Raw genomic sequence first — 56,856 nt, 5'->3', positions numbered from 1 at the left:
CGACTGCGCAGGCGACGCCCGAGATGATGTAGACCGAGGCGATGATCCATTTTGCGGGCATGCCGACACGCCGTGCTGCCTCCATATTGGAACCGACAGCCACGACCTGCCGGCCGTATTTCGTTGCGGTGATGACGACATAGCCGAGAACGGCGATGATGAGGGCGATGATGGCAGGGATCGGGAAGCTCAGGATCTCGCCGCGGCCGAGCGCGAAGAAGCCGGGCGCATCCTTGATCGGGATGGAGTAACCCTGCGTCAGGTAGAGCGCCAAGCCGCGCAGGATCGAGAGGCCGGCGAGCGTGACGATAAAGGCCGGGATGCCCTGATAGGCGGTAAACCAGCCCTGGACCAGCCCCATGAAGGCGCCGAGCACGAGCATGCCGATGACAACGGACGGCCAGGGAACCCCCATCGCCATGACGATTGCCGCCACAGCATTGATGAGGGCGACCTGCGAGCCGACCGACAGATCGATGCCGCCGGTGATGATGACGAAGGTCATGGCAATGGCGACGATCAGGATGGGAGCGGCCTGCCTGACGATGTTCAGGATGTTGCCAAGCGTTAAGAAGGTCTCGCTGCCGATCGAGAAGAAAATCATGCAGGCGAGGAAGAAGATGGCGATCGACAGGACCTGCGCATGTTCGCCGAGGAAATCGGCAGCGCGTGAGCCGTGACCGCGTTCCGTATAAGCTGTCATTGCCTGGCTCCTTCACCGACGATCAAATGGACGAGATCCTCGAGGTTGGTGCTGCCGATCTGCCGTTCGGCCACCTTGGTGCCCTCGTACATGACAGCGATGCGGTCGCAGACCCTGAAGAGGTCCTGCAGCCGGTGGGTGATGAGGATCACCGAAACGCCGTTTGCCTTGACGCGGTTGATCAGCGACAGCACCGCCTCGACCTCTGCGACCGCGAGCGCCGATGTCGGCTCGTCCATGATCAGCACCTTCGGCTTGAAGGAGGCGGCGCGTGCAATGGCGATCGCCTGTCGCTGCCCGCCGGAGAGCTGGGCGACCTTGCCCGTCAGCCTCGGGATGCGGATCTCAAGCGAATCCAGCATCTTGCGGGCTTCGATCAGCATCGTTTTGGTATCGAGAAACGGCCCGCGGCTGAGCTCGCGGCCGAGGAAGAGATTGCCGACGACATCGATATGGTCGCAGAGGCTGAGATCCTGGAACACCATTTCGATGTTACGCCCACGCGCATCCGCGGGGCCGGAGAAGCGAACCTCCTCGCCCTCCATGGTGATCGTGCCGGCATCGGGAATATAGGTTCCCGAGATGATCTTGGTCTCGTCGGCGGCATTGTCGCCGACGAGACCAAGGCATTCGCCCGGGAAGATGTCGAGATCGACGCCGCGCAGCGCCTGATGCGAGCCGAAGGACTTGCGGATGCCGCGCAGGGAGATGCGCGGGTCGGATCGGGTGCTGCCGGAAGTTCCGGTTCCGGAGGGTGCGACCCCTCCGGAACCGGCGACAGCGATATCATGCTGTCCGTTGCCGATCATTTGAAGACGGCCCGGTACGGCTCGACATTCTCTTTGGTCACGATGGTGATCGGCACCGAGATCGTCTTGGTGACGGCCTCGCCGGCAGAGGCCTTCACCAGCGCGTCGACGGCCGCACCGCCCATCGCGGCCGGGTCCTGCTGGACGACGGCGACAACGAAGCCGGCATCGATACCGGCAATGGCTTCGGCAGTCAGATCCCAACCGAACACCTTGATCTTGTCCTGCTTGCCCTGGCTCTGGACGGCGGCGATTGCCCCCATCAGGGCCGGCTCGCCAGTGGCGTAGATAGCCGTCAGGTCAGGATTGGCGGTGATCAGGTTTTCGGCCGCCGCAAGGGCGTTGTCCTGGATGTTCTGGCCGTCGACGACGCCGGCCATTTCGATACCGTCGACGCCTTTCAAGGTCTTCTCGAAGCCCTCCTGGCGGATATTCTGGATGAATGAGTTCAGCGCACCGACGACGCCGAGCTTGGCCTTGCCGCCCATGTTCGCCTTGACGTAGTCGAGGAAGTATTTGCCCATGTCGGCGCCGGCCGCGGCATTATCCACGCCGATCTGCGCCTTCTGCGGACCATCCGGCAGGATGGCGTCGATGGCCACGACCGGAATGCCGGCATCGGCCGCCTGCTTGACCGCCGGCATGATGCCGTTGACGTCGATCGCCACGACGGCAAGACCGGAGACCTTTTCCTGGACGTAGGTTTCGATCGCGCTGTTCTGCGCGGTCGTCTCGTTGTTGGCGTTGAAGATCACCAGTTTGACGCCGGCGGCATCGGCCGCCTTCTGGGCGCCCTCATTCATCTGATTGAAGAAAAGCGCCTGCTGGTTGATCTGCACCAATGCGACAGTCTTTTCCTGCGCAGCGGCGCTGGACAGGCCGATGAAGGTCAATGCCGTGAAGCCGGCGGCTGCGATCATCGTTCGTCTTGTCAAATTCCGTGTCATGTTCTCATCCTCTTTTGGTTTTTTGACGTTGCTGATTATTATTTCGCAGGCGGCGCAACGGAGTTCCGCACCACGATTTCGACAGGCAGGAGTTCTTCCGAGGCGGATGGGTTCCACTCGTGCCAATTTGTTTCCAGAAGCAGCTCCAGCGACCGCCTTCCGATCTGACGCACCGGCTGACGGATGGCGGTCAGCGGCGGTGCAAAAAGATGAAGCGGACCGACATCGTCGAAGCCGATAACCGAGATGTCAGAAGGGATCGAGACGCCTCGGCTTCTGAAGACCTCGACCAGCCCGATGGCGATCTCGTCGGAGCTGGCGAAGATCGCCGTCGCCTTTCGGTCGCCGGAGAGATAGCCGAGCGCAGCCGCACGGCCGTATTCGATGGTATATTCGCCGGCATAGCGGTCGGCCCGGGCCTCGTCGCCATACCGTTCCCTGAGCGCCTTCAGCAGGCCGTCATAGCGCCTGCGGGCGCTGATCATACGCTCGTCGCCGCCGATGAACAGAACATGCCGATGGCCCTGCTCGGCCAGATGCCGGCCGGCGAGATAACCGCCCTGCTCGTTGTCGCAGAACAGCTTCGGCGCCTTCGAATCGGGAATGTCCTCGTCAACGATAATGACCTTGCCGCTGCCGTTGATCAGCGTGGCAAGCGCGCCGTCGTCGGGGTGATTGGTGACGAAGATCAGGCCGTCGACGTGATTGCGCTCGATCAGCTGCAGATATTCGATCTCGCGTCCCGGCCGGTTGAGCGTGGCGTGCAAGGAGACGGCGAGCTTCTTTTCATCGGCCGCCTGCTCGACGGCGGCGACGAGTGTCGCGAAGAAGGGATTGGCGATATCGGGCACGACGAGGCCGATCGTATCCGAGCGCCCCCTGCTCAACCGCCGCGCATGCGGGTTCGGCCGGTAGTTGAGCGTCTTGATCGCATCCTCGATGCGCTTCTTGGTCTGAAAGGGAAGATCGAGGCTGCCGTTGACGAAACGCGACACTGTCGTGACCGACACGCCGGCGGCGGCGGCAACATCCTTCAGGCTCGGTGTCGTTCCCTTGGCCATTGACTGAACCCATTGTAAAGCGGTTTAGTAAACCGCTTTACAAGACAATATCGATTGCTCGCCGTTGTCAACAGCGATGATCGTGCGGGATTCGTTTTTCTTGCGATCCGATCGAAACTCGACCGGCAGGCGGTCAGCCGATCGTCGGGTCGAGCTTGTCGCGCAGCCAGTCGCCGGTGATGCTGATCGACAGCGTCGTCAGCATGATGACAAAGGACGGCGCCAGCATGATCCAGGGCGCACGGGTCAGATATTCGCGCCCGTAACCCACCATATTGCCGAGACTGGTCATCGGCGGCTGCACACCGAGGCCGAGGAAGGAAAGGCTGCTTTCCATCAGGATGATTTCGGGGAAAGTCAGCGTCATCGAGACGATCAGCGTCGATGCGATGTTCGGCAGGATATGCTTGAGATAGACATGCGCCGGCTTGGCGCCGAGCTGTGTGACGGCGGCGGCATAGCCCTGGCCGCTGGCAGCGATGGCAAGGCCGCGCGCAATCCGCGCATAGCGTTCCCAACCGTAGAAGCCCATCAGGCAGATGAGCAGCGGTAGCGAACTGCCGAAGAAGGCAAGTACGGCGAGCGCCATGATCAGGAAGGGCATGGCCGCCTGAAAATCGGCAAGCATGACGACGAGCTGCTCGACGACGCCGCGGAAATAAGCGGCGAGAAAGCCGAGCGTCGTGCCGACGAAAGCCGAGATCAGGGTTGCGCCGAAGGCGATCAGCAGCGAGATGCGGATCGACACGATGAGGCGGGAGAGAACATCGCGGCCGAGTTCGTCGGTTCCGAGCCAATGCGTGGCATTGCCGGGCAGTGACAGGCGGTTCTTCAGGTCGAAGGCGGTGATATTGTAGGGCCGGATCCAGTCGGCCGTCAGCGCGATCAGGATCACGACGGCGATCCAGGCAAAACCGATCATCACGAAAACGGGCACACCGCGCTTCTTCTTCTCGCGCACGTCGTGGATGACGGCTGCCGGTTGAGCAGAGATATTTGCCATGGTTCCGCTCCTTAATGCCTTGCCTGGTTGCTGCGCAGACGTGGGTCGAGATAGCCGTAAAGGATGTCGACGACGAAATTCGAAAACACCATGGTCGCTGCCACCAACAGCAGGATGCACTGAACGACGGCGAGATCGCGGTTTGAGACGGCGACGACGAGAAGCCGGCCGACGCCTGGCCAGGAGAACAGCGATTCCACCACGACGGCGCCGGCGATCAGCGTGCCGACCATGAAGCCGGCGATTGTCACGATCGGGATCGCCGCATTCGGCAGCGCATGGCGCCAGACGACGTTTCGCCAGGCAGTGCCCTTGGCGCTGGCAGTACGGATATAGGGCTGGCCAAGGACCTCGATCATCGCGCTTCGGGCAAAGCGGGCAAGAATGCCGGCACCGCCGATGCTCATGGTGATGATAGGCAGAATGGCATGCATCCAACTGTCCTGGCCTCCCGACGGCAGCAGCCCGAGCGTGACGGAGAAGATCAGCACCAGCACGAGGCCGAGCACGAAGCTCGGCATGGTGAAGCCGACCACCGCGCTCGCCATGACGGCGCGGTCGGTCGAGCTGTCGCGATGGAGGGCGGCGTAGACGCCGGCCGGAATGCCGATCACCAGCTTAAGGATGAGGGCCGGGATCGTCAGCTCCAGCGTTGCCGGAATGCGGTCGAGCACGAGCTGGATTGCCGATTGGCCGTCGCGCATCGAGATACCGAGATCACCGCGGGCGATCGCGCCGAAATAGCGCAGATACTGCACCCAGATCGGCTGATCGAGACCCCAGGCGGCACGGAAGGCGCGGATTGCTTCCGGCGGCGCTTCCGGACCCATGATCGTCAGGGCCGGATCGCCGGAAAGGCGCAGGACGACGAAGGCGAAGGTCACCACCAGCACGATGGTCATCAGCGCGCGGAACGCCCTTATCAGGAAGAAGCGGATCATGGCTCAGCTCTCCATGAGCGTTGATGCGGATGCGGGCGTGACGAGGTGGCAGGCGGCCTTTCGGCCCGCCTCGACGGTGACGAGTTCAGGCGTCTCGACGCGACAGCGCTCGACCGCATGGCCGCAGCGGGGATGAAAGGCGCAGCCGGCAGGCCGGGCAGCCGGGTTCGGCGGTTCTCCCTGCAGGATGATACGGTCGCGCAGCGCCGTGCCGGGAACCGGAACGCTGGAGACCAGTGCTTGCGTATAGGGATGCAACGGGCTGCGGAAGATATCCTCCGAGGCTGCTTCCTCGACGATCCGGCCGAGATACATCACCGCGACGCGATCGGCGATGTTGCGCACGACCTTCAGATCATGGCTGATGAAGGCCATGGCTATGCCGCGGTTTTCCTGCAGGTCGCGCAACAGGTTGATCACCTGCGCCTGGATCGAGACGTCGAGAGCCGAGACCGGCTCGTCGCAGACCAGAAGCTCCGGATTGGTGGCGATGGCGCGAGCAATGACGACGCGCTGGCGCTGGCCGCCCGAAAGCTCGTGCGGATAACGCTCCGCCTGATCGCGGCGAAGACCGACGGCGACGAGCAGTTCATCGACACGTTCGCGCCGCCCCTCCTCGCTTCCGACGGCATGGATGGCAAGCGGTTCGCCGATCTGAGCGCCGATCGAGATGCGCCGATCAAGGGCTGCCAGCGGATCCTGGAAGACGAGCTGCATGCGCGCCCTCAGGCTACGCCAGCGCGGCGTTCTGAGTGCCGGCATCGCCTCCCCGTCGAAGCGGACGCTGCCTTCGGTGGGAGCTTCGAGCCCGAGCAGTAGCCGGCCCATGGTTGATTTTCCTGAGCCGGATTCACCGACGATGCCGAGCGTCGTCTTCGGCGCGACCGACAGTGAAACGCCGTCGACCGCCCGGACATGGCTCGGCTTTCCGAAGACGCCGCGGCGCATCGTATAAGTCTTGACGAGATCGTTTGCTTCGATCAGCTGATGTTCGCTCATGCCCATACCACTCCCTGCTGGGCCTGCATGAGGTTCGGTGTCGATGCGGTGGCGCCGTCACTGAGCGGATGGAAGCAGGCGGTGGCACGCTCGTCGTCAAATGCGACGAGCGGCGGCACCTTGTTATGACAGAGCTCCGAGGAATGGCCGCAACGCGGAGCAAAAGCGCAGCCGCCGGGCATGCGGCCGGGCTGCGGCACGGTGCCGGGGATCGGGATCAGACGGTCGCGGCCGGCATCGATACGCGGAATGGCATCGAATAACCCGCGCGTATAGGGATGGCGCGGCGACCGGAACAACGATTCCGTCGGGCATTTCTCGACAATGTTGCCGGCATACATGACGCAGACGCGTTCGCAGATCTGCGACACCGCGCCGAGATCATGACTGATGAAGACGATCGCCATGCCGGTTTCCTCGCGGATTGAAATCAGCAGATCGAGGATCTGCGCCTGGATCGTCGCGTCCAGCGCCGTCGTCGGCTCATCGGCGATCAGCAGGTCAGGATTGCCGGCGAGCGCCATGGCGATCATCAGCCGCTGGTTCTGGCCACCGGAAAATTCATGCGGAAAATTGTCGAAACGGCGCACCGCGTCGGGAATGCCGACCATTTCCATCAGCCGGACGGCCTCGTTGCGGGCGGCCCTGCCGGTCAGCCCGCGGTGCAGTTCGACGGCTTCGGCGATCTGGCGCCCGGCGCGGATGACGGGATTGAGCGAGCTCGACGGGTCCTGGAAGATCATGGCGATGCGGCCGCCGCGTATGCTTTCGAGCTTCGTGCGCGACGCGCCGATCAGCTGATCGCTGCCGAGACGCACGCTGCCTGAGACGGAAGCCTTTCCAGGCAGGAGCCCGAGTGCCGCCAGCCAGGTGACCGACTTGCCGCAGCCGGATTCGCCGACGAGACCCACCGCCTCGCCCTTCTCGATCGCCAGATCGACGCCGTGCAGGACTTCGATACCGCTGAAAGCGACCTTCAAATTGGAAATCTCGACCAATGGCATTTCAGCCTCTCCTTCTCGCATTCCCGCCGGCCGCCAGATCCGAACGAGAGCATGATGTCGTCCGAAAACCGCTCACACTTCTTGGCATCATGCTGGTGCCTGTCGGGCTTGCCTGGTTTCCGGATAGCCGGTGTACCAAATGGCAGTGAGCCGGAGTTTCCCCCGGCTCGCTGATGTCGTCGGGCCTTGATCAGGACCAGTTGCCCTGGCGGAAGTCCATGGCGAAGGCCGATGCGGCCTTCCAATTGATCGACTTCGACTTGGCAGTGAAGACGGCGTTCTGGTGGAGAACGGTGTAGGCGGGGTCTTCGCGCTCGCAGATCTGCAGCATGCGGGCGAAAGCGTCATGGCGCTTGGCGCGATCGGTGCTGGTCTCGAGGAAGGTCGACAGCGTGTTCATTTCGGGGTTGGTCCACTCGCCGACCTGCTGCTGCTGGCCGTTCGGACCGTGCTGGGCGACGATCGAGGAAACCGGATCGGGGAAGCTTGCGGAGTTCGACCAGTCGCGGACGGCGCGCGTCGGCGTCTTTTCGAGGATCTGCTGCCAGTTTTCCTTCATCTCGATCTGCACGTTGAGGCCGACCTGCGCCCACATTTCGACGAGGATCTGCGCCGTCGGCGTCTGGTTGGTGTAGTAGTTGTTCAGCAGGCGATACGGGATCGGATCGCCCTTGTAGTCGGCTTCCTTGAGGAGCTGTCGGGCGAGATCCGGATTGTATTCCGGCACGGTCCAATCCTTGACCAGCATATCGCCATAAAAATCCCACTGCAGGCCGGCCGGAACGCGCGTGCGGCCTGCCCAGAGCGAATCGACGATCGCCTGGCGGTCGATGGCATGCGTGAAGGCGCGGCGAACCAGCGGGTTGCCGAGCGGGGCATGGGTCTTGTCGAACACGGTCAGGCGGTGATTGGTGATGATGCCGCCCTGGACTTCGAAGGCAGCGTTCTTTTCGATGCCTTCGATCTGATCCGGCGGGATGTCGCTGGCGAGATGATATTCGCCGGACAGCAGGCCATTGACGCGCGAGGCGACTTCCGGAACCTCGACGAAGCGGATTTGCTTCACCGGAGGACGGCCGCCCCAATACTCGTCATGCGCTTCGTAGATCAGGTAGGTATCCGGCTTGAATTCGGCGACGCGGTAGGGACCGGTCGTGATCGGTGCGCGGGCCCAGTCGAGATAGCTCTTTGCCTCATCCCAGCTGCGGCGGTTGGCGATGGCGCTGGCGGCAACGGAGATGCGGCCTTCCATCGTCACGTCCGGCGAACCGTTGACGAAGCGGACGGTGTATTTGTCGACGATTTCGATGCCGAGCAGGGCCGGCCAGATACGGCGGGCGACGGCCGGAATTTCGACCGGCAGTTCCTTGCTTTCGCGGCCGAGCGGGTTCTTTTCGGTGACGAAGATCGTCTTGCCGGTGCTCGGCTGCGTATCGCCGAACATACGTTCCTTGCTGAAGGAGAAGGCGACGTCTTCAGCCGTCATCTCGTCGCCATTGTGGAATTTGACGCCCTGGCGCAGTTTCAGCTCGACGGTCTTGTCGTCGAGACGGCGCCATTCGGTGGCGAGCGACGGAACGGCCGAGAGGTTGCCGAGCCAGTCGAGGCCGATCAGGCTTTCCCAGAGCGACGAATTGAAGATGCGTTGGCCGACATTCGACTGTTCGCGCAACGTATCCAGCGTGTTCGAGTTCGAGATCTTCTGGACGGCGATGGTGATCGAAGGACGGTTGTCGGCCTGGGCGATGGAAAAGCGCGGCAGGATCAGCGAGCTGGCGACGCCGGTGGCAAGGCCGAGAGCACCGCGACGGGTGAAGGTGACCATGGGAATATCTCCTTGGGTTCTCTGGTGGGTTGGATCAATGGCTGCGTTCGCTCAGGCCTTCGGGGCCGGAGCGATAATGGGTCAGGGTTCTGTCTGCATGTTTCAGGCGCCAGGAGAGCGCCTTCTGCGCATAGTCCCGCACGAGCGCGGCATAGGCCGGATCGTCGGCGAGATTTGTGAATTCGTTCGGATCGTGCTGCAGATCGAAGAACAGCGGCGGCAGTGCTGCGAAATGAACGTATTTGTATCGCTCGTCCTGGATGACGCAGAGGCTGCAATCATTCATGCCGAGGCCGAGGAAACTCTGTGGCTCGGAATAATAGACGTCGCGGAAGTCGTACTCGTAGTGCAATTCGGTGCGCCAATCCTGCGGCCGGCCCTCGCTCAGGAAGGGCAGCAGCGACAGCCCGTCGCAGGCGTGCGGGATCTTTCCGCCGAGCCAGTCGAGTATGGTCGGCATGACGTCGATGCTCTCGGTGAAGCCGTTTTCGATCGCGCCGGCGCGTGCATTCTCGCCGGCGTCCTTGATGACGAGTGGAATGCGGAAGCTCGGATCGTTGTAGCCGATCTTGCCGAGCAGGTGATGATCGCCGAGCTGCTCGCCGTGGTCGCTGGTGAAGATGATCAGCGTATCGTCCCACTGACCGGTTTCGTCGAGGTAGTTAAAGACCCGGCCAAGGCAATCGTCGACCTCGGTGATCAGGCCGCAATAGGTCGCGCGCATCTGGCGCAGTTCTGCTTCGTCGAGCGTTGCACCTGACCCTTCGGCGCCCTGGAAGAAGGAGCCGCGGCGTATGCTGTCGACATAGAATTTCATCAGCGGATGTTGTGCAGCCTCGGTGTCCGGGTCGGCCGCGCGGATCGGCTCCGGCATGTCTTCCGGCCGGTACATGGCATGATAGGGAGCAGAGGCGACGAAGGGCGGATGCGGCCGGTAATAACCGAGATGCAGGAAGAAGGGCTTACCGTCGCGGCCCTTGAGATAGGTCAGGGCCCGCTCGGTGAAGAAGGTCGAGTCCGAAAATTCCTTCGGGATGCGTGACGGACGGTCGGTGGCGCCGGCAACGGCGTCCTCGCCCTCGGGCAGCCAGATATCAGGACGATGCTCCGGCAGCTCGAAGCCGTTCTGTGCCACCCAGCCGAAATAGCCCTCCATATTGGGCTCGAAGGCGCCGACCGGATGGAAGCCATCCATCATGTCGCCAAGCACCCTGAAGCGCGGATCGTTCGGCGAAGTGGTGCGCGGATCCGGCACCGTCGTCGTATAGCCGATCAGCGCCGGATCGTAGCCGACGCCGCGCAACGCCTTGCCGAGATTGAGGTGGCGCTGGTCGAGCGGCACCGTGTTCTGCACGGCGCGATGGTTCATCAGATAGAGGCCGGTGAGCAAGCTCGCACGGGCCGGACCGCAGGGCACGCAGGTCGTCACATGGTTCCTGAAGGTCACGCCCTCGCGACAGAGCCGGTCGAGATTAGGCGTCTTCAGGAAATCGTTTTTCCCGTCGGCACGCAGAACGTGCGGAACGAAATCGGCTCGCCATTGGTCAACGACGATGAGGAGAACGTTTTTCTTTCGCATGGAGCCCCCACTTGTGCGGGGCTGTTTGAACCGCGATTATTGCAGCGCGATGACCACTTTTTCAAAGTTCCATGACATTGAACGGATCGTGGGTTTCTTCGCTTTTATTGCAGAAGCGTCATGCAATTGTAATATTCACGACACGCTCATCGCCGGCCCGCCCGCGTGTGACCTGACCGCGGCGCGTACTGTCCGTTTTGCCGTTCTTTGAGAACCGGAAGCGTACATTCGCGGCAAAATCAAGGAGGCGGGCAACGTCTTCTAAGATCAGACGTCGGCTGAGCTCGATCGGCTGCCCGACCGAGCCTATACCACGTGGTCCGTCGACGCGTCGAAGAGATGGATCTGGTCCGGATCAATCGAAAGGCCGATCATATCTCCCGCCTTGACCCTGTCGCGCCGCGTCTCGACGATCGTCAGTTCCGGCTGGGTCTCCGCGACGATGAAGGTCGAGGAGCCGGTCGATTCGACGAAGGCGATCGGCACGTCGAAGCTGCCATGTCCGGGCTCGACGACGCCGATATGTTCCGGCCGGATGCCGGCGATGAGCTTACGTCCGGGCTCGATTGCGCGTGATATCGCAAGCGTCTGCTTCACCGCGCCGAAATCCAGGACCAGGCTCCTGCCGTCTTCCGCGGCAATCGCGGGAATGAAATTCATCGCCGGCGAACCGATGAAACCGGCAACAAACCGGTTTGCCGGCCGGTCGTAGAGGTCGAGCGGCGCGCCCTGCTGTTCGATGATGCCGTCGCGCATCACCACCACATGGTCGGCCATCGTCATCGCTTCGACCTGGTCGTGTGTCACGTAGACGAAGGTTGCGTGCAGCCGGTCGTGCAGCGAGCGGATTTCCTTGCGCATGTGGACGCGCAGCGCGGCATCGAGATTGGACAGCGGCTCGTCGAACAGAAAGGCCTTGGGATGGCGGATAATGGCGCGGCTCATGGCGACACGCTGGCGTTGGCCGCCGGAAAGCTCGCGCGGATAGCGCTTCAGGAGATGCGAAAGACCTGTCGTCGCCGCTACATCCTCGGCAGCCTTCTTGGCCTCGGCCTTGGCGATGCCGCGGATGCGAAGACTGTAGGTTAGGTTTTCCTCGACCGTCATATGCGGATAGAGCGCATAGGACTGGAACACCATAGCGACGTCGCGCTTGCGCGGCGGCACGCCGTTCATCAGCTCGCCGGCAATCCTGAGATCGCCCGACGAAATGCTTTCGAGGCCGGCAAGCGAGCGCAGCAGCGTGGACTTGCCGCAGCCCGAGGGGCCGACGAGCGCGACGAAAGTACCCTTGGCGATCGAAAGGTCGATGTTCTTCAGGGCGTGAAAGGCGCCGTAATATTTGTTGACGCCTCTGAGCTCGATCTGAGTGGTCATTTGAGGGCTCCAGAGGTGAGGCCGGATACGATGCGGCGCTGCAAGAGAACGAAGATGGCAAGGATCGGCGTCACATACATCGTGGCGTAGGCCATGATGTTGTTCCACTCGTTGGTGTTCGGCCCCATAAATGAATTGAGGCCGACGCTTGCCGGCTGAAGATCGACCGCCTGGATCATCGACTTCGAATAGACGAATTCGCCGAAGGCCTGCATGAAGATCAGGATGGCGCTGACCAGGATGCCGTTGCGAGCAAGCGGCAGCACGATGTTGAAGAAGGCGCCGACGCGCGAATTGCCATCGACCAGGGCCGCCTCCTCCAGTTCCTGGGGAACGCTCATAAAGGTGGCGCGCACCAGGATCACGAAGAAGGGCATGCTCTTTGCCGCGACCGCGATGATGACGGCAAGGCGTGGATAATTCAGCATGCCGATCTGTGAAAAGCCGACGAAGATCGGCGTGATCATCAGCGAGGCCGGCAGAACCTGCAGCATGAGGATGAGAAAGAGACCGATATCCACCCAGACATTGCGGTATCTGGCGAGCACATAGGCGCAGCCGACGCCAAGCAGGGTGATGAGCGCCATGGAGCCGAGAGCGATGACCAGCGAGTTCCAGAGATAGCGGCCCATGTCGCGGCTTTCCCAGACATAGGCATAGGTGCCCCATTGGGGTGCAACCGGCCAGAAGCTCGGCGGGGTCGCGAACATTTCCGAGCCGCTTTTCAGCGCGGTGATGTACATCCAGTAGAGCGGGAACAGATAGATCGCTGCCATGACGATCGATATGGCGAGCATCAGGCGGTCGCGGTTCGTCGTAATCATCCGCGCACCTCGTGGCGTGTGGACCGGACATAGACGACGGACGCGAACATGACGAAGACGATCATGATGACGGAAATCGTTGCGCCCTTGGCGAAGTCGTATTGGCGGAAGGACAAATCCCAGGCCCAGTATTGCGTGACATTCGATGAATTGTTCGGCCCGCCCGACGTGATCGCGGCGAAAAGATCGAACTGCTGCAAGGTGAAGATCAGGCCAAGTGCTATGATGGCGCCGATGGTCGAGCGCATCATCGGCAGCGTGATCGTCCAGAAGCGCTGCCAGACATTGGCGCCGTCGAGCTCGGCGGCTTCATAGAGATCAGCGGGAATACCGGCAAGGCCGACGGAAAGCAGGATCATGTTGAATGAGGTGCCGAGCCAGACATTGGCGATGATGACGGCATAGAGCGAATAATGCGGGTCCGAGCGCCAGAAGATGTTGCCCGAGATGATGCCGCTTTCCTTCAGAATGAAATTCAGCACGCCGAAATCACCGGAGAGAATCCAGTTCCAGATGGCGCCGACGACGAGGCCTGGCATCACCCAGGAGACCAGGAACAGGCCGCGCATCCATGAGGCGCCGGGAAAATTGACCCAGAAGAACAGCGCCAGGCCGAAGCCGATCAGGAACTGGCCGGCGATGGAGCCGACGACGAAGATGACGGTGTTGTAGAGGATCGGCAGCGTTTCCGGCTGCGCGAAGAGGTCGGTATAATTCTTGAAGCCTACGAAGGGACGCGAGAAGGTCCCGAGGCTGAACATGTCGACCTCCTGGAAGCTCATCACGACATTGTAGATCAGCGGCAGCCCCGCCATCAGGAACAGAAAACCGAGCGGGAAAGCGACCAGCACGATATCGAAACCGCGACCGTCCCTGACGCTCATCAGGATCCTTTTCATGCGTCCTCCGATACTCCGAACGGGGCCGCCTGGCGCATGATGCGGAAGACGGCCCCTGCCGGGAGGAAATGATGGGATGAACCGAGGCTCATCCGGTTAAATGACGCTTTGCTTCCGGTCCCTCTTCTCCCGCTGGGAGAAGAGGGAGCAAGTTGCGACCCCCGGCCCTTCGCTTTGGGCTCAGGGCGATCGTCGCTGCAATCGATTCACTGGATCGATTGCTTCGGCTGCGCGGAAACGGTCCTCACCCAAGCACAGCCTTGATCTTGTCGGCTGCCTGATCGAGCGCGTCCTTCGGACTCATCTGACCGGTCAGAGCCGCCTGGATGGCGTCCTGGATGGCCTTGGAGATCTTCGGCCATTGCGGATGCGGGCCGCGCGGCTTGGCGTATTTCAGCTGTTCGAGGAAGACCTTGAGGGCGGCATCCTTAAGCGGCTGACCGGTTTCCGGGATCGAAATGTCGGAGCGAGCAGGAAGCTGGCCGAAATTCTTGAACATCTTGTCGTCTTGCGAAGCGAAATATTCGAGCGCCTTGAAGGCTTCGGCCGGATGTTTGCTGGTGGAGAAGATCGCCCAGTTGAAGTCGCCCATGGCCGAGGAGCGTTCAGCGCCTTCCTTCGGAACCGGAAGCAATGTGACGCCCCAGTCGAACTTCGCCTCCTGCGTCATGCGGTCGAGCTCCCACGGACCCGAGATTGCCATTGCCGCATTGCCCGAGTTGAAGGTGCCGGTTGAATCCCACTGGCCGCGCGTCAGGCTATCGGGAGAAGCGAGCTTCTCGTCCATGATCGTCTTCCAGACCTCGAGCGCCTTGACCGCGCCTTCGGCATTGATGTTCTCATAGCTGCCGCCGCCCATCTGAGCCCAGGGAAGGAACTGGAATGTGCCTTCCTCATTGGCCTTGGCCGAGAAGGCGAGACCGTAGACGTTTTTGGCGGGGTCGGTCAGCTTGCGTGCGTCCTCGACCAGTTCGTCCCACGTCTGCGGCGGCTTGTTCGGGTCGAGGCCCTTCGCCTTGAACATGTCCTTGTTGTAGTAGAGGGCGATCGTATTGGTCGCCTTCGGCACGCCAAAATACTTGCCGTCCCACTCGACCGATTTCAGCGGTCCCGGAAAGTAGTTCTCCGGCTTGATGACGGTCGACTTGGCGATCATGTCGGTGAGATCGAGGAAGGCGCCGCGCGACGAGAACAGCGCATGTTCCGGATTGTCGACGGCGATGATATCGGGCGCCTGACCGGTCGCATAGGCGCGCATCGCCTCGGTGACGACGTCGTCGAACTGGATTAGCCGATATTCGATCTTGATGCCGTTGTTCTGAGCGTTGAACTCCTTGACGAGGTTCGGCGCCGGCTGGATATCCTTGTCCAGCGACCAGAGCGTCAGCGTGACGTCTTCGGCCTTGGCCGAAAGACCAAACAGCGAGACGCCTGCAAGCGCGAGAGCGCCCAGAATTGCATATTTGCGGATAGCCATGGTTCTCCTCCTTTGTGGTTATCCCCGTTTGCGGCAATTCCTCCTTGCCGGAAACGATATCATCAGATGGGGTCGACGACGAATTCGCCGCCCCGGGCATGCTTGAGGTGGTTGAGCGCATAGACCTGGCCGGTCATTTCAAGCGCGTCGCGATAGACCGGGTCGTGCCAGCCTTCGATATCGATGGAGCCCGACCAGCCGGCAAGGCGCAGCTCGGAAATGATGTCGGTCCAGTTGCTGTCGCCGAAGCCCGGCGTGCGCATGAAGACGAACTTTTCCTTGCCGAAGATGCCGTGTTCCTTGATGACCTCCCAGCGGATGGTCGCGTCCTTGCCGTGGACGTGGAAGAACTTGTGCGCCCATTTGCGGATCTGCGGCAAAGGGTCGATCAGATAGACCATCTGATGGCACGGTTCCCACTCCAGCCCGATATTATCGTCAGGCGTCTCGTTGAAGATCAGTTCCCAGGCATCGGGATTGTGAGCGATGTTCCAGTCGCCGCTTGCCCAGTTGCCGTCCATGGCGCAATTCTCGAAGGCAATCTTGACGCCCTTGTCGGCGGCGCGCTTGGCAAGCTCGCTCCAGATCTGCTTGTAGCGAGGCAGGCTGTCGGTCAGCGGCTTGCCGCGGATGCGGCCGGTGAAGCCGGCAACGCAGGTGGCGCCGAAGTGATGGGCATTGTCGATGCAGTCCTTCCAGCCCTGCAGCGTCTCGAGGTCGATCGCGGTCTCTTCCAACGGATTGCCGAACATGCCGAGCGTCGAGATGGTGATGTCGCGGTCGCCGATCGCATCGAGGCAGCGCTTGCCGAGTTCAGCAAGGTCCTGGCCCTTGGTCGTCTGCCAGAAGAAGGGTTCGAAGCTTTCGAAGCCCATGCCGGCGATCTCGCCGATGCGGGTTGCGGCATCGCCCTTGTTGCCGCTGACCATGGTGCCGATACGAATGGATTTTGCAGGGTTGCTCACGTCACGTCATCCTATGCTGAAATTTCGATGCGCCTGCCCGTCTTGGCGCTTTCGATTGCGCCGAAGACCATGGCAAGGCTTCTGATATTGTCGGAATTGACCGTCTCGGGCTGTTTGCCGGTGCCGATCGCCGCGATGAAGTCGGCGATGACGCTGGCGTGGCCATGGGTTTCCTCGTCGTGTTCCGGACCGGGAACGTTTACGGAAGCTTGCCCACGCAAGAGGCCGGGCTCTTCGCCGGCGATGGTCGCCTTGAAACTCTCCTCGCCATCCCAGGTGAGCATTCCCTTCGAGCCGACGAGGCGCCACTGGCTTTCCCAGCTGGTGCGCTCGCCCTCGGCGCACCAGGAGCCGCGATAGGTGAAGACGATGTCGTCGGAAAATTCGAAGATGGCATTGGCCGAGGCGCCGTGCCGGTACCACGAACCCTTCGGATTGCGCTCGACGCAATAGACGGCAAGCGGCTTCCTGTCGGCGACGTAGCGGGCCGCATCGAAGGTGTGGATCGCCATGTCGAGAAGCAGGACGTTGTCCATCTCTTCGCGGAAGCCACCGAAATGCGGCGCCAGGAAGAAGTCGCAATGGATGCCGGTGAGTTCGCCGATCGCGCCGCTTTCGACGAAACGACGCAGGCGCCTGACGCCTGATATGAAGCGACGGTTCTGGATAACGGCGTGGATGCGGCCGGTCTCGGCGGCAAGATCGACCAACGCAGCGCCCTCGGCAAGCGAGGCCGCCATCGGCTTTTCGCTGAGCACATGGCAGCCGGCCTTGAGTGCCGTCGAAACGACGTCGTAGCGCGCAGCCGGAATGACGACGTCGAAGACCAGGTCGGCCTTTGTGGCCGCGATGACGTAGGACAGATCCGAACCGATGACGGCGCCTTCAAGGCCGAACTCCGCGGCAAGCTTTTCCGCCGTCTCCCGGTTCAGGTCGACGAGGCCGACGATGGTGACGGAATCGGCCAGCAGAGGGTTGGAAGCGATGGCGCGCAACCAACCTTTAGACATAGCTCCGCACCCGCACAGAATGGCACTGAATTTCACGATTTCCTCCAGAGGAACGGTGTCAACTCTCCTCGTGACACGCACTCCGTAAACGTTTACGACTGTATGCGGAAACATTTTGCGGTGTCAATAGACGGCAAATGGGAAATTGCGGGCCCAGATCCGGACGGATCTGAATTATAGAAATGGAGCATGATGTCGTCCGAAAACCGCGCACACTTTTCGGCATCATGCTCCCGGGAAAATCGTCAGCGATGAAGGGGATTCGCCAGCTTGCCGAACAGTTGAATATCTCGATAGGCACGGTCTCCCGCGCGCTGAACGGCAAGCCCGATGTCAATGAGGAAACTCGCCGGCGGGTGCTGGCGGCGGCCGAGGAACTCGGCTACGTCGCCAACCAGTCTGGGCGGAGCCTGAGGCAGGGGGAGACGAAGGTCATCGGGTTGATGATCGAATCCAGCAAGGAGACAGTTGAGAACGCCGACAACTTCTTCCTCGGCGTCACCAGCGGCCTGCAGAGCGTCTTTGCGCGCCACAAGCTCGACCTCCTCATGTTGCCCTGCCCGAGCGACGAGGACCCGCACGAATATCTGAAGCGGATGGTGGCGCGGCGCATCGTCGATGCGATGATCATCTCGGACACGCAGCGGGTCGACCGGCGCATCGACTTTCTGTCGCGGGCGAAGATCCCCTTCGTCGCGCTCGGCCGCAGCCTTTCGGCCAGCAATTTTCCCTGGATCGATCTCGATTTCGAGGGCGTGGCCGACCATGCCGTCGAGCGGCTGATCACGCTGGGTCACCGCCGGATCGCGATCACCGCGCCGTCGAGCGAGGCCAATCTCGGCTATCTCTTTATCGACAGCTATCGCCGGGCGCTCGAGCGGCACGATATTCCCTTCGATCCGTCGCTCGTCATCCGCGTCAGGTCGAGCGAACAAGGCGGCTATCAGGCGGCCCATGAGCTGCTGCTGCTCGAAGAGCGGCCGACGGCGGTGATCCTGATCTACGAGCTGATGGCGATCGGCCTTTACCGCCGCCTGACGGAATCGGGCGTCATGCCCGGCCGCGACCTTGCAGTGATCGGCTTCCGCGACGCTCCGCGCGCACGGTTCCTGCAGCCGTCGCTGAGCTGCTTTCGCATCTCGCTCTACGATCTCGGCGTCGCGCTCGGACGGATGCTTCTCGCCACCATGCCGGCTTATCGAGATTTCTATCCGGGAGGCGAGCGCAACATCATCTGGCCCCTCGAACTGATGCCGGGCGAAAGCGATGCATTTCGGGTTGGGGTCATGGGCTGAGCGCTATCGGCTTGCTTCCGGAAAGAAGAAGCGAGGCGCGTCTATTTCGGCGATCTTGTAAAGCGAGCTGGATGTAGTATATTTCTTTATAAATATAGTATGGATGGTTTCGATGAAAATGTCCTTCATGACCAGCGCCGCCTTCAATCAGAATCCAAGCAAAGCGAAGAAGGAGGCGAGCGAGCAGCCGCTCGTGATCACCGATCACGGCGAGGCCGCCTATGTGCTTGTCAGCTATGCCGAATTCCAGGCGAACTGGAAGGCGCCCAAGACCCTCTTTGCGGCCCTGCGCGATCCGGGGGCTGACGAAAGAGAATTCGAACCTGAGCGGCTGGAATTCGACAACAGGACCGTCGAGTTTTAATGGCGTTTCTGCTCGACACGAATGTCATCTCTGCTGCGCGAAGGGTCGAACGACAGGCGACGGAATTCCAGAACTTCATGAAGGAGTTTTCCGTCGCCGATGCCTATCTCTCGGCGGTCACCATTATGGAAATCCAGTTCGGCATCCAGCGCGAGCGGACAAGGGATGACCCTGGTTTCGCCGATGATCTCTGCCGCTGGATGGACGAGATCGTGCTTGCCGAATTCGCCGAGCGCATCCTGCCCTTCGATGCCTCGACGGCACGCCGGACCGGCCTGTTGCCGACAGCCGACGGGCGCCCTTCCGCCGATGCGATGATTGCCGCCACAGCGCTGGAACACGGGTTGAAACTTGTTACGCGCAATGTCGCGCATTTTGTCCCACTAGGGGTCGAATGCATCGATCCCTGGCGTTTTGCAGCCTGAACTGCCGGCAGCAGCGCCTCATGCACCAGCCGTGAAAAACCGGTTCTCCGGCCGCGGCAATCCGAGATGCTCGCGCAGCGTCGTGCCTTCGTATTCGCTGCGGAACAGGCCGCGGCGCTGCAGTTCGGGAACCAGCCGTTCGGTGACGTCGGTGAGACCCTGCGGCAGATAGGGGAAGACGACGTTGAAACCGTCCGAACCCTCCTCGTAAAGCCAGCGCTCCATCTCGTCGGCGATGCTTGCCGGCGTGCCGACGAAGGCCAGGCCGGCATAGCCGCCATAACGTTGCGCCAACTGACGCACCGTCAGATTTTCTTCCGCGGCAAGCTTCAGCACTTGGGCGCGGCCGGTCTTGCTGGCATTGGTGTCGGGAATATCTGATGGGAGCGGTGCGTCGGCATCGAAGCCCGAAGCGTCATGGCCGAGCGCGATCGAAAGCGAGGCGATGGCGCTGTCGTAGTGCACCAGGCTGTCGAGCGTGGCGCGTTTGGCGCGGGCCTCCTCGATACTGTCGCCGACGATGATAAAGGCGGCGGGCAGGATCTTCAGATTGTCACGGTTGCGGCCGATGGCTTCCATGCGGCCTTTGATATCGGCATAAAGCGCCTTGCCGGCGGCCAGGTCGCGCGGCGAACAGAAGACCATCTCGGCGGTCTCCGCGGCAAGCTGGCGGCCGGGGTCCGACTGGCCGGCCTGGACGATGACGGGCCAACCCTGTGGCGGCCGGGCGATATTGAGCGGCCCACGGACGCTGAGTTCCTCGCCCTTGTGGCCGAGCACATGCATCTTTGCCGGATCGAAGAACAGGCCGCTTTCCCGGTCGCGCATGAAGGCATCGTCGGCGAAGCTGTCCCAGAGCCCGGTTACCACGTCGTAGAATTCCCGGGCGCGATGATAGCGCTCGCCATGCTCCACATGTTCGTCGAGGCCGAAATTGAGCGCGGCATCAGGGTTCGACGTGGTGACGATGTTCCAGCCGGCGCGTCCGCCGCTGATATGGTCGAGCGAGGCGAAACGACGGGCGATGTGATAGGGCTCGTCGAAGGTGGTAGAGGCGGTCGCAACGAGGCCGATGCGCTCCGTCACCGCCGCCAGCGCCGACAGCAGCGTGAAGGGCTCGAAGGAGGTGACGGTGTGGCTGCGCCTGAGCGCCTCGACCGGCATGTTGAGCACGGCAAGATGATCGGCCATGAAGAAGGCGTCGAATTTCGCCCGTTCCAGCGCCTGCGCGAAGGATTTCAGATGGGCGAAATTGAAATTGGCGTCGGGATAGGAACCGGGATAGCGCCAGGCGCCGGTATGCAGGCTGACGGGACGCATGAAGGCGCCGAGGCGCAACTGCCGTGAACGGGTCATGATTTTCCTCATGGATCGGGCAAGGCGGCCGCCCTGCCCCGCATTGGGCGTTCATTTCTGCAACCGGCGCGGTGACGCACCTGACATCGATTACGTAGGAGGTCGCCATCGTCAAAACGAGACCGGGAGCGCCAGTTCTGGGCAGGAATTTATCGCTTCCCGGGCGACTTCGTCGCACGAGTGCTGGACCGCGACAATAATCGCGGCGGTCTAAGCCTGATAAGCAAACACTTTTCATTTTCCATCGCATCTATAGAATTTGTGCTCTTATCTCGACGCTTAATTTCTTTCACCGATAGGCTCGTCAGAATTGGAGACATCGATGAACACCGTGCTGAGGCAAGCAGACCAGATCCGGCCCGTGGCCGACCGTATCGGCAGCGATGATGAGGCGATCGCTACCGCCCGCAGACTGGCGGCCCAATTTGCCGCACGCGCAGCCGAGCGCGACGCCGACCGGATACTGCCGTTTAGCGAACTCGATCTTCTCGCCCAGTCCGGCCTTCTGGCGATCACCGTGCCGGCGCAATATGGCGGGCTTGACGTCTCCAACGCCGTGCTTGCCGAGATCACCGCGATCCTGTCTGAGGCGGACGGTTCGATCGGCCAGATCCCGCAGAACCATTTCTATATTCTCGAGGCGCTCAGAACCGACGGTGGCGAGGAGCAGCAGCGTTATTTCTTTGGTCGCGTGCTGGCCGGCGATCGTTTCGGCAACGCGCTATCCGAGCGCGGCACCAAGACGGTCGGCCACTACAATACGCGCATCACCCGCGACGGTCCGGGTTACCGGATCAATGGCCGCAAATTCTATTCGACCGGCGTCCTCTTCGCCGACTGGATCACCATCTTCGCGCTCGATCCGGAGGATCGGTTGACCATGGCCTTTGTGCCGAAGGGCACCGAAGGCGTCGAGATCGTCGACGACTGGGACGGTTTTGGCCAGCGCACCACCGGCAGCGGCACGACGATCCTCGACAATGTCTATGTCAGCGCGGATTCCGTAGTCTTCCATCACAAGGGCTTCGAGCGGCCGACGACGATCGGCTCCGTCGGCCAGATCATCCATGCCGGCGTCGACCTCGGTATCGCGCGGGCGGCCTTTGCCGAAACGCTGGAGTTCGTCAGGACGAAATCGCGCCCCTGGATGGATAGCGGCCTTGAGCGCGCCTCCGACGACCCGCTGACGATCGCCAAGGTCGGCCAGATCGCCATTCGCCTGGAAGCTGCAACGGCTCTCGTGGAGCGCGCCGGGCACAAGGTCGATGCCGCGCAGGTCGAGACGACGGAGGAAAAGGTGATCGCGGCCACGCTGGCCGTCGCTGCGGCGAAGGTGCTGACGACCGAAGTGGCGCTCGAGGCCTCGAACACGCTTTTCGAGCTTGCCGGCACCTCGTCGGTACAAACAGGCCTCAACCTCGACCGCCACTGGCGCAATGCCCGCACCCATACGCTGCACGATCCCGTGCGTTGGAAATATCACGTCGTCGGCAACTACCATCTGAACGGCGTGACGCCGCCGAAGAACGGCGCGCTCTGAAATCTCCCCTCTCCAACCGAAAACCCCACCGCCGGTGCCGGCGATGGGGTTTTGCTTTCGATGAAGGATGGCCGCTCAGCTATAGAGGCTGACCTCCGGTATCCTGTCGTTCAGCACGAATTCACCGACTTCCTTCGCCTTGTAGAAAACCGGATCGTGCAGCGTATGGGTGCGGACATTGCGCCAGAACCGGTCGAAGCGGTATTTGTCGGCCGTCGAGCGCGCGCCTGTCAACTCGAAGACGCGCGCGGTGATGTCAAGCGAGACTTGGGTGGCGTGGACCTTGGCGGCATAGGCTTCCGCCGCTGCCTCGCCGCGCTCGCGCGCGGTGACGTCGCCGCCGCGGGCAAGGCCCGCCTGCACGGCTGATGCCGCGCTGTCGGCAAGGGCCGCCGAGGCCTTCACCGCAGCAGTGAATTCGCCGACGCGTTCGAGGATATAAGGATCATCCGCCGCCCGCTCGACACCCGAGGTGATCCATGGCCGGGTCGTGTTGCGGACGTAATCGACGGCCGCCTGCAGCGCGCCTTCGGCGGTACCGAGATAAAAGTTGACGAAGACCAGCTGGATGAACGGCGTGTTGAAGGTCGACAATACAGGCGGCGCCACATCAGGTGCAGCCGGCTCGCCGACGAAATCCTCCTCGTAGACGGGAAAGTCGCGGAACTCGACGCTGCCGCTGTCGGACAGGCGCTGGCCGATATTGTCCCAGTCGTCGTTGGCGACGTAGCCTGGACGATTGGTCGGCACGGCGAAGCCGGCGATCTTGTCGTCGAGCGCCGCATTGGCATTGATGTAATCGGAGACCCGCGCCGCCGTGGAGAAGGACTTGCGTCCGTTCAGCACATAGCCGTTGCCCCGACGGGTGAGCACCAGTCCGGGATCGCGCGGATTGACGGCTGCACCCCAATAGAGGTTCCTGGCGACGGTATCGCTACCCAGCGCATGGGCGCGTGCGGCATCGAGGGCCCAATAGATGTACTGGCTGTTGACATAGTGGTAGCCGAGCAACTGGCCGATCGAGCTCTCGCCACGGGCGAGGATGCGCACCAGCCTCAGCCCGTCGACCCAATCGAGGCCACCGCCGCCGATTTGCGTGGGATGCAACGCATTGAGCAGCCCGGCATTTTTCAACTTGATGATTTCGGCAAGCGGCGGGCGGCCTTCGCGGTCGAGGTCTGCGGCGCGCCTGGAAAGGTCGGCCGAGATATCCTCGGCACGGGCAAAGAGGTCTTCGCGCGTCGGGTTGCGGCTGGCCGCGAAGACGACATTGGACTGGCTCATGGGCGGAACTCCAATTCTCCAAAAAGATGATCCGGCGGAAGCCGCAGAGGCTTCCGCCGGAAGGATCGAAGTGCGTGGTCTCAGAACAGCTTGTCCGGGATCCAGCTGGCGGTCGCAGCATCGCTCGTGCTGAAGACCGGGATCTTTTCGGCCAGTTCCTCGATCGTCTTGACGCCGGCTGCGCGCAGGCTTTCCTGCGTCAGAAGCGTCGGCTTCACGGTGATTTGGTGAGGAACCGTCTGCCCGGCGATTTCGAGTGCGGCGGCGCGAATGGAGACGGCGCCGACGACGGCAGGATTGGTCGCGACGGTCGCAACCCAAGGGCTGCCTTCCTCGGTGATTTCCTGGATATCGGCCGTCGAGACGTCGGCCGAATAGATCTTGAGCTTGTTTGCTATGCCGAGGTCGTTGGCGGCAAGCTTCACGCCGCGGGCGAATTCGTCATAGGGGGCGAAGACGACAGAAATATCGGGATTGGCGGTCAGCACGGCCTTCGCCTGATCGGCAGTCGAGGTCGCCGTTGTGTCGCTGACATTGCCGAAGCGCGCCTTTTCGACCACGCCTTTATTGTCCGACTTGAACTTGTCCCAGACCTCGTTGCGGCGGTCGAGCGGCGCAAAGCCGGCGACATAGACATAACCGGCGTTGAAGCTGTTGCCGTTGTCCTTCACCACCTGTTCGAGCGCCAGTGATGCAAGCTCGTGATCGCTCTGCTCCACCTGCGGAATCTTGGGGTTGTTGAGGTTGACGTCGAAGGCCACGACCTTGATGCCCTTGTCGAGCGCCTGCTGCACGACGTCGCCCAGCGATTCCGGCAGGCCATGGTCGATGACGATGCCGGAGACGCCGAGGTTGATCGCCTGCAGGATCTGCTCGCGCTGTTCTGCGGCATCCTGCCGGCCGGGGAAGATGCGCAGGTCGATATCCAGCGCCTTGGCCTGGGCTTCAGCCCCCGCCTGGTAGGCCTGGAAGAAATCACCGGCCGAGATGTAGCTGATCAGAGCCACCTTGACGCCACCCTTATCGAAGGGGGCCGGAGCGCCGGACAGACCGTCGGCTTTTGCGCCTTGAATGAAAATGAACGGAATGACGGCGGCAGACAGTGCGAGCCGTGCGAGGGATTTCATCGTCGCGTTCCTTCTAGCAAATCGGAGGCGTCGTCTGACAGGTCTGGAAGCCCTCGCGACGCGTTGAATTATTAGATATAATCTCTATGTTTTTAGTAGAGTAAATGATCCGATTTTACGGGCTGCAGGAGATTCTTTGTTTCCCGAGGACAGTTTGTGAGGGAAAGGCGTGCCTGGAGTACGACCGCCCGGACGGGGCACACTCCGGCTTCGAATGCAGTCCCGGACACTATCGATGCCGCTTCTTCACATTGAAAATATCACCCGCAGTTTCGGGTCGACGCGGGCGCTTGCCGGTGCCGATCTTTCGATGGAGCGCGGTGAGATCGTGGCGCTGATGGGTGCAAACGGTGCGGGCAAATCGACGCTGGTCAAGATTCTTTCCGGCGTGCTTCCGGCCGATAGCGGCTCGATCAATCTGGATGGTCGTCCGTTTGCGCCGCGCAGTCCGGCCGAAGCGGCAAAGGCCGGCGTCGTCACCGTGCACCAGTCGACGGATCTCGTCGGTGCCGCCGGCCTGACGGTTGCCGATGCCCTGCTGCTCAACCGGTTCGCCGATCGCAGCACGCCCTTCTTCGTCTCGCGTGCCGGCATCCGCCGTGCCGCGCAGTCCATGCTCGATGCCGCCGGCTTCAGTCTGCCGCTGGACCGTGATTTCGGTGAACTCACCAGCGCCGATCGGCAGCTGGTGGCGATCGCCCGGGCGCTTGCCAACCGCGCCGATCTTCTCATTCTCGACGAGCCGACGGCAAGCCTTTCCGGAGAGGAAAGCCGGCGCCTCTTCGATATTCTGCTTAGGCTTCGCAAGCGCGGACTGGCGATCCTGTATATCTCGCATCGTACCGCCGATCTCGAAGCCATCGCCGACCGCGCGCTCGTCATGCGCGGCGGCCGCGTCGTCGGCAGCTTCTCGCGGCCGATCGATTTTTCGAGCGCCATCGAGACGATGATCGGCCGCAGACTGGAGGCGGCTCGGCCGGATGCGCGACCTGCGACCGGTCCGGCGATTTTCGAGATGCGCGATATCAGACTGCTCTCTGGGGCCACCTCCTTCGATCTGTCATTACATGAGGGTGAGGTGGTGGCGGTGACCGGTGTGCTCGGCGCCGGCAAGAGCCGGCTGCTCCAGGCGATCTTCGGCGAGACGGCGCTTGCCGGCGGCACAATGTTCCTCGATGGCCGGCCGTACCGGCCGAAAAGCCCGGCTGATGCAATCGCGGCGGGTGTCGCCATGGCCGCCGAAGACCGTCATCGCTCCTCGCTGATGCCGCCGGCATGGCCGGGCCATTCGCTGTCGGCGACGATCAGCCTGCCGCATCTTGGCAAATGGTATCCGAGCGGCTTCCTCGTCGGCGGCCGTGAACGACGCGAGGCCGAACAGGCAATCGCGCGTCTCGGCATCAAGGCCGCGGGTCCGCTCGCCTCGGTCTGGTCGCTGTCCGGTGGCAACCAGCAGAAGGCGGTGATCGCTCGCTGGGAGGCCGAACCGAGCCGGCTTCTGTTGCTCGACGAACCCTTCCAGGGCGTCGATGTCGGTGCCCGTCACGACATCATCCGGGCAATCCGCGCCCGCACCGACCGGGCGACGCTGATTGCGACCTCCGACCCGGAGGAGGCCTATGAGGTGGCCGACCGCATCCTCGTCATCGACCGCCACGTGTTGAGGCCCGCGGCAGACGGGGCCGCTCTTGCCTCTGCCATCCAGGGAATATCCGCATGACGACGATCGACGACGACACACTTCCACAGGCAAGCGTCCGGCCGAAGGCATCGCCGCAAGCCGATAACGGCCGTCTCGCCGCCCTCGGGGCGTTCCTGCGGGCGGGCGCGGTGTTCATCCTGCTGGCGCTGCTCATCGTCGGCTTCACCATTGCCCAACCCGCCTTCATCAATATCGCCAATCTGATGAGCATCTTGCAGGCGGTGTCCGTCGTCGCCATTCTCGGCGCCGGCGTCACCGTCACGCTGGCCGTCGGCGGTTTCGATCTGTCGATCGGCGCGGTCGCCGCATCCAGCGTGATGGCGGCCAGCTATGCGATGATCGTCTGGGGCCTTGATGCCTATGCGACGGTGCCGCTGGTGCTCGCCTTTGGCGCTCTGGTCGGCCTCGTCAACGCCTTCCTCATCGTCCGCCTGAAGGTGCCGGATCTCTTGGCGACGCTGGCGATGATGTTTCTGCTTTCCGGCCTCCAGTTGATCCCGACCGCCGGCCGGTCGATATCGGCCGGCCTCACTCTACCCGACGGGTCGAAGGCGACCGGCGCCTACGATCCGGCCTTCCTGCTGATCGGCCGCTACAGCATCCTCGGCACCCTGCCCGTTTCGGTGGTGCTGATGGCGGTGGTCGCCATCGCACTCTTCATCCTCACCGAACGCACCCGCATCGGTCGGCTGTTGTTTGCGACCGGCGGCAACGAGGTCGCGACCCGGCTTGCCGGCGCTTCGACGGTGCGGCTGAAGACGCTCGCCTATGTCCTATCGGGCACGCTGGCATCGCTCGGCGGCATCGTGATCGCCGCCCGCGTCGGGCGCGGCGACATTTCCTCCGGCGGTTCGCTGCTGATGGATTCTGTTGCTGCCGCGTTAATCGGTTTCGCCGTCTTCAATCTCAGGCGTCCCAACGTGCTCGGCACCATTGCCGGCGCCGTCTTCGTCGGCGTGCTGCTGAACGGCCTCACCATGCTGAACGCTCCCTACTACACCCAGGATTTCGTCAAGGGCGCCGTGCTCGTCGGCGCACTCGCCCTCACCTATGGCCTCGGCCGCAGCAATCCCTAATTCCAAGGAAGAAAGACATGACCCGCGAAATCAGGCTGAACGCCTTCGATATGAATTGCGTCGGACACCAGTCGCCGGGGCTCTGGCGCCATCCGCGTGACAAGTCCTGGACCTACAAGGATCTCGACTATTGGGTGCATCTGGCAAAGACGCTGGAGCGCGGCAAGTTCGATGGACTGTTTATCGCCGACGTGCTCGGCGTCTACGATGTGCTGAGCGGCAATGTCGACGCCGCACTTCGCCATTCGGCGCAGGTGCCGGTCAATGATCCGCTGCAGCTGATCCCCACCATGGCCTACGAGACCGAGCACCTCGGCTTCGGCCTGACGGCGTCGCTCTCCTTCGAGCACCCCTACACCTTCGCCCGCCGCATATCGACGCTCGACCATCTAACGAAAGGGCGTGTCGGCTGGAATATCGTCACCTCCTACCTCAACAGCGGGGCGCTCAATATCGGCCAGCCGGCGCAGACGAAGCATGATGACCGCTACGATCTTGCCGAGGAATATCTCGAGGTCTGCTACAAGCTCTGGGAGGGAAGCTGGGAGGACGGCGCCGTCGTCCGCGACCGGGAAAGCGGTATCTTCACCCATCCTGACAAGGTCCACCCGATCCGCCATTCCGGCAAGCATTTCAACGTGCCCGGCATTCACTTGAGCGAACCCTCGCCGCAGCGCACGCCAGTGCTCTACCAGGCCGGCGCCTCCAGCCGCGGCAAGGATTTCGCCGGCGCCCATGCCGAGTGCATCTTCGTCGCATCCCCGTCGAAACCTGTGCTGAAGCGTTACGTTGCCAATGTCCGCGAGGCGGCCGAGCGCGTCGGCCGCAACCCGCGCGAAATCCTTGCCTTCAACCTGCAGACCGTGATCCTCGGCGAGACCGATGCGGAGGCACAGCGGAAGTTTAACGAATACCGCAAATACGCCTCCTTCGAGGGTGCGCTGACACTGATCTCCGGCTGGACCGGCATCGATTTCGGGCAGTTCGGGCCGGACGAAGTGCTGCGGCACCGCCATACCAATGCGGTGCAATCGGCCGTCGAAACCTTCACCACCATCGATCCCACCAAGGAATGGACGGTGCGCGAAATGGCCGATTGGGTCGGCATCGGCGGTTTCGGCCCTGTTTTCGTCGGCTCGCCGCAAACGGTCGCCGATCTGATGCAGGAATGGATCGAGGATACCGATGTCGACGGCTTCAACCTTGCCTATGCCGTGACGCCCGAGAGCTTCGAGGATGCCGTCGATTTGCTGGTCCCGGAACTGCAAAAGCGCGGCGTCTACAAGACCGACTACGCCAAGGGAACGTTGCGGGAAAAACTTGGGGGAGCGGGGCCGCGGCTCGTCGCGCCGCATCCGGGGGCGGCCTATCGCAACCTCGCCGGAGAACCGGTCAGGCTTGCCGCCGGCGGCTGACCGGCCGCCGCGCGTCCTCTCAGACGCGCAAAGGACGCTCTAACACTCTGAATTGCTGCATAATTCTGTAAATCGATTTCGATTAAGGAATTATGCAGCGCGCGAATGCGCGCAGGATGGAAAAATATCTCGCCCGGCTTGCGCATTTGAATTTAATATCCGTCGCAATGATCTTTTCGCTTCGAATATAGTCTGGCGAATTGTTCACCGACCAGGAGGGGTCATGACCGTATCATCTATCTCGCGGCGCACGCTGATGAAGGGCACTGCCCTGCTCCTTGCCTCGACGGCGCTCGCCCGGCAGGCGCTCGCGCAGACGGCGCAGACCACCCCGAGCGGCGGCCGGCTGATCGTTGCGGCCGATTCCGAGCCGAAGAACCTCAATCCTGCCATCGTCGCCTCGAACGGTGTCTTCTTCGTCGCCAGCAAGGTGATCGAGCCGCTCGCCGAAGCGTCGTTCGACGGCAAGGACGGGCTTTCACCGCGCCTCGCCACATCCTGGGAGGGTGCGGCGGACGGCCTTTCGGTCACCTTCAAGCTGCGCGACGGCGTCACCTGGCACGATGGCAAGCCGTTTACCTCGGTCGATGTCGCCTTCTCGGCGCTCAACATCTGGAAGCCGCTGCAGAATCTCGGCCGCCTGGTCTTCGCCAATCTCGAAGCCGTCGATACCCCTGATGATTACACCGCCATCTTCCGCTTCTCCAAGCCGACGCCGTTCCAACTGATCCGTAACGCGCTGCCTGTTGTCACCAGCGTCGTCGCCAAGCACATTTTCGACGGCACCGACATCGCGACCAACCCTGCCAATAACACGCTGATCGGCACCGGTCCGTTCAAGTTCGCCGAACACAAGCCCGGCGAATATTACCGGCTGACGCGCAACGAAAATTACTGGGACAAGGAGCAGCCGAAACTCGACGAGATCATCTTCCGCGTGCTGCCCGATCGCGAAGCGGCGGGTGCAGCACTCGAAGCCGAGGAAATCCAGCTTGCCGCCTTCTCGGCGGTGCCGCTCGCCGATCTCGACCGTATCTCGAAGGTCGCCGGGATCAAGGTGATTTCGAAGGGCTACGAGGCATTGACCTACCAGCTCGTCGTCGAGATCAATCACCGCCGCAAGGAGCTCTCCGACCTCAGGGTCCGTCAGGCAATCGCCCAGGCGATCGACAAGAAATTCGTGGTCGACACCATCTTCCTCGGTTATGCGGCCGCCTCGACCGGCCCGGTGCCGAAGAATGCGCCGGAGTTCTATACACCCGATGTCGCGGCCTATTCGTTCGACCCTGCGGCCGCCAACGACATTCTTGACAAGGCAGGATACAAGCAAGGACCGGATGGCAACCGCTTTACGCTGAAACTGCGCCCGGCGCCCTATTTCAACGAGACCCGGCAGTTCGGCGATTACCTTCGCCAGGCGCTCGCCGTGATCGGCATCAATGCGGAGATCGTCAATGCCGATGCGGCCGCGCACCAGAAGGCTGTTTATACCGACCACGACTTCGACCTTGCCGTCGGTCCGCCGGTCTTCCGCGGTGATCCGGCGATCTCCACCACCATTCTCGTCCAGTCCGGGACGCCAGCCGGCGTGCCCTTCTCCAATCAGGGCGGCTACGTCAATCCGGAGCTCGACAAGATCATCAAGCAGGCCTCGGAGACTATCGACACGACGGCGCGCACCGATCTCTACCGCAAGTTCCAGCAGCTCGTCGTTGCCGATCTGCCACTGATCAACGTCGCGGAATGGGGTTTCATCACCGTCGCGCGCGACAGCGTGCTCAACGTCTCGGACAATCCGCGCTGGGCCGTCTCGAACTGGGGCGATACGGCGCTGCAATCGTGATAGGATCGGCGGCAATTCTCTTCCAGAGGCCCTGTCCGGCGTGAGACGTGCAATTATCCTCCTGAGGCGCAGGGCGATCAGCAGCATTCCAGTGCTGCTGATCGTGGTGATCTTCACCTTTTTCCTGCTTGAATCCGCCTCGGGCGATGCTGTCGACGCCTATCTCGGCTCGATCGGCGGCGGCGATGCCGCACTTAGGCAGTCGCTGCGCGAGAGCTACGGCCTCGACCAATCGATGTTCGCGCGCCTCTGGCTCTATCTTTCCTCGCTCGCACGCTTCGATCTCGGCTGGTCAGTCGCCTTCGGCCGGCCGGTCGGTGCCCTCATTACCGAACGCCTGCCCAATACGCTGCTGCTGATGGGCAGCGCCACAGCACTCTCCTTCGGCCTCGGCTCAGCGCTCGGCATCCTTGCCGGAGCGCGGCCGGGCGGTCTGCGTGACCGGCTGCTGTCGATCGGCTCACTGATCGTCTATGCCATTCCGAGCTTCTGGCTCGGCCTGGTGCTGAGCATCGCCTTTTCGGTGAAGCTGCGCTGGTTTCCGATCGCCGGCGTCGAGACGATCGCTTCCGGCAAGACAGGTTTTTCGCGCGCGCTCGATATCGCCGATCATCTGGTTCTGCCGGTCGGCGCGCTCGCCCTGATCTATCTCGCCTTGTTCCTGCGGGTGATGCGCAGCGGCATGGCCGAGGCCTGGAAGCTCGATTTCGTGCTTTTCGCCCGGGCCAAGGGTCTGTCGCGGAGCCGGATCGTGCTGCGCCATGTCGCGCGCAACGCGCTGCTGCCGCTCGTCACCATGCTCGGGCTGCAATCGGCGGCCATGCTCGGCGGCAGCGTGGTGATCGAGAGCATCTTTGCGATCCCGGGTTTCGGGCGGCTGGCGCAGGAGGCGGTAAACGGCCGCGACGCGCCGTTGTTGATGGGCATCATCGTCACCAGCGCCGTCTTGGTCATCTCGGTCAATTTCCTCGTCGATCTCGTCTATGCCGCACTCGACCCGCGCATCGGCGCATCGGAGGGCGGCGCATGAGCTGGCTGCGGCGACTGCTGCGCACGCCGGAAGGTGCTGCAGGATTTGCGATCCTTCTCGTCCTTCTTTCGGCCGGGCTGCTCGCTCCTGTTATTTCGCCGGGCGATCCGCTGAAAATTGCCGGCCGCGCCCTGCTGGCGCCGTTCACCGATCCGGGGTTTCCGCTCGGTACCGATCGTCTCGGCCGCGACGTGCTGGCGGGCCTGCTCTATGGTGCCAGGACCTCGCTTGCCGTTGGCCTGGCGGCGGCGTTTGCGGCCATGGTGCTTGGGCTCTGCGTCGGCCTTGCGGCCGGTTTTGCCGGCGGGCTCGTCGACGAGGCGCTGATGCGGGTGGTCGACGCCTTCCAGATCGTACCGGCTTTCTTGCTCGCTCTTGCTTTCGTCAGCACCATCGGCGTGTCGACGCCCATTGTCGTCCTTGCCATCGCCCTCGGCACCTGGGCCGATCCGGCGCGGCTGACGCGAGCGCAGGTGCTTGCGATCCGCGAGCAGGATTATGTCGCCTCGGCAAGGGTGATCGGCATGCATCCGGCCGAGATCGCCTTCCGGGAGATCCTGCCGAATGCGCTGCCGCCGGTGCTGGCGCTTTCGGCCACCATCGTCGCCGGCGCGATCCTCACCGAGGCCGCGCTGTCCTTCCTGGGTCTCGGCAATCCCAACATCGCCACCTGGGGTTCGATGATCGCCGAGGGCCGCAGCGTGTTGCGTTCGGCATCCTATCTCTCGGTCATACCGGGTGCGGCACTCGCCGTGACCGTGCTCGGCGTCCATCTCTTCAGCGAGGGTCTGGGCAAGGCGCTTGGCGACAATGGCGTGAGGGCGGCATGAGCGGGATTTTTTTGAGCCTGCGACAGCTTTCGGTCACCTATGGGCGCGGCAGCAGCGGTGCGGCCGCTCTAGACGATATCGATCTTGATATCGTCGCCGGCGAAAGGCTGGCGATCATCGGCGAAAGCGGCTCCGGCAAGAGCACGCTTGCCCGAGCGCTTGCCGGTCTGCTGCCGGAGGGAACGAAGGTTAGTGGCGAGATGCTCTGGCCCGGCCTTGGCCATCCGCCTCGCCCAGGCCGCGACTTCGGCTTGGTCTTCCAGGATCCGGGCTCCAGCCTCAATCCCGTCCTGACGATCGGCGAGCAGGTTGCCGAAGGCGCAAGGCGCCATCTCGACCTCAGCTGGAAACAGGCCCATATCAGGGCTGAAGAATTGCTTGAGCGGGTACGGATACCGCAGCCCGACAAGGCGATGCGGGCCTTTCCGCATCAGCTTTCCGGTGGCCAGCGCCAGCGCGTGGCGATCGCGGCTGCGATCGCTGCGAAACCTGCGCTGCTGATTGCCGACGAGGCGACCAGCGCGCTTGATGTCGTCGTCCAGGCCGAGATCGTCCGCCTGCTCGACGGGCTGGTGCGCGAGGATGGCATGACGCTGCTCTTCATCACCCACGACATCGCGCTTGCCTCCGGCTTTGTCGATCGCATCGCCGTTTTCCGCAATGCGAGGCTGGTTGAGGCTGGTCCCGTCCGTTCGGTACTTTCGGGGCCTGAGAACGACTATACCGCTGCCCTGATCGCCAGCCATCGCGATCTCGCGACGCCGCCGCTGATCGCGGAGGTGCCGGCATGAGCGATACCTTGCTTTCCATCGAAAACCTGTCGAAAGGCTTTTCTTCTGCCGGCAGGCAGGTTGCCGCCCTCTGTAATGTGTCGCTGACGATCGCGCCTGGGGAAACACTCGGTCTTGTCGGCGCCTCTGGCAGCGGAAAATCGACATTATCGCGCATCCTGCTGCGGCTCCTCTCGTCCGATGCCGGTTCGATCCGCTTCGAAGGGGCAGACTGGCTGGCACTTGATGGTGCGCCCCTACGCCGCAAGCGGGCGCGCATGCAGATGGTGTTTCAAGATCCCCTCGCCGCCTTCAATCCGCTGGCGACCGTCGGCACGGTGCTCGACGATCCGCTTCGCATCCATGGCATTGCGGCGAAGGACCGGCGCCCCGGCGAGATCGTCATGCTGCTGGAGCGTGTCGGCCTCACCGCCGATCATGCCGCCCGGCCGGTGCGTTCGCTCTCCGGTGGCCAGCGCCAGCGCGTGGCGATAGCGCGGGCGATTGCGACGCGGCCATCGCTGCTGGTGCTCGATGAGGCGGTGTCCGCCCTCGACGTCACCGTGCGCGGCAGGATTCTGGAGCTTCTGGTCGATCTGCAGAAAGAACAGGGCATTGCCTGTCTGTTCATTTCGCACGATCTTGCCGTGGTCCGCGCCGTCTCCCACCGCATTGCCGTCATGGATGGCGGGCGGATCGTCGAGAGCGGCCCGGCAGCGGTGGTCGTTGCCGCGCCGCAATCCGAGGCCGCCCGCGCACTCGTTGCCGCCGTCCCCCGTCTCGTGACCGATCCCTGCTGAAGGAAGTGTTCATGTCCGATCTTGGTTGGAATCCCCTGCATGGCGTGCCCTCCTATCCAGCGGAGCGCTACGCCGTCCTTGCCGACAGGATCGGCGGCATCTTGCGCAGCCGCAACGATATATTGCTGGTGCAGGCCGAGGCGGTGGTGGCGCTGGAGGCGGCGGCGGTCAGCCTTGCGCGCCCCGGCCTTACCGCACTCAACATCATCACCAGCCCCTATGGCGGCTGGTTCGGGCAATGGCTGCGGCGGGGCGGCGTGACGGTAGAGGATGTTGTCGCAGAGCCGGGCCTGCCGATCGAGATCGAATCCGTTGCAAAAGCGCTCGACGCTGGTCCTCACATCGATGTGCTGGCGCTGGTTCATGCCGAATCCGCAAGCGGCATTCTCAACCCCCTGCCGGAGATACTGGCGCTTGCCCGGGCTCGCGGCATCGTCACCGTCGTTGATGCGGTCGCCTCGGTCGGCGGCCATCAGCTCGACGTCGATGATCTCGGCATCGACATCGCGGTGATCGGGCCGCAGAAGGCGCTCGGCGGCCCGGCCGGCGTGTCCGCACTTTCGGTCAGCGGCCGGGCCTGGGATTTGATCCTCCGCGACGGCGCATCGCGCGATTCGATCTTGTCTTTGGCCGATCTGAAGACATGGGTCGATGGCGGCAGACCTGGCCTGCCAGGAACGCCGGCGCCGCTGGAATTCTTCGCACTGGAGGCGGCGCTCGACCGGATCGAGGCCGAGGGCATGGAGAATATCGTCGCCCGTCATGTGCTTGCGGCATCGGCGACACGGGCGGGACTTGCCGCACTTGGCGCTGCGGCTTGGGTGCCGGCGGAAAAGGCCTCGAACCTGGTGACGGCGGTGCCTGTGCCGGAGGCAGTGGAGCCCGCTTCGCTGATCGCGGCCGCGGGGCGGCTGGGGGTCGAGATCACGGCCGGTGTCGGAAATGGGTCTGCCCGTCTCGTGCGGCTCAACCATACCGGTCCGCGCGGCGCATTCCAGACGGTGCTTTCGAATGTGGTGGCTTACGGCATGGCCCTTAGGCAGGCAGGCCATCCCGCGGATATTGCTGCGGCTTTAGAGGCGATCTCAGCAGCCTACAGCCGCTGAGGGGATGCTCTCGGAATCGGGAAGGCATCCAGCGACCACAAGACGGCTCCGGCTTAGGGCCGAGCGACGAAAACTTTCCGGCACCCCGATGAAAGCCGTATTGGGCCCTTGATAATCACGGCTCGTCAAGGCAGGAAAGTGGCATCGCGGAGACTTGGTGCAAATGACGAGATTGCTGGATGCGCAGGGGCTGGAGATTTCGCATGAGGGGCATCGCACCCGCCTTAAATGGCACCGGTTGCGTAAGCGGGTTTCCGACCCGCTGTTTTCCGCCGAAGTAATGGCGGAGGGTTTTGCGGCGGGCGCCTCGATGGAGCTCGATCTGCGCGTCCGCGCCGACGGTGGTTTCGTCGTGCTGCACGACAGGAAACTCGAAGGCGAGACGACAGGACATGGACCGGTCGCCGAAAAGAGCGTCAGTGACCTCAGCGATATCAGGATGCAAGACGGCGACCGGCCGCTGATCCTCAGCGAGGATCTGGCTGCCATGATGCAATCGACGCATCCAGCCGCATTGCTGCAATTCGACATGAAGGACGACTACGAAGCGATCGGCGCCAGGGGCGTCGCGCATCTGGCCACGCATTTCCGCGATATCGCCGCCTCGGTGATCGTCAGTGGCGACAGTCTAGACCTCATCGTCGCGGTCAAGGAGAAGCTTCCCCATCTCCTGCGCGGCATCGATCCGACCAACAAGCTCTACGATATCAGGATGGCCAACGGCTGGAAGGCGGTCGAGACGGAACTGCGCGCTGACCTGCGCGGCCCGACCGAACCGGACACGATCTATCTGCACTGGCCGCTGATCCTTGATGCCGCCAATGCGGGGCTGGATATGATCGCGCTCTGCCAGGACGAAGGCAAACGTGTCGATGCCTGGACTTTCACCCTGAAGGATCCGGAGGCCGGCTTCAGCGAAGAGGAATGGCAAAGCTTTTCGGCGCTGACGGCCCTGAAACCGGATCAGATCACCACCGACGAGGCGCCGGCGACCGAACGCGCCTGGCGCCGCCGCATGGCGGTTTAACCGGCGAGCGTTGGAGCAAGATGTCGTCCAAAAACCGATCACACTTTTCGGCATCATGCTCTTAGTCGCATGTTTTGCGTAATTTCCATCATTTTAAACTTCTGATGCTATCCATAACCAGCAGACAAATGTTGGTGTCCGATATGCAAGTTGTTGATATTAAAGCAATTGCGCAACAAGCAAATTCCAGCTTGCAGGAAGCGTGGCATCTTGGGTGTACGGGCCGATCGGTTGAGGCGCTCACACTGGCCGGCGAAATTCTTGCGGATGCCAAAGCGCGGGGCGACGATCGGCTCGCCGCGCAATGCGACACCGACATTGCTTGGTATTGTTTTCAGATCGGCAAGGCCGAACTTGGACTGACGCATGTCCGCCGGGCGGTAGACTTCTGGAAATTGACCGGGGAGCGCAAACAGGAATCCTGTGCCCGCGCCTATTTCGGATGGCTGCTCTTGGAACTGGGCTTGCCGGAGGAAGCAATCGAAGAAGCTACCCGCGCATTGGATCTGGCCGACAAGGCCGCGGACCCGAAAGCACAAAGCCTGGCCACTAACGTCATAGGAATTATCTTCTGGTGCAACAAACAGCCCGACCGGGCCATCTTGATGAGCGAGAGGTCCGTCGAACTCGCCAGATCGATTGGCAATAAGAACTATGAATGCTGGTGGCTCATCAATCTCGGCGGCGCTCATTCGGAAGGCGGATATATCGCGCGGGCGCTCGGCCAGCCGGAGCAAGAACACCAGATGCTGGTCAGAGCGCTGGAACTGACCGAACAAGCGCTCGACATCGCAATCGAGATCGGCGACAGCTGGGCCGCTCGCCTCTGTCTCGGTAACCAAGCCGAGTTCCACAGCCATCTGGGCGAGCATGACAAGGCGCTCCGGTGCATGGCCCGCTATCGGCTGTTTCAAGAGAACAGCTATGTCAGGGACAGGCAGCAATATCTCTACACTTTGGGCCAGATCTACAACAATTCCGGAAAATTCACCGAAGCCCTGTCGCCGCTCCTCGCGGCGGTGGAGCTGATGGACGCCGGCGGCAGTTTCGATTCCTATGTGCAGATCTATCTTTATTTGTCGCAGGCCTATGAGGGGCTGGGGCAGTTCGATCCGGCGCTGGAGGCCCATAAGAAATACCACTAAGCCTATTTGCGCAATAGCGCCGAGAGTACACAGCGACGCGCACGTCTCGCCGAAATCTACTATGAAACCAAGCGGTTCAAGGAAGTTGCCGAAACGGAGTCGAAGCGCGCAGAAACGTTGGAGGCCTCCTATCAGAAATTGCAAGAGCAAACCGATATCCTTGCCAATGCCGTCTATCTGGACGCACTGACCGGGCTTTATAATCGCAAATATCTCGACAGCCGCTTTAAAGCGCTGACATCTGAGAAGCGTCCATATTCCATCGCGATGCTGGATGTCGATCACTTCAAGTCGATCAACGACAACTTCTCTCACATGATCGGTGACCGGGTCCTGAGTGCCATTGGAACCATATTGCGCAGCCAGTTACGCATTACCGATCAGGCAATTCGGTTTGGCGGCGAGGAATTCGTCGTCCTGTTCGCCGGCGCTCCCCGAGGCGCCGCAGATCTCTGCGAGAGGCTGCGTTCAGCCATTGAACGATGGGATTGGTCTGAGATCTGCAACGGGCTGCACGTGACGATCAGCATAGGTGTCGCCGGTACCCTGTCTGCCAAGTCTCCGAACGAGATTTTGGCGATCGCCGATCAGAATCTCTATACGGCGAAAAAGACCGGTCGCAATCGCGTTGTTGCGTAATGGGCGTTCCGTAACTTTCGGGCAAAGTTCGCAGTCTCACAAATCGGGCGGATCGCCTGTGGGAGAGGTGTATCTATAGCCCCTCGATGTCGAGGATGAACGCGAATTCTCCGGCAAGCCCCGGGGAATGGGCGATGACGGGCCCGCCCTGCGCAAGCAGCCTGTCGACCGGCGGCATCGCCACCACAGCGCCGGCCTCTTCGGCGATCAGCGCGCCGGCAAGCATATCCCAAGCATTGAGGTGGCGCTCGTAATAGAGATCGGCAGCACCCTCGGCGACACGAACGAGGTCGATCGCCGCCGCGCCCATGCGGCGATAATCCATGCCGCGTTCGTGGAGCCGCCGCGAGAGTGCGAGATGGTCGTCGAAACTCGTCTTGCGGGAATGGCCGAGGATGACAAGCGCATTGGCCGGATCGGCGGTCGCCGCCGCATGGACCGGAATCCCGTCCTTGAAGGCGCCGCCGCCGCGCACGGCGTGAAAGACTTTGTCTCCGGCGGCGTCGTAGACCACGCCGATCTCCACCTTGCCGCCGACGACAAAGGCGATCGAGACACCCCAATGCCGGAAGCCCCTGATATAGTTGGTCGTGCCGTCGATCGGATCGACGACCCAGGTGCCGCCCTTACCCGATTGTCCGCCGCTCTCTTCGCCCATGAAACTATCATCCGGAAAGTGCGAGAGCAGCCCTTCGTGGATCGCCTGCTCGGCCTTTCTGTCGGCGATGGTGACGAAATCCTGCAATCCCTTGTTCTCGACAGTGAGGGTGCCGGGGTCAGAGTCGCGCCGAAACCGTGCCGTCTCCCGTCCGACCTCCAGGGCAACGGTGATCGCGACCTCCGCCCGTGCGCGAATGGTGGCGGCATCGAATGCGGAATTCATCACGCAGTCCTTCTTTTGATCAGTGTCACCGGCGTGAATTCGACACGCGCCGTCAGGTCCGGCTCGACTATACGGCTCATCAGCAGGTCGACCGTCTTTTCGGCCTGGACGTCGCAGGGTTGACGGATGGTCGTGAGATCGTAGGCGGTCCAGCTCGCCTGAGGGATGTCGTCATGGCCGATGATGCTGAGCGGCGGAGCATCAGCGCGGCCGCGGCCCTGCATGATGCGATCGACCACGCCGCAGGCCATGTAGTCGTTGGCGCAGAACAGCCCGTCGATGCCGGATGCCGCAAGTTCGGCTGCCGCATCATAGCCGCTCCGGTAGTCATTGATCCTGACCTGCAGAAACTGCGCCTCGACGCCGAGCTGCTTGCAGCGTGCGAGGAAGGCCTCGCTGCGCCGCCGCGCCGTATAGGAGATGGCAGGTGCGGCCATCACGGCGGGCTTTCGCACGCCGCTGTCGATCAGGTGGGTGGCGGCGAGATGGCCGGCCATGCGATCGTCGGAGATGATGCGGTCGACGAAGGGAATGTCATTGCCCTTGTTGATCAGCACGATCGGCACGCCCTCGGCTGCGCATTGTTCACAGATCTCGGTCGGCGGCGCGTCCGAGGTGACGATGACGCCCGAGACGGCGTAGTGCAGCAGCTGGCCGATGACCGTCGAGGTATCGGCCTTCGGCGAGGTCGGGAGCAGGATGGGGCGGAAATTGCGGGCGAGCAGCACTCTTGCCAGATTTTCGATCTGCAGCGTGCGGAACGGATTGTCGAGGCCGGCGGCGACGAGGCCGACAAGATCGGAGCGTTTGTTGGTGAGGCTTCGGGCAAGATAATTCACCCGATAGCCGAGCTCCTTGGCGGCCTGATAGACCTTCTCGCGCGTCTTCGGCGAGACGCTGGCATCCGGCGTGAAGGCGCGCGACACGGCGGCGCGCGAGACGCCGGCCACACGCGCCACGTCGAAGGAGGTTGCTTTGCGCGGTCCCTTATCCTTGTCTGCCAACTGCTTTTTCCTTGACCGCCAACGGTCGCATCAGATCGGGCAGATCCGTGCAGATGCCGAGAACCGGAAGCTTCATGAGGTCATCGAGAACAGCCGGCCGTTCCTCGTGCCAGAGCACGATCTCGCGGCCCGCATCGAAAGCGCGGCGCATCAGCGCGTCGGTCACCAGATCCTGCGGACGTTCGCCTGCCCTCTCCCAGCACAGATGCAGGATATCGGCGCCAGCCTCGTCGCCGAGCGCGTGCGGATCGTGGCCGACCCGGATCAGCACCGAAAGCGGAAAATCGCAGGCCGCGTCGCTAAGTTCGCGCACCTGTGCCGTGTCGAAGGAGCCGAGACAAGCGAAACGCTGGTTCATCTCCGCAAGGTGCTGCCAGCAGCGCAGGCCCGTCCCAGCCGCCTTGAGCTCAACATAGAGGCCGGTTCCGGTTTCGCGGCCAAGTGCGGCCACCTCCGAAAAACTCGGAACGTCGACGCCGTCGAGAGAGGCGAGCTCTGCCGCCGTCATTTCGGAAATGCGGCGGTCGATGCCGAAAACGCGCTCGAGGTGATCGTCATGCGAGACGACGACCACGCCGTCCTTGGTCAGTTGCGTGTCGAGTTCCCACATTTCCGCGCCGAGTTCGGCGGCGCGGCGGAAAGCAGCGATCGTGTTCTCGCGTTCATGGCCGCTGGCGCCGCGATGGCCGATGCAGAAGGGGAGCCGGCCCTTGCCTGACGGCCAGCCGTAGCGCCCGAAAAATGCCGAGAAATCGCGGGTCATCAGAGCCTCCTGCCATTCTCGTCGAAGACGAACACGCCACGGCTGTCGATCGCCCAGCGGACGTCGTCGCCGACATGGATATCACTGCGCACCGGCTGGATCGAGCGCAGCAGCGGCCCGCCGGCAAGATGCACGTCGTAGAGGTTCTCGCGGCCCTGCGTTTCGGCGAAGGTGACCTTGCCGGGAACGGCGATGTCGCCTGCCGGCGTAAAATGCTCCGGCCGGACGCCGAGCATCAGCTTCGTGCCCTCGGCGGCACCGACAGAATCCGGCAGCGGCACGCGGATCTCGCTTTGCGGGATGGTGAAGGCACCCTTGTCCAAGACACCGCGCAGGAAGGTGATCGGCGGATTGCCGAGAAAGCCGGCAACGAAGGCGGTCTTCGGATCATTGTACATTTCGGCCGGCGTGGCGATCTGGACGATCTCGCCTTCCTTCATGATGGCGATGCGGTCGCACATGCTCATCGCCTCGACCTGGTCGTGGGTGACGAGAATGGCGGTGATGCCGGTTTCTCGCTGTAGGCGGCGGATTTCCGATCGCATTTCGAGGCGCAGCTTGGCGTCGAGATTGGCGAGCGGCTCGTCGAGCAGCAGCACGTCGGGCTTGCGGATCAGCGCGCGCGCGAGCGCCACGCGCTGCTGCTGGCCGCCGGAAAGCTCGGCCGGTCTGCGGCCCATCAGGTTGCCGATCTGAACGAGGGCCGCGATGCGGTCGACTTCCTTGCGGATCTCTGCGGCCGGCATGCCCTTCACCTTCAGCGGAAAGCCGATGTTCTCGGTAACCGTCATGTGCGGATAGAGCGCATAGGACTGGAAGACGACGCCGACATTGCGGGCCTGGCTCGGCAGGTCCGTGACGTCGCGGTCGCCGAAGAGGATGCGTCCGCTGGTCGGCCGGTGAATGCCGCAGACCGCAAAAAGCGTCGTCGATTTGCCGCAGCCGGACGGGCCGAGCAGCGCCAGCATCTCGCCGTCGCCGACTTCGAGCTGCATGTTCTCGATGACCTTGGTGGAGCCGAAGCTCTTCGAAAAATTGTCGAGGAGGATGCGCATCAGCCTTTGCTCCCGCCGCCATAGATGTTCATGAGATATTTGTTGAAGAGCGCGTAAACGATCAGCACCGGAACGAGGTAGAAGACGCCGACCGCTTTGAACATGTTGAAATCATAATTGTTGTCGTCGGCGAGGAAGGCCGCGAGATACACCGAAAGCACCTGCACCTGGTTACCAGGCGCCAGCACCTGCGGCAGGATGAACTCGCCCCAGCCGGAGAGGAAGGAGAAGAGGCCGAGCGCCATGATCCCGGGCTTGACCTGCGGCAGCACGAGACTGCGCCAGACCCGGAAGCGCGAGGCGCCGTCGACGACGCCGGCCATTTCGATTTCCCAGGGCACCGTGTCGTAGAAGCCCTTCATCAGCCAGATGCCGAGCGGCAGGTCGATCGCCGCCTTCACCAGGATGACGCCGAGCAGCGAATTGTAGAGGCCGATCATTTGCAGCACGATGAAGATGGCGATGATCAGCGTCACCGACGGGAAAGCATGCAACACCATGACGCCGGCAAGGAAGAAGCCGCGCGCCGGCACGTTCAGCCGTGACAGCACGTAGCCCGCCATCGACGAGACGATGAGCACGAGGCTGGTGGTGCAGGCCGCAAACAGCAGCGTATTCACAGTCACCTGCCAGATGTTCGCCTTGCCCTCCGTCGTCTGCCACAGGAAGCGCCAGTGATTGAGCGTCAAGCCCGAAGGCAACAGCGCGTCCGCCTGCTTCACCGTCACGGTGTCAAGGAAGAGATAGACATACATCAGGAGCAGCGGCAGGCTGACGATCGTCAGCGCCGTAATGACAGGCCAGTTGCTGTAATTTGCCGAGGGTTGCGATCGTTCGGCCATGGTCAATCCTCGATCAAGGGCTTGGCGACAAGCGTGCCGTAGCTGAAGACGCGCAGATAGAGGAGCGACAGCATCACGCCGATGACGACGAGCACCAATGCCATTGCTGCACCCAACCCGTATTCCAGATTGCCGGCATAGTTCCTCAGCGCAGTGTGATAGGCCGACAGCGCCCAGACCTCAGTCGCATTGCCCGGTCCGCCATTGGTCGCGAGCAGGATTTCATTGAAGGAGGCAAGCAGCGACAGCGTCTGATAGCAGGTGACGAAAAGGATTGGCCAGCGCATCTGCGGCAGGATGATGTAGCGGATCTGCTGCCAGCGGGAGGCGCCGTCGACCTCGCTCGCATAGAACTGGCTTTTCGGAATGGCCTTCATCGCCGAGGAGAACACCAGCATGCCCATCGAGGCGCCGATGAAGCCGTTGATCAGCACGACGAACAACCAGGCGTTATAGGCGTTGTCGAGAAGATAGTTCTTCGGCGGATAGCCGAACTTGCCCATCAGGATAGAGATGAATCCGCTGTCCCAGGCGAGCCACTTCCATAGCATGACGTAAATGACGACGGGCGTGATGCGCGGCAGGAGCCAGATGCCGCGGAAGATCGAGGCCGGCGTCGGCGGCATGTAGTGCGTCAAGATGGCAAGCAACAGCGCATAACCGACATTGAAGAGCATCAGCACCAGCGCGACGTAGAGCACGGTATTGAAAAGCACACGCGCCATGTCGGGCGAGGTGGCCATGCGTGAGAAATTGTCGGTCGTCCAGGTCCAGCCGGTATAGGTGACCCTGGCGACGGTTTCCTTCTGTTCCGGCGTCAGCTTGAACCCCAGACTGTCCAGCGCCGAAAAGAGCTGCTCCTTGCTGTCGAAGCGGGTGTTGAGGACGGAGCGGTTGAACTGTTCGGAGATCTGCTTGACCTCGCGTGTCGAAGGTCGTTCGGCAAGATCCTTGATCATGCGCTCGACGTCGCGGCGTGTCGGGAAGACCTCCCCTGTATGTTTGTCGCGCAATTCCGCAGCAATCCCCGGCGCAATCCCGAGGCCTTCGACGGCCTTGAGGCCTGCATCGTCGATCGTGTAGCGCGGTTCGGCCATCTCGGCTGCGATGTCTGGCATCGCCGATTTTAGCGCGATCAGGGAATTGGGTGCGATCTGGTAGACACCGCCGGAAATGCCGGTCGCCGTGGTCATGTTGGTCATTGAGAAGACCGCCGTCAGAACCACCGGCATCAGGAAGAACAGGACGATCATGATCGCCGCAGGCGCGATCATCACCAGTCCGAGCGTTCTGGACGATTTCATGGAAGCCTCCTCGCGGACCGACCGGGCAGCGGGTTACCGCCGCCCGGAAGAGTGCTTCGATCTTAGCGGATGACGATCTTGTCGCCGAGCGTGGTCTTCAGCTCGCTCTCTGCGTCACCGACAGCGGCGTCCACGGTCTTGGCACCGGTCCATGATGCTTCGAGGTTCTTCCACATGATGTTCCAATATTTGCCGAAATCGGAATTGTTCGGCATCGCATTGGCATGCGGCAGCAGGCGCTCGGTGGCTTCGCGGGTCCAGCGGTCGGCCGAGTAGAATTCGACGGTGGATTCCGACTTGGAGATGCCGAGATGGGCTGATTTGACCGCATGCAGCGCGTTGGTGCGCGGCTCGGAGGCGATCTTGACCAGTTGGGCGGCGATCTCGGTGTCTTCCTGGTCGTGACCTGCGGTCAGCAGGTAGACGAGCGGATGAGTCAGCGTGTTGGGCTTGCCGCCTTCGCCGGCGGGGATCAGCGTGAAGATCACGTTGCCGAAGAAGTCCTTCAGGCCTTCCTGGTTGACGAGGCGAGCATAGTGCCAGGTGCCGCCGTCCCATATGCCGGCCTTACCGGTGGCGACTTCCTTCCACCACTGGTCGCCCGGCATGCCGATGTGGTTCTTCTTGGTAACACCGGTCTTCACGGCATCGGCGAAGAACTGATAGGTGCGGGTCATCGCGGCCTTGTCGAAAACGAGCTTGCCGCCTTCTTCCATCGTGCCGCCGAAGCTGGTGTAGAACTGCCAGTAATCAGGGCCGTTGCTGGTGCGCGGATAGAAGCCGTAGCCGGCCTGGACGAGGCCCTTGTCCTGCATCTTCTTGGCGTCTTCGAGCAGGTTCTTCATGGTGTACTTGCCGTCCTGGACGCTCTGCGGCAGCGCATCCAGATCGGCGTCGCTGTAGCCGATCGCCTTCATGTAAGGCTTCCAGAAGAACATCGGACGGGATTCAGCATCCTGCGGGATACCGTAGACGGTGCCGTTGTAGGATGCGATCTGCAAAAGGTTTTCATAGATGTCGCTGAGCGGCCAAGAGTCGAGATCGACATAATCCTCGATTGGAACGATCAGCCCGGCCTGCGACCAGGGTGCGATGTCTTCATGGCCGCTGACGACGATATTCGGAGCGGTCTTGGCTTCGGCGGCAAGGGTCAGCGCCTGTTTGAAGTCCTCCCAGGCCGAATAGGGCTTCTTCTCGACGGTGATCTTCAGCTCTTCGCCCTTGAGGGCGGCTTCGCGCTGCAGCTGCTGGGCTGCGATCTCGATGGCGTCGAGGCGATAGACGTCGTTCGGGCCGGTGCCGCCGGCCCAGACGCTGATGTGAACATCCTTGGCAAGTGCAATTGCAGAGGTCGAGGCCAGGATGGCGGCCGCGACGGCAAGCGATTTCAGTGTCGGCAAAATGGTCATCTTCTTCGTCTCCCTAGAAGAGCAGTGTGAGGCCTCTTGACGGGTCAGCACTGCTGATGATGACCGCTCCGAAACCCCACGAAAACGTGGCGTATCCCGCTCTAGGGGTTGAACGTAACGGCCGAATGACAAAATTGAGCACGTGTGCAAAATTATTATGACGATGTCCGCACGACTTGCAAGCGGCGGTTTTTGACAGGCGTCTTTTACGCTTCAAATTGCGTATTTCCTGGGCTAGCATCGCGTCATGAGCCTTGAATCTGTCCGCGCCTTCCTGCGCACCCACGCACCCGATATCGAAATCATCGAAACCGCCGAGAGCTCCTCGACGGTGGCGCTTGCCGCCGAAGCCCATGGCGTCGAGCCGGCCCAGATCGCCAAGACGATCTGCCTGCGTGTCGGCGAGCAGATGATGCTGGTCGTTGCCGGCGGCACGGCGCGGCTCGACAATCGCAAGTTCAAGGACACCTTCGGAGCCAAGGGGCGCATGCTCGATGCCGAAGAGGTTGTGGCCGTCACCAGCCATCCGGTCGGCGGCGTCTGCCCCTTCGGCCTGCCCTCGCCGTTGCCCATCTATTGCGATATCTCGCTGAAACGCTTCGATGAAGTCGTGCCGGCCGCCGGCTCGACAAACTCGGCCGTGCGCATCGAAACCGGACGGCTGGCGGAGCTGACCGGCGCCAGCTGGGTCGACGTCTGCCAGTAATGGCGCCGAAGAGCTTCACACGGCAGAAAGAGTCCCTATATTACATCTCGACATGCCGTGATTGCGCATGACAGGAGATCAGGAATGCCGAGTGCCGTTTCGCGTTTTGCCAAGATCGCGGCCATTGCCGCTCTGACGAGCGCTACCGTTTTTGCTTCCCTTGACGATGCCGAGGCGCGCCGCGCCGGCAGCGGCGGTTTCGGAAGCCGCGGCACGCGCACCTTCCAGGCACCGCCTGTCACCAACACCGCGCCTGGAACCACAGCACCGATCGAAAGGTCGATGACGCCACGTCCGCAGACCACAGCACCTGCTACCGCGCAACAGCCCCTCGGCGCTCAGCGCCCCGGTTTCTTCGGCGGATTCGGCCGTTCGATGATCGGCGGCCTGATTGCCGGCGGTCTTCTCGGCATGCTGCTCGGTCACGGTTTCGGCGGCGGCTTCGGCTTGCTCGGCATGTTGCTGCAGATCGCGCTGATCGGCGGCGCCGTCATGCTCGCCATGCGTTATTTCGCCAACCGTCGCCAGCCTTCCTATGGCGTCGGGGGCCAGAGCCGGTCCTATAACATGTCGGCCACGAATAATTCGTCCTTCCAGATCCCGACGATCGGTTCGGGGGGCGGTTTCGGCGGGCAATCGCGCGGCAATCGGCCGAGCGACGAGATCGGGCTGGCGCAGGCCGATCTCGATCAGTTCGAGGAATTGTTGACCCAAGTGCAGACCGCTTACGGTGCCGAGGATTACGGTACCTTGCGCCGGCTGACGACGCCCGAGGCGATGTCCTATCTCGCCGAGGAGCTTGGTGAAAACGCCACCAACGGTGTGCGCAACAGCGTCTCCGACGTCAAGCTGCTGCAGGGCGATATTGCCGAAGCCTGGCGCGAGGACGGCCAGGAATATGCGACGCTTGCCATGCGTTATTCCTCGATCGATGCGATGGTCGAACGCGACAGCGGCCGCGTCGTATCCGGTGACGACCGCCGTCCGAGCGAAAGTACCGAGGTTTGGACCTTCGTGCGCAAGTCCGGCGCCGACTGGAAGCTTGCGGCGATCCAGGGTGCGGAGCAGCGCGCCGCTTAACCCTTCGCGTCAATCGGCATTTTGCTAAAGCGCGTGGCAATCTTTCAGATTCGCTCGCGCTTTAGATCTTTGTTTTTACGCATGTCGGTATCGCAAAACCGCTGCCCACTTTTTGCGCGACATGCTCTAATTCACCGCCACCGGTTTGGAACGCATGCGGGAGACCGTCTCGCGTTCCGCCCGCTTGCAGCGCATCGGCGGCAGGCCGCGATCCATCAGGTCCATGTCTTCGAGCACCATGGCGCCCATCTTCTTGAAGGCGCTGTCGAGCGCGCCAGCCCTATGCGCCGAGCGGATGAAACCTCTCAAGCTCCGCACCGGATGGTCGGAAGGCAGCGGCTCTTCAGGGTAGACGTCGCTTGCCGCGACGATGTGGCCTGTCGAGACGGCCGCCATCAGCGCATCGAAATCGACGACATCGGCGCGGCTGAGCAGGATGAAGGCCGCGCCCCTGCGCATGCTGGCGAAAGCCTCGGCGCCGAGAAATCCCCTGTTCTCGCTGGTGACGGCGGCGACGACGAAGACGAAATCACTCTTCGTCAGGACGTCCTCCATGCTGGCCGGCTCGACACCGTTTTCCTCGAGGATCGATTGCGGCAGCCAGGGGTCGAATACCCGGATGCGCGCCCTGAAGCCCGAAAGCACCCGGCGCAGCGCCTTGCCGAGATCGCCGAAGCCAACGATGCCGATCTCGGAACCGGAGAGCAGCCGCGCACTTGCATTCCCCTCCCCTCCCCAGAGTTCGTTGCCTTGGCGAAAAGCGACATCCGCGTTGACGATGTCGCGCGCTAAGGCCAAGGCGAAACCGAGACCGATTTCGGCGACCGGTTCGGCAAAGACCTGCCCTGTCGTCACGACGTGGATACCGCGCTGGAAGAGCACTTCATAAGGCATGTTGTTGAGCAGATTGCTTTCGACGTTGAGGATCGAGCGCAACCCCGGCATACGTCCCAGCGTGTCCGCCGAAAGCGGCGGCTGGCCAATGATGTAGCGTGCCCTGCCGAGGATGTCGTCGCCGAGCCCGGCGATATTCTCGGGATCGGCCTCGACAATTTCGTATTTCGCATGCAGTTCGGCGCGCGCTTTGTCGCTGAAGATCAGGTCGAGCGTGCGCGGCTCGGGCGCGCTGATCGCCAGCGGCCGTTCGGTATTCGTCATGGCGTCTCCTCCATCGCGGCGGCCTGCGCCGTCTCTGCCGGACGATTGATAGCCTCTGTGCGGAGTTGTTTCCAGTTCGATCTTGAGGCGCGGCGCGTCGGGATAAGCTGTCGAAAGTGGCATCTGCCTATCAGATAAGCAGTTGAATTGGCTCGGTATTTCACGGCATTTTCGTTGACGGCGAGAATTCTTTGAACTAGCGTAATGCGCGCGACTTGGAACAATGCCGGTGTTCGGCCGCCGCCGGATATTCGAAAACTCACGAGGGAATGAGCAATGAAATCAGCAATCAAGAGCGGCCTGCTTGCCTTGGCTGTCGCAGCGCTTCCCGCCGTCGCCTCCGCCCATCCCGCGATCGGCGAAGCTGCCGGCTTCAGCCATGGCTTTGCCCATCCGATGTCTGGCCTCGATCATGTCCTCGCCATGGTGATGGTCGGTGTTTTTGCATTTCAGCTCGGCGGCCGCGCCACCTGGCTCGTGCCGACGACCTTCGTTCTGGTGATGGCACTCGGTGGTGCTCTCGGCGTTGCCGGCATTGCTGTTCCCTTCGTTGAAACGGGCATCGCGCTTTCCGTCGTCGTCCTCGGCGCCATCGTTGCGCTCAATGTCAAGGCGCCGCTCGCCGCAGCGCTCGGCATCGTCGGCCTCTTCGCCATCTTCCACGGTCATGCACATGGCGCCGAAATGCCGGAAAATGCCGCCGGTGCCGCCTATGCCGCCGGCTTCATGGCCGCGACGGCGCTGCTGCATGTCGCCGGTCTCGCCGTTGGTTACGTCATCGGCCGCGCCGGTGAACGCCAGGGCGTCTTCGTGACGCGCACGGCAGGTGGCATTGCCGCCATTGCCGGCGTCGGCATCCTGGCCGGCTTGATCTGAGCCTGACGGCAGTCCTGAACGAAAACTGGGCAGCAGCGGCGGCCTAGACATCCAATCCAACGGGACGCCCGGTATGCGTAGCGCATGCCGGGCGTTTCCGCGTCATTGCGGGAAAGTGCTGCGGACTTGACCCAGGTCAAATCCAGCCTCGTCGCGCCCGGGTATACCCAACTTACGATCAACGAACGGACATCCAAATTGACGCAGGGCCGCCTTGCCGGTTGTCGGTGAGACGCGAAAGTCAGTATAGTGATTTCAGAAATTTCTGAAATCACAGACGCAACGGAAACGACTATGAACCTTCCGCCTCTCGTCCAGTCCTTCGTTCTCCATTTCGGCGAAATGGGGTCGCGCTGGGGAATCAACCGCACGGTCGGCCAGATCTATGCCCTGCTCTTCGTCTCGCCCGCGCCGGTCTGCGCCGAGGAGATCGCCGAGTCGCTCGGCATCTCGCGCTCCAATGTGTCGATGAGCCTGCGCGAGTTGCAGGCCTGGAACCTCGTCATCCTGAAACACAAGCCGGACGACCGTCGCGATTTCTTCACCACGCCTGATGATGTCTGGCACATATTGAGGACGCTTGCCGAAGAGAGAAAGAAGCGCGAAGTCGATCCGACGCTGTCGGTTCTGCGAGAGATCCTGATGCAGCGGCCGGCCAGCGACGCCGAGCGGCATGCACAGCAGCGCATGAGCGAGATGCACACGCTGATCGAGCAGCTGACGCATTGGTATGAAGACGTAAAACAACTTGAAACAGAAAGGCTCGCAACGCTACTCTCGCTAGGCGCGAAAGTGACCAAGCTTCTGGAGGCCAAGGACCGGGTCGTTTCGCTCGGCCGCAGCCGCCGGCCAAATCCTGCGAACAAGAGTTAGCGCCATGGGCAATGCTTTCTTTGACGCGAAGGACAGACGGTGCGCCGAGCCGGTGCCGGACGGCGATACAGTCTCGCCTGTCACCCGCCCCGATGATGTCAAAGGCGGGCTGCGCAGGGCGGCAATGCTGCAAGCGCTGGCCGCCGCCGTCTGGATCCCGCAGGCCGCATTGCTGGCCGTCTCGGTCGGCCGCATCGCTGATGGCGGCGGATTGCATGACATTCTCTGGCCAGCCCTCGGCATCCTCGCCCTCGGATTTGCAAGAAGCTGTCTCGATGCGTCTGGCGGCCGCATGGCCTTTCAGTCCGCCCGCGGCGAGCTCAGCCGCCGGCGGCAGCTCGCCGCCGCGGCACTTTCCATGTCGTCGCCGGTTGATCGCAGCCGGCCGGCCTCCGGCAAAGCCGCAAGCGTGCTTGGCGAACAGGCCGAACTGATCGTGCCCTACCTCGCCCGTTTCCAGCCGGCGCGCATGAAGGCGAGCCTTGTGCCGCTCGTCATCCTTTCCTTCATTCTGCCGGTCTCCTGGATCGCCGCGCTGGTTTTGCTCTTTGCCGCGCCGCTGATCCCGATCTTCATGGCGCTGATCGGCTGGCGCGCCCAGGCGGCCAGCGAAAAACAGCTCGTCGCGACCGGCGGCCTCAACGGCTTCCTACTCGACCGGCTGCGCGGACTGGCAACCATCCGTGCGCTCGACGCAGTCGATGCAACGGCGCTGCGCCTGCGGTCGGAGGCGGAGTCGCTGCGTGCGCGCACCATGGCGGTGCTGAAGATCGCCTTTCTGTCCTCGGCGGTGCTCGAGCTTTTCGCCGCACTCGGCGTGGCGATGATTGCCGTCTATGTCGGCTTCAGCCTGCTCGGCGAAATTCGCTTCGGCACTTGGGTAGGTCGGCTCGACCTGACCGAGGGACTGTTCATCCTGCTGCTCGCACCGGCCTTCTTCGAGCCTCTACGAGAACTCTCGGCTGTCTGGCATGATCGGGCGGCCGGCGAAGCGGCGCTGAAGGCCCTGGACACCCTCGCTGCCGGCGGCCTGTCCATCCGAGGAGCCGCCGACGTCGCGCCAGCGGCATCTGCCGTCGCCGAAGCGCCGTCCATCCGTCTTGAGAGTGTCGATTTCCGCTACAACGCCGACGAACCGTTGATCCTCGACGATTTCAACCTCGATATCGCGGCCGGCGAACATCTGGCGTTTCTCGGCGCTAGCGGTTCCGGCAAGTCGACGCTTCTTTCGCTGATTTCAGGACTGGCGCCCTGCACCGGTGGCCGCATCGTCATCGGCGGTATCGAACTTGCGGATGACAGCGCCCACGCCTTGCGCGCCAGCATGGCATGGATCGGCCAAAGACCGCATATTTTTGCTGGCACCATCGCCGGCAATATCGCGCTCGGCAGGCCCGGTATCCTGCGAGACGACAGGACGGATGCGCTCGGCGCCGCCCGGCTCGGAAAAGTCGCCGCCGCCTATGGCAACCGGCCGCTCGGCGAAGGCGGGATCGGGCTTTCCGGCGGCGAGGCGCTGCGGCTTGCGATCGCGCGGGCGGCCTGCAATCCGCATCTCCGGATTATCCTGGCCGACGAGCCGACCGCGCATCTCGACGCTGCTACCGCCGCCGAGGTGACCCAGAAGCTGCTTTTGCTCGCCAGGGGCCGTACTTTGATCGTTGCGACCCACGATCCGCTACTTGCCGCCCGCATGCATCGCGCCATGCGCGTCGATGCCGGCATTGTTATCAGGGAGGCCGCCGAATGAGTGGATTTGCTGCCGACCTCAAGCCGATCCTGCGCCTGTTCTTCGCAGAGCGCCGGCGTGCGCTGCTGCTCGGTGCAGCACTTTCGGCGGCGACGGTAACTGCCGGCATCGCCCTGCTCGGCCTGTCCGGCTGGTTCATCACCGCCACCTCGCTCGCCGGCCTTTCGGCCGCTGCCGCCATCACCTTCGACGTCTTTGCGCCGTCAGCCGGCATCCGCCTGCTCGCTATCGTCCGCACGGCCGCGCGCTACGGCGAAAGGCTTGCAACCCATGACGCAACGCTCGGCGTGCTCGCCGCCCTGCGCGAAAGGCTGTTTCGCGGCTTTGCCGAACCGGGTGCTGCCCGCGCCCTGTTGCATCGTCCCGCGCGGCTGCTCTTCCGGCTGACGGCCGATATCGATGCGCTCGATTCCCTTTACCTGCGCATCCTCGTGCCGGCTGCGGTGGCGACTGGCGCAGCGCTGGCGGCAAGCCTCGTGCTGGGGCTGATGCATCCCGTGTTCGGCCTGTGCTTCGGCCTTTTTCTCGCCGGTGCCGGCCTCGGCCTGCCGTTCATCGCCGGGAGGGCGGCGCGCAAGCACGCCCGCAGACGCGCCCATGGCATCGAGGCGCTGCGGTCGCGAACGATCGATCTCGTTGCCGGCCAGACCGATCTGCTGATGGCCGGTCGGCTTGCCGCGCAAAGGGAGGCGATTGCCGCGGCAGACCATTACGCCGCCCGCGCCGACGACCGGCTCAACCAGGTCGAAACCGGCCTGACATTCGGCTTCGGCCTTGTCTCGACCTTGCTGCTGACGGCTTCGCTGCTCGCCGTCGCAGCGCTTGCCGAAACGAAGGCGATCACCGCCCCTGTCGCCGCGCTCGGCCTGCTTGTCGCCTTCGCCGCGACCGAACCCTTCGCAGCGCTCCGCCGCGGCGCGCTGGAAGTCGGCAGGACATTGCTTGCGGCAAGGCGTATCGCACCGCGGCTTGCCGCAGTCGCAGCACAAGAACCCCTAGCGGCGGCGCTGCCGGGATATGCTTTCTCGCTAGCGAAGGTTTCCGCCTTTCATGAAAATTCCAATGTGCCGGCGCTCCAAGGCATCGAACTCGCGCTTCAGCAGGGTGAACGACTGGCCGTCATCGGCAGCAGCGGCGCCGGCAAATCGAGCCTGCTCGCCCTGCTTTCCGGCGAATTGCCGGCGCGGAAGGGAAGCGTGGCCGTGGCAGGAGCAACGCTGCTGACGCAACGGACGGAACTCTTCGAGGACAGCCTGCGCGGCAACCTGCTCCTTGCGAACCCGGATGCGGGCGAGATCGATTGTCTCGAGGCGCTCTCTGCCGCCGGCCTGCTTTCCGATGTCGAGGCCATGCCGCGGGGGATCGATACGCCGCTTGGCGAAGGTGGCCTCGGCCTTTCGGGCGGCCAATCGCGCCGGCTGGCGCTTGCCCGGCTTTTCCTGCGCGACACGCCGCTCTGGCTTCTCGACGAGCCGACCGAGGGGCTCGATGGCGTCACCGCCCGAGACGTGCTCGGCCGCCTGTCAGCCATGGCGGCGGGCCGCTCGTTGGTGATCGCCACGCATATCCGCCGGGAGGCCTCAATCGCCGACCGCATCGCCGTCATTGAAGGCGGCCGCATCGTAGAAGTTTCGCGCCGTGGAGAGGCGGCGTTCGAAAAGGCGCTCGACCGGCTTCGGCCGGACTAGAGCGGAGACCGCATGCCCTCACGCGCCGGCCGGTGCTGAGGAACGCCCTGTACCGCGTGGGACCGTGGGAGAAAGACAATGGAACTAGATATCGTCGCGTTATCGCGCTTCCAATTTGCGCTGACGGCGCTTTACCACTTCCTGTTCGTGCCCTTGACGCTCGGCCTGTCCGTGCTCCTGGCGATCATGGAAACTGTCTATGTCATGACCGGCCGCCAGATCTGGCGGCAGATGACGAAATTCTGGGGTACGCTGTTCGGCATCAATTTCGTGATCGGCGTCGCCACCGGCATCGTCATGGAATTCCAGTTCGGCATGAACTGGAGCTATTACAGCTATTATGTCGGCGACATTTTCGGCGCGCCGCTGGCGATCGAAGGCCTGATGGCCTTTTTCCTCGAGGCGACCTTCGTAGGGCTGTTCTTCTTCGGCTGGGACAAGCTGTCGAAGGTCGGCCATCTGGTCGCCACCTGGGCTGTGGCGCTCGGCTCGAACTTCTCCGCGCTCTGGATCCTGATTGCCAATGGCTGGATGCAGAACCCGGTGGGATCGGCGCTCAACCCGCAGACGATGCGGATGGAGATCACAAGCTTCTTCGATGTGGTGTTCAACCCGGTGGCCCAGGCGAAATTCGTCCATACGGTATCGGCAGGTTACGTCTGCGCCTCGATCTTCGTGCTCGGTGTCTCGGCCTGGTATATAATCAAGGGCCGGCATATCGAGCTTGCCAAGCGCTCGATGACGGTTGCGGCCTCCTTCGGCCTCGCTTCGGCGCTTTCGGTCGTTGTCCTTGGCGATGAGAGCGGTTATCTCGCGACCGAGAACCAGAAGATGAAGCTCGCGGCAATCGAGGGCATGTGGAAGACGGAACCGGCGCCGGCAGCCTTCACCGCCTTCGGCTTCCCCGACCAGGAGGCGCGCGAAACGCATTTTGCCGTGCACATTCCCTGGGTCATGGGCCTGATCGGCACGCGCTCGCTGACGACCGAAATCCCCGGCATCGACAAGCTCGAACAGCAGGCCGAAACCCGCATCCGGGACGGTATCAAGGCTTACGACGCGTTGATGCAGATCCGCTCAGTACCGGTGCAGGACCAGGTTGCGCAGGAAGTGCGCAGCTCCTTCGAGGATCTCGGCCATGATCTCGGTTACGCTCTTCTTCTGAAGCGCTATGTCGACGATCCGCGCCAGGCGACCGAGGAGCAGATCGTTCAGGCTGCGCGTGATACCATCCCGCACGTGCCGACGCTCTTCTGGTCTTTCCGCATCATGGTCGGCCTCGGTATCTTCTTCATCCTGCTGACCGCCACCTTCTTCTGGCTGTCGGCGCGCCGCCATCTCGACAAATATCCGCTGCTGCTGCGGATTGCCGTGCTGGCGATCCCCCTGCCCTGGGTTGCCATCGAACTCGGCTGGGTCGTCGCCGAGTTCGGCCGCCAGCCCTGGGTGATCGAAGGCGTGTTGCCGACGGCCGCCGCCGTCTCCAGCCTCGGCGCCGGCACCGTGCTTCTGACCATCATCGGTTTTGCGGCACTCTACACGACGCTGATCGTCATCGAGATGGGCCTGATGATCAAGGCAATCAAGCAAGGACCGGAGCCGGACGACGAGCCGGAAGCGGTTCTGATTTCCGAAACCCTCGTCCCCGCCGCGGAGTGACCTGCCATGATCCTTCACCAACTCATCGACTATGAAACCCTGCGTCTCATCTGGTGGCTGCTGCTCGGCGTATTGCTGATCGCCTTTGCAACGACAGGCGGTTTCGATCTCGGCGTCGGCACACTTCTGCCTTTCGTCGCCCGGACCGATACGGAACGGCGCGTGGCGATCAACACCATCGGCGCCACCTGGGAGGGCAATCAGGTCTGGCTGATCCTCGGCGGCGGCGCCATCTTCGCCGCCTGGCCGCCGCTTTATGCGGTGTCCTTCTCGGGCTTCTATCTGGCGATGTTCGCGATCCTCTTCGCGCTCATCCTGCGCCCAGTCGGCTTTAAATACCGGTCGAAGCGGGAAAGCGCCAGCTGGCGGAGCGGCTGGGACTGGGCGCTCTTCGTCGGCGGTTTCGTGCCGTCGCTGATCTTCGGCGTTGCCGTCGGCAATGTGCTGCAGGGCGTGCCATTCCGCTTTGCCGACGATATGCGGATCTTCTACGAGGGCTCGTTTTTCGCCCTGCTCAACCCCTTTGCGCTGCTCTGCGGCCTGCTTTCGCTAGCCATGCTGACGATGCATGGTGCGGCCTGGCTGGTGTTGAAGTCGAGTGGCCCGGTCGCGGTGCGTGCCAGAAGCTATGGCAGCATCGCCGCCCTTGCCGTCATCGTGCTTTTCGCACTCGGCGGCCTCTTCCTGTGGATCGGCGTCGGTGGCTATCGCATCACCAGCGATATCAGCCCGATCGGCCCCTCCAATCCGCTGCTGAAGACCGTGGCGCTGGAGAAAGGCGCGTGGCTTACCAACTACACCACCCACTCGTGGATGATCATCGCGCCCGTCCTCGGCTTCGTCGGCGCGGCACTGGCCTTCATTGCCATGCGGGCAAGGCGCGAGGTCATGACGCTGCTCTTCAGCAAGGTGGCGATCTTTGGCATCATCTCGACGGTCGGCCTGTCGATGTTCCCGTTCATCCTGCCCTCCTCGCTCGATCCGCGATCGAGCCTGACGGTCTGGGATGCATCCTCCAGCCACATGACACTGTTCATCATGCTTGTGGTGACGGTGATCTTCCTGCCGATCATCTTCGCCTACACAGCCTGGGTCTACAAGGTTCTGTGGGGCAAGGTCGATGAGAAGTCGATCACCGACAAGAATAGCCACGCTTACTAGAGCGATTCAGGAGAACCGCTCTAACCTTTTGTTTTTACGCAATTCCGGACGGAAAACCGCTTCGCATTTTTCCTGGAATTGCTCTGAGGGAGACCAAACGATGTGGTATTTTGCATGGATGCTCGGCCTGCCGCTGGCCGCTGCCTTCGCCGTCCTCAACGCCATGTGGTATGAGTTGATGGACGATGCGGCCAGGAAGAAAGCTTCCGAGCCGCGCAAGTAGAAAAGCAAAGGGCGCGGTTCAAACCGCGCCCTTGCTATTGCTTCAGCCTTCCAGCCACTTCACCTGATCGGGTGTCAGCTTGATGTCGAGCGCCGAGAGACTGTCTTCCAGTTCGGCGACGGTGCGCGGCCCGATCAGCGGAACGACCGGGAAAGGCTGGGCGATCACATAGGCGAGCGCGATGTGGATCGGATTGCGGCCGAGTTTGTTGGCAAGCTCGATGGC

The 56,856-nt window shown here is 62.5% G+C and carries 51 protein-coding genes and 1 pseudogene (2 of these 52 cut by a window edge); 24 read left to right on the top strand and 28 right to left on the bottom strand.

Features of this window, described 5'->3' with window-relative positions:
* The 16 genes from A6U98_RS13105 to A6U98_RS13025 form a co-directional block, all read right to left on the bottom strand.
* A protein-coding gene (locus A6U98_RS13105; RefSeq protein ID WP_064650359.1) for an ABC transporter permease crosses the window boundary here: on the bottom strand, positions 1–703 show its 5' portion. Its footprint begins 302 nt before the window's first position; only the first 703 of its 1,005 coding nucleotides appear in the window; the start codon lies at positions 701–703; its stop codon lies beyond the left edge, outside the window.
* Positions 700–1,512, bottom strand: coding sequence for an ATP-binding cassette domain-containing protein (locus tag A6U98_RS13100; RefSeq protein ID WP_064650357.1), 813 nt, complete (start codon positions 1,510–1,512; stop codon positions 700–702). Before A6U98_RS13100 ends, A6U98_RS13105 begins: the two co-directional genes overlap by 4 nt.
* The gene (locus tag A6U98_RS13095) at positions 1,509–2,459 is read right to left on the bottom strand and encodes a substrate-binding domain-containing protein (RefSeq protein WP_064650355.1); all 951 of its coding nucleotides are present in this window, start codon (positions 2,457–2,459) and stop codon (positions 1,509–1,511) included. Before A6U98_RS13095 ends, A6U98_RS13100 begins: the two co-directional genes overlap by 4 nt.
* A 38-nt stretch (positions 2,460–2,497) precedes the next feature.
* Positions 2,498–3,520, bottom strand: coding sequence for a LacI family DNA-binding transcriptional regulator (locus tag A6U98_RS13090; protein ID WP_064650353.1), 1,023 nt, complete (start codon positions 3,518–3,520; stop codon positions 2,498–2,500).
* A gap of 133 nt (positions 3,521–3,653) precedes the next feature.
* On the bottom strand, positions 3,654–4,523 hold the full coding sequence (locus tag A6U98_RS13085) for an ABC transporter permease (RefSeq protein ID WP_064650352.1): 870 nt from the start codon (positions 4,521–4,523) through the stop codon (positions 3,654–3,656).
* Positions 4,524–4,534: 11 nt separating this feature from the next.
* Positions 4,535–5,464 carry an ABC transporter permease gene (locus tag A6U98_RS13080; protein WP_064650349.1) on the bottom strand — a complete coding sequence of 310 codons (930 nt, stop codon included), beginning with the start codon at positions 5,462–5,464 and terminating at the stop codon, positions 4,535–4,537.
* 3 nt (positions 5,465–5,467) lie between these two features.
* Complete coding sequence (locus A6U98_RS13075) at positions 5,468–6,469, bottom strand: oligopeptide/dipeptide ABC transporter ATP-binding protein (RefSeq protein WP_064650347.1); 1,002 nt, start codon at positions 6,467–6,469, stop codon at positions 5,468–5,470.
* Positions 6,460–7,467: an ABC transporter ATP-binding protein gene (locus A6U98_RS13070; protein ID WP_064650345.1), complete on the bottom strand. Its 1,008-nt coding sequence runs from the start codon at positions 7,465–7,467 to the stop codon at positions 6,460–6,462. Before A6U98_RS13070 ends, A6U98_RS13075 begins: the two co-directional genes overlap by 10 nt.
* 190 nt (positions 7,468–7,657) lie before the next feature.
* The gene (locus A6U98_RS13065; protein WP_064650344.1) at positions 7,658–9,292 is read right to left on the bottom strand and encodes an ABC transporter substrate-binding protein; all 1,635 of its coding nucleotides are present in this window, start codon (positions 9,290–9,292) and stop codon (positions 7,658–7,660) included.
* Positions 9,293–9,326: 34 nt separating this feature from the next.
* Entirely contained in the window at positions 9,327–10,871 is a 1,545-nt protein-coding gene (gene pehA / locus A6U98_RS13060) for a phosphoric/sulfuric ester hydrolase PehA (protein ID WP_064650342.1), read from the bottom strand.
* A gap of 306 nt (positions 10,872–11,177) precedes the next feature.
* The gene (locus tag A6U98_RS13050) at positions 11,178–12,248 is read right to left on the bottom strand and encodes an ABC transporter ATP-binding protein (RefSeq protein WP_064650337.1); all 1,071 of its coding nucleotides are present in this window, start codon (positions 12,246–12,248) and stop codon (positions 11,178–11,180) included.
* Positions 12,245–13,072: a carbohydrate ABC transporter permease gene (locus A6U98_RS13045; RefSeq protein ID WP_064650336.1), complete on the bottom strand. Its 828-nt coding sequence runs from the start codon at positions 13,070–13,072 to the stop codon at positions 12,245–12,247. Before A6U98_RS13045 ends, A6U98_RS13050 begins: the two co-directional genes overlap by 4 nt.
* Positions 13,069–13,971, bottom strand: a complete 903-nt coding sequence (locus A6U98_RS13040) for a sugar ABC transporter permease (RefSeq protein ID WP_003552007.1) — start codon at positions 13,969–13,971, stop codon at positions 13,069–13,071. Before A6U98_RS13040 ends, A6U98_RS13045 begins: the two co-directional genes overlap by 4 nt.
* A 244-nt stretch (positions 13,972–14,215) precedes the next feature.
* On the bottom strand, positions 14,216–15,448 hold the full coding sequence (locus A6U98_RS13035; RefSeq protein ID WP_064650334.1) for a sugar ABC transporter substrate-binding protein: 1,233 nt from the start codon (positions 15,446–15,448) through the stop codon (positions 14,216–14,218).
* A gap of 62 nt (positions 15,449–15,510) precedes the next feature.
* Complete coding sequence (locus tag A6U98_RS13030) at positions 15,511–16,413, bottom strand: sugar phosphate isomerase/epimerase (protein ID WP_064650332.1); 903 nt, start codon at positions 16,411–16,413, stop codon at positions 15,511–15,513.
* An 11-nt stretch (positions 16,414–16,424) separates the two neighbouring features.
* Positions 16,425–17,459 carry a Gfo/Idh/MocA family oxidoreductase gene (locus tag A6U98_RS13025; protein WP_064650330.1) on the bottom strand — a complete coding sequence of 345 codons (1,035 nt, stop codon included), beginning with the start codon at positions 17,457–17,459 and terminating at the stop codon, positions 16,425–16,427.
* A 215-nt stretch (positions 17,460–17,674) separates the two neighbouring features.
* Here A6U98_RS13025 and A6U98_RS13020 point away from each other — a divergent pair, with 215 nt between their 5' ends.
* The 3 genes from A6U98_RS13020 to A6U98_RS13010 all read left to right on the top strand — a co-directional run bounded on the left by A6U98_RS13020 (position 17,675) and on the right by A6U98_RS13010 (position 19,507).
* Positions 17,675–18,718: a substrate-binding domain-containing protein gene (locus A6U98_RS13020; RefSeq protein WP_064650440.1), complete on the top strand. Its 1,044-nt coding sequence runs from the start codon at positions 17,675–17,677 to the stop codon at positions 18,716–18,718.
* A gap of 103 nt (positions 18,719–18,821) precedes the next feature.
* Positions 18,822–19,082, top strand: coding sequence for a type II toxin-antitoxin system Phd/YefM family antitoxin (locus A6U98_RS13015; protein WP_064650328.1), 261 nt, complete (start codon positions 18,822–18,824; stop codon positions 19,080–19,082).
* Positions 19,082–19,507, top strand: a complete 426-nt coding sequence (locus A6U98_RS13010) for a type II toxin-antitoxin system VapC family toxin (protein WP_064650326.1) — start codon at positions 19,082–19,084, stop codon at positions 19,505–19,507. Before A6U98_RS13015 ends, A6U98_RS13010 begins: the two co-directional genes overlap by 1 nt.
* Positions 19,508–19,525: 18 nt before the next feature.
* Here A6U98_RS13010 and A6U98_RS13005 read toward each other — a convergent pair whose 3' ends face one another.
* A complete protein-coding gene (locus A6U98_RS13005; RefSeq protein WP_064650325.1) occupies positions 19,526–20,863 on the bottom strand; it encodes an LLM class flavin-dependent oxidoreductase in 1,338 nt (445 codons plus the stop codon).
* A gap of 322 nt (positions 20,864–21,185) precedes the next feature.
* On the opposite strand from A6U98_RS13005, the gene A6U98_RS13000 reads away from it, so the two are divergent.
* Complete coding sequence (locus A6U98_RS13000) at positions 21,186–22,403, top strand: SfnB family sulfur acquisition oxidoreductase (RefSeq protein WP_064650322.1); 1,218 nt, start codon at positions 21,186–21,188, stop codon at positions 22,401–22,403.
* Between the two features lie 75 nt (positions 22,404–22,478).
* Here the strand turns inward: A6U98_RS13000 and A6U98_RS12995 are convergent, their stop codons facing one another.
* Together A6U98_RS12995 and A6U98_RS12990 are read right to left on the bottom strand one after the other, a co-directional pair.
* Positions 22,479–23,687: an acyl-CoA dehydrogenase family protein gene (locus A6U98_RS12995; RefSeq protein WP_064650319.1), complete on the bottom strand. Its 1,209-nt coding sequence runs from the start codon at positions 23,685–23,687 to the stop codon at positions 22,479–22,481.
* Positions 23,688–23,767: 80 nt separating this feature from the next.
* Entirely contained in the window at positions 23,768–24,814 is a 1,047-nt protein-coding gene (locus A6U98_RS12990; protein ID WP_064650317.1) for a substrate-binding domain-containing protein, read from the bottom strand.
* A 235-nt stretch (positions 24,815–25,049) separates the two neighbouring features.
* On the opposite strand from A6U98_RS12990, the gene A6U98_RS12985 reads away from it, so the two are divergent.
* From A6U98_RS12985 to A6U98_RS38125, 11 genes and pseudogenes are all read left to right on the top strand, one after another.
* Positions 25,050–26,534, top strand: coding sequence for a sugar ABC transporter ATP-binding protein (locus tag A6U98_RS12985; RefSeq protein WP_064650315.1), 1,485 nt, complete (start codon positions 25,050–25,052; stop codon positions 26,532–26,534).
* Positions 26,531–27,592, top strand: a complete 1,062-nt coding sequence (locus A6U98_RS12980; protein WP_064650313.1) for an ABC transporter permease — start codon at positions 26,531–26,533, stop codon at positions 27,590–27,592. Before A6U98_RS12985 ends, A6U98_RS12980 begins: the two co-directional genes overlap by 4 nt.
* 17 nt (positions 27,593–27,609) lie before the next feature.
* Positions 27,610–29,007, top strand: coding sequence for an LLM class flavin-dependent oxidoreductase (locus A6U98_RS12975; RefSeq protein ID WP_064650311.1), 1,398 nt, complete (start codon positions 27,610–27,612; stop codon positions 29,005–29,007).
* 223 nt (positions 29,008–29,230) lie between these two features.
* Positions 29,231–30,850 carry an ABC transporter substrate-binding protein gene (locus tag A6U98_RS12970; RefSeq protein WP_064650309.1) on the top strand — a complete coding sequence of 540 codons (1,620 nt, stop codon included), beginning with the start codon at positions 29,231–29,233 and terminating at the stop codon, positions 30,848–30,850.
* 40 nt (positions 30,851–30,890) lie between these two features.
* Entirely contained in the window at positions 30,891–31,880 is a 990-nt protein-coding gene (locus tag A6U98_RS12965) for an ABC transporter permease (protein WP_064650307.1), read from the top strand.
* Positions 31,877–32,710 carry an ABC transporter permease gene (locus A6U98_RS12960; protein WP_064650305.1) on the top strand — a complete coding sequence of 278 codons (834 nt, stop codon included), beginning with the start codon at positions 31,877–31,879 and terminating at the stop codon, positions 32,708–32,710. The genes A6U98_RS12965 and A6U98_RS12960 overlap by 4 nt, the downstream gene beginning before the upstream one ends.
* A complete protein-coding gene (locus A6U98_RS12955) occupies positions 32,707–33,501 on the top strand; it encodes an ABC transporter ATP-binding protein (RefSeq protein ID WP_064650302.1) in 795 nt (264 codons plus the stop codon). The genes A6U98_RS12960 and A6U98_RS12955 overlap by 4 nt, the downstream gene beginning before the upstream one ends.
* Entirely contained in the window at positions 33,498–34,280 is a 783-nt protein-coding gene (locus tag A6U98_RS12950) for an ATP-binding cassette domain-containing protein (RefSeq protein WP_064650300.1), read from the top strand. The genes A6U98_RS12955 and A6U98_RS12950 overlap by 4 nt, the downstream gene beginning before the upstream one ends.
* Before the next feature lie 11 nt (positions 34,281–34,291).
* Entirely contained in the window at positions 34,292–35,386 is a 1,095-nt protein-coding gene (locus tag A6U98_RS12945) for an aminotransferase class V-fold PLP-dependent enzyme (RefSeq protein WP_064650298.1), read from the top strand.
* Positions 35,387–35,549: 163 nt separating this feature from the next.
* Positions 35,550–36,413, top strand: a complete 864-nt coding sequence (locus tag A6U98_RS12940) for a glycerophosphodiester phosphodiesterase family protein (RefSeq protein WP_197496385.1) — start codon at positions 35,550–35,552, stop codon at positions 36,411–36,413.
* A 128-nt stretch (positions 36,414–36,541) separates the two neighbouring features.
* Positions 36,542–38,197, top strand: a pseudogene (locus tag A6U98_RS38125) (GGDEF domain-containing protein).
* A 73-nt stretch (positions 38,198–38,270) separates the two neighbouring features.
* Here the strand turns inward: A6U98_RS38125 and A6U98_RS12930 are convergent.
* The 7 genes from A6U98_RS12930 to A6U98_RS12900 form a co-directional block, all read right to left on the bottom strand.
* The gene (locus A6U98_RS12930) at positions 38,271–39,080 is read right to left on the bottom strand and encodes an inositol monophosphatase family protein (RefSeq protein WP_064650293.1); all 810 of its coding nucleotides are present in this window, start codon (positions 39,078–39,080) and stop codon (positions 38,271–38,273) included.
* On the bottom strand, positions 39,080–40,084 hold the full coding sequence (locus A6U98_RS12925) for a LacI family DNA-binding transcriptional regulator (protein WP_064650292.1): 1,005 nt from the start codon (positions 40,082–40,084) through the stop codon (positions 39,080–39,082). Before A6U98_RS12925 ends, A6U98_RS12930 begins: the two co-directional genes overlap by 1 nt.
* Complete coding sequence (locus A6U98_RS12920; RefSeq protein ID WP_064650285.1) at positions 40,068–40,847, bottom strand: glycerophosphodiester phosphodiesterase; 780 nt, start codon at positions 40,845–40,847, stop codon at positions 40,068–40,070. Before A6U98_RS12920 ends, A6U98_RS12925 begins: the two co-directional genes overlap by 17 nt.
* Complete coding sequence (locus A6U98_RS12915; protein WP_064650283.1) at positions 40,847–41,902, bottom strand: ABC transporter ATP-binding protein; 1,056 nt, start codon at positions 41,900–41,902, stop codon at positions 40,847–40,849. The genes A6U98_RS12920 and A6U98_RS12915 overlap by 1 nt, the downstream gene beginning before the upstream one ends.
* A complete protein-coding gene (locus tag A6U98_RS12910) occupies positions 41,902–42,744 on the bottom strand; it encodes a carbohydrate ABC transporter permease (protein WP_027687302.1) in 843 nt (280 codons plus the stop codon). The genes A6U98_RS12915 and A6U98_RS12910 overlap by 1 nt, the downstream gene beginning before the upstream one ends.
* A gap of 2 nt (positions 42,745–42,746) precedes the next feature.
* Entirely contained in the window at positions 42,747–44,048 is a 1,302-nt protein-coding gene (locus tag A6U98_RS12905; protein ID WP_064650281.1) for a sugar ABC transporter permease, read from the bottom strand.
* Between the two features lie 62 nt (positions 44,049–44,110).
* Entirely contained in the window at positions 44,111–45,457 is a 1,347-nt protein-coding gene (locus A6U98_RS12900; protein ID WP_064650279.1) for an extracellular solute-binding protein, read from the bottom strand.
* 247 nt (positions 45,458–45,704) lie between these two features.
* Here A6U98_RS12900 and A6U98_RS12895 point away from each other — a divergent pair, with 247 nt between their 5' ends.
* Together A6U98_RS12895 and A6U98_RS12890 are read left to right on the top strand one after the other, a co-directional pair.
* Entirely contained in the window at positions 45,705–46,163 is a 459-nt protein-coding gene (locus A6U98_RS12895) for a YbaK/EbsC family protein (RefSeq protein ID WP_064650277.1), read from the top strand.
* 84 nt (positions 46,164–46,247) lie between these two features.
* Positions 46,248–47,243: a Tim44 domain-containing protein gene (locus tag A6U98_RS12890; protein ID WP_064650275.1), complete on the top strand. Its 996-nt coding sequence runs from the start codon at positions 46,248–46,250 to the stop codon at positions 47,241–47,243.
* A gap of 126 nt (positions 47,244–47,369) precedes the next feature.
* On the opposite strand, the gene A6U98_RS12885 is transcribed toward A6U98_RS12890, so the two are convergent.
* Complete coding sequence (locus A6U98_RS12885; RefSeq protein ID WP_064650438.1) at positions 47,370–48,401, bottom strand: hydroxyacid dehydrogenase; 1,032 nt, start codon at positions 48,399–48,401, stop codon at positions 47,370–47,372.
* Positions 48,402–48,677: 276 nt separating this feature from the next.
* Here A6U98_RS12885 and A6U98_RS12880 point away from each other — a divergent pair, with 276 nt between their 5' ends.
* From A6U98_RS12880 to cydX, 7 genes are all read left to right on the top strand, one after another.
* Entirely contained in the window at positions 48,678–49,277 is a 600-nt protein-coding gene (locus tag A6U98_RS12880; RefSeq protein WP_064650273.1) for a HupE/UreJ family protein, read from the top strand.
* A gap of 294 nt (positions 49,278–49,571) precedes the next feature.
* Positions 49,572–50,150 carry a GbsR/MarR family transcriptional regulator gene (locus A6U98_RS12875; protein ID WP_024320112.1) on the top strand — a complete coding sequence of 193 codons (579 nt, stop codon included), beginning with the start codon at positions 49,572–49,574 and terminating at the stop codon, positions 50,148–50,150.
* A gap of 4 nt (positions 50,151–50,154) precedes the next feature.
* Entirely contained in the window at positions 50,155–51,900 is a 1,746-nt protein-coding gene (cydD, locus tag A6U98_RS12870; protein WP_064650271.1) for a thiol reductant ABC exporter subunit CydD, read from the top strand.
* Positions 51,897–53,588 (top strand): ATP-binding cassette domain-containing protein, encoded by a 1,692-nt coding sequence (locus tag A6U98_RS12865; protein ID WP_064650269.1) that lies wholly within the window; start codon positions 51,897–51,899, stop codon positions 53,586–53,588. Before cydD ends, A6U98_RS12865 begins: the two co-directional genes overlap by 4 nt.
* 78 nt (positions 53,589–53,666) lie before the next feature.
* Positions 53,667–55,247 carry a cytochrome ubiquinol oxidase subunit I gene (locus A6U98_RS12860; protein WP_064650267.1) on the top strand — a complete coding sequence of 527 codons (1,581 nt, stop codon included), beginning with the start codon at positions 53,667–53,669 and terminating at the stop codon, positions 55,245–55,247.
* Positions 55,248–55,253: 6 nt separating this feature from the next.
* A complete protein-coding gene (gene cydB, locus A6U98_RS12855) occupies positions 55,254–56,408 on the top strand; it encodes a cytochrome d ubiquinol oxidase subunit II (protein ID WP_064650265.1) in 1,155 nt (384 codons plus the stop codon).
* Between the two features lie 100 nt (positions 56,409–56,508).
* The gene (gene cydX, locus A6U98_RS12850; RefSeq protein ID WP_024320108.1) at positions 56,509–56,631 is read left to right on the top strand and encodes a cytochrome bd-I oxidase subunit CydX; all 123 of its coding nucleotides are present in this window, start codon (positions 56,509–56,511) and stop codon (positions 56,629–56,631) included.
* Between the two features lie 42 nt (positions 56,632–56,673).
* Here cydX and A6U98_RS12845 read toward each other — a convergent pair whose 3' ends face one another.
* On the bottom strand, positions 56,674–56,856 hold the end of the coding sequence (locus A6U98_RS12845; RefSeq protein ID WP_064650262.1) for an aldo/keto reductase. It continues 1,821 nt past the right edge of the window; the window shows 183 of its 2,004 coding nt (coding positions 1,822–2,004); its start codon lies beyond the right edge, outside the window; the stop codon is at positions 56,674–56,676.

Origin of the sequence: Rhizobium sp. WYCCWR10014, assembly GCF_001657485.1 — a bacterium.
GTDB lineage: Bacteria > Pseudomonadota > Alphaproteobacteria > Rhizobiales > Rhizobiaceae > Rhizobium.
Note: the sequence above shows the minus strand (reverse complement) of the source record. Positions and strands in the feature narration are given on the sequence as shown.

Bases quoted from the DNA above. Each gene is read 5' to 3' on its own strand.
- A6U98_RS12940 (WP_197496385.1), top strand. From the start codon at position 35,550: ATGACGAGATTGCTGGATGCGCAGGGGCTGGAGATTTCGCATGAGGGG.
- A6U98_RS12930 (WP_064650293.1), bottom strand. From the start codon at position 39,080: ATGAATTCCGCATTCGATGCCGCCACCATTCGCGCACGGGCGGAGGTC.
- A6U98_RS13020 (WP_064650440.1), top strand. From the start codon at position 17,675: ATGAAGGGGATTCGCCAGCTTGCCGAACAGTTGAATATCTCGATAGGC.
- A6U98_RS12960 (WP_064650305.1), top strand. From the start codon at position 31,877: ATGAGCTGGCTGCGGCGACTGCTGCGCACGCCGGAAGGTGCTGCAGGA.
- A6U98_RS13050 (WP_064650337.1), bottom strand. From the start codon at position 12,248: ATGACCACTCAGATCGAGCTCAGAGGCGTCAACAAATATTACGGCGCC.
- A6U98_RS13005 (WP_064650325.1), bottom strand. From the start codon at position 20,863: ATGACCCGTTCACGGCAGTTGCGCCTCGGCGCCTTCATGCGTCCCGTC.
- A6U98_RS12945 (WP_064650298.1), top strand. From the start codon at position 34,292: ATGTCCGATCTTGGTTGGAATCCCCTGCATGGCGTGCCCTCCTATCCA.
- A6U98_RS13000 (WP_064650322.1), top strand. From the start codon at position 21,186: ATGAACACCGTGCTGAGGCAAGCAGACCAGATCCGGCCCGTGGCCGAC.
- A6U98_RS12915 (WP_064650283.1), bottom strand. From the start codon at position 41,902: ATGCGCATCCTCCTCGACAATTTTTCGAAGAGCTTCGGCTCCACCAAG.
- A6U98_RS12955 (WP_064650302.1), top strand. From the start codon at position 32,707: ATGAGCGGGATTTTTTTGAGCCTGCGACAGCTTTCGGTCACCTATGGG.
- A6U98_RS13090 (WP_064650353.1), bottom strand. From the start codon at position 3,520: ATGGCCAAGGGAACGACACCGAGCCTGAAGGATGTTGCCGCCGCCGCC.
- A6U98_RS13015 (WP_064650328.1), top strand. From the start codon at position 18,822: ATGGTTTCGATGAAAATGTCCTTCATGACCAGCGCCGCCTTCAATCAG.
- pehA (WP_064650342.1), bottom strand. From the start codon at position 10,871: ATGCGAAAGAAAAACGTTCTCCTCATCGTCGTTGACCAATGGCGAGCC.
- A6U98_RS12885 (WP_064650438.1), bottom strand. From the start codon at position 48,401: ATGACGAATACCGAACGGCCGCTGGCGATCAGCGCGCCCGAGCCGCGC.
- A6U98_RS12985 (WP_064650315.1), top strand. From the start codon at position 25,050: ATGCCGCTTCTTCACATTGAAAATATCACCCGCAGTTTCGGGTCGACG.
- A6U98_RS12905 (WP_064650281.1), bottom strand. From the start codon at position 44,048: ATGAAATCGTCCAGAACGCTCGGACTGGTGATGATCGCGCCTGCGGCG.
- A6U98_RS13040 (WP_003552007.1), bottom strand. From the start codon at position 13,971: ATGAAAAGGATCCTGATGAGCGTCAGGGACGGTCGCGGTTTCGATATC.
- A6U98_RS12890 (WP_064650275.1), top strand. From the start codon at position 46,248: ATGCCGAGTGCCGTTTCGCGTTTTGCCAAGATCGCGGCCATTGCCGCT.
- A6U98_RS12975 (WP_064650311.1), top strand. From the start codon at position 27,610: ATGACCCGCGAAATCAGGCTGAACGCCTTCGATATGAATTGCGTCGGA.
- A6U98_RS13065 (WP_064650344.1), bottom strand. From the start codon at position 9,292: ATGGTCACCTTCACCCGTCGCGGTGCTCTCGGCCTTGCCACCGGCGTC.
- A6U98_RS13075 (WP_064650347.1), bottom strand. From the start codon at position 6,469: ATGGGCATGAGCGAACATCAGCTGATCGAAGCAAACGATCTCGTCAAG.
- A6U98_RS12865 (WP_064650269.1), top strand. From the start codon at position 51,897: ATGAGTGGATTTGCTGCCGACCTCAAGCCGATCCTGCGCCTGTTCTTC.
- A6U98_RS13010 (WP_064650326.1), top strand. From the start codon at position 19,082: ATGGCGTTTCTGCTCGACACGAATGTCATCTCTGCTGCGCGAAGGGTC.
- A6U98_RS12900 (WP_064650279.1), bottom strand. From the start codon at position 45,457: ATGACCATTTTGCCGACACTGAAATCGCTTGCCGTCGCGGCCGCCATC.
- A6U98_RS13100 (WP_064650357.1), bottom strand. From the start codon at position 1,512: ATGATCGGCAACGGACAGCATGATATCGCTGTCGCCGGTTCCGGAGGG.
- A6U98_RS13095 (WP_064650355.1), bottom strand. From the start codon at position 2,459: ATGACACGGAATTTGACAAGACGAACGATGATCGCAGCCGCCGGCTTC.
- cydX (WP_024320108.1), top strand. From the start codon at position 56,509: ATGTGGTATTTTGCATGGATGCTCGGCCTGCCGCTGGCCGCTGCCTTC.
- A6U98_RS13035 (WP_064650334.1), bottom strand. From the start codon at position 15,448: ATGGCTATCCGCAAATATGCAATTCTGGGCGCTCTCGCGCTTGCAGGC.
- A6U98_RS12970 (WP_064650309.1), top strand. From the start codon at position 29,231: ATGACCGTATCATCTATCTCGCGGCGCACGCTGATGAAGGGCACTGCC.
- A6U98_RS12880 (WP_064650273.1), top strand. From the start codon at position 48,678: ATGAAATCAGCAATCAAGAGCGGCCTGCTTGCCTTGGCTGTCGCAGCG.
- A6U98_RS13070 (WP_064650345.1), bottom strand. From the start codon at position 7,467: ATGCCATTGGTCGAGATTTCCAATTTGAAGGTCGCTTTCAGCGGTATC.
- cydD (WP_064650271.1), top strand. From the start codon at position 50,155: ATGGGCAATGCTTTCTTTGACGCGAAGGACAGACGGTGCGCCGAGCCG.
- cydB (WP_064650265.1), top strand. From the start codon at position 55,254: ATGATCCTTCACCAACTCATCGACTATGAAACCCTGCGTCTCATCTGG.
- A6U98_RS12990 (WP_064650317.1), bottom strand. From the start codon at position 24,814: ATGAAATCCCTCGCACGGCTCGCACTGTCTGCCGCCGTCATTCCGTTC.
- A6U98_RS12895 (WP_064650277.1), top strand. From the start codon at position 45,705: ATGAGCCTTGAATCTGTCCGCGCCTTCCTGCGCACCCACGCACCCGAT.
- A6U98_RS12910 (WP_027687302.1), bottom strand. From the start codon at position 42,744: ATGGCCGAACGATCGCAACCCTCGGCAAATTACAGCAACTGGCCTGTC.
- A6U98_RS12860 (WP_064650267.1), top strand. From the start codon at position 53,667: ATGGAACTAGATATCGTCGCGTTATCGCGCTTCCAATTTGCGCTGACG.
- A6U98_RS12950 (WP_064650300.1), top strand. From the start codon at position 33,498: ATGAGCGATACCTTGCTTTCCATCGAAAACCTGTCGAAAGGCTTTTCT.
- A6U98_RS12995 (WP_064650319.1), bottom strand. From the start codon at position 23,687: ATGAGCCAGTCCAATGTCGTCTTCGCGGCCAGCCGCAACCCGACGCGC.
- A6U98_RS12920 (WP_064650285.1), bottom strand. From the start codon at position 40,847: ATGACCCGCGATTTCTCGGCATTTTTCGGGCGCTACGGCTGGCCGTCA.
- A6U98_RS12875 (WP_024320112.1), top strand. From the start codon at position 49,572: ATGAACCTTCCGCCTCTCGTCCAGTCCTTCGTTCTCCATTTCGGCGAA.
- A6U98_RS13085 (WP_064650352.1), bottom strand. From the start codon at position 4,523: ATGGCAAATATCTCTGCTCAACCGGCAGCCGTCATCCACGACGTGCGC.
- A6U98_RS13080 (WP_064650349.1), bottom strand. From the start codon at position 5,464: ATGATCCGCTTCTTCCTGATAAGGGCGTTCCGCGCGCTGATGACCATC.
- A6U98_RS13045 (WP_064650336.1), bottom strand. From the start codon at position 13,072: ATGATTACGACGAACCGCGACCGCCTGATGCTCGCCATATCGATCGTC.
- A6U98_RS12980 (WP_064650313.1), top strand. From the start codon at position 26,531: ATGACGACGATCGACGACGACACACTTCCACAGGCAAGCGTCCGGCCG.